General features: G+C 61.4%; 49 protein-coding genes and 1 tRNA gene. 29 read left to right on the top strand and 21 right to left on the bottom strand.

The features are described from left to right. The 6 genes from ACF8R3_RS01920 to ACF8R3_RS01895 all read left to right on the top strand — a co-directional run. A partial coding sequence (locus ACF8R3_RS01920; protein ID WP_392514740.1) for an immunoglobulin-like domain-containing protein occupies nucleotides 1-5,266 on the top strand: 5,266 nt, incomplete at its 5' end. Nucleotides 5,267-5,452: 186 nt separating this feature from the next. Next, on the top strand, nucleotides 5,453-5,794 hold the full coding sequence (locus ACF8R3_RS01915) for a hypothetical protein (protein ID WP_023535786.1): 342 nt from the start codon (nucleotides 5,453-5,455) through the stop codon (nucleotides 5,792-5,794). 196 nt (nucleotides 5,795-5,990) lie between these two features. Further along, a complete protein-coding gene (locus ACF8R3_RS01910) occupies nucleotides 5,991-6,890 on the top strand; it encodes a TauD/TfdA family dioxygenase (protein ID WP_196185958.1) in 900 nt (299 codons plus the stop codon). Between the two features lie 16 nt (nucleotides 6,891-6,906). Next, a complete protein-coding gene (locus ACF8R3_RS01905) occupies nucleotides 6,907-7,926 on the top strand; it encodes an ABC transporter substrate-binding protein (protein ID WP_058637030.1) in 1,020 nt (339 codons plus the stop codon). Nucleotides 7,927-7,929: 3 nt separating this feature from the next. Continuing rightward, nucleotides 7,930-8,793 carry an ABC transporter ATP-binding protein gene (locus ACF8R3_RS01900; RefSeq protein ID WP_145253870.1) on the top strand — a complete coding sequence of 288 codons (864 nt, stop codon included), beginning with the start codon at nucleotides 7,930-7,932 and terminating at the stop codon, nucleotides 8,791-8,793. A gap of 15 nt (nucleotides 8,794-8,808) precedes the next feature. After that, nucleotides 8,809-9,672 carry an ABC transporter permease gene (locus ACF8R3_RS01895; protein ID WP_058604670.1) on the top strand — a complete coding sequence of 288 codons (864 nt, stop codon included), beginning with the start codon at nucleotides 8,809-8,811 and terminating at the stop codon, nucleotides 9,670-9,672. Nucleotides 9,673-9,731: 59 nt separating this feature from the next. Here the strand turns inward: ACF8R3_RS01895 and ACF8R3_RS01890 are convergent, their stop codons facing one another. Then, nucleotides 9,732-10,292, bottom strand: coding sequence for a WYL domain-containing protein (locus ACF8R3_RS01890; RefSeq protein ID WP_058637032.1), 561 nt, complete (start codon nucleotides 10,290-10,292; stop codon nucleotides 9,732-9,734). Nucleotides 10,293-10,499: 207 nt separating this feature from the next. Here ACF8R3_RS01890 and ACF8R3_RS01885 point away from each other — a divergent pair, with 207 nt between their 5' ends. The 6 genes from ACF8R3_RS01885 to ACF8R3_RS01860 all read left to right on the top strand — a co-directional run bounded on the left by ACF8R3_RS01885 (nucleotide 10,500) and on the right by ACF8R3_RS01860 (nucleotide 16,460). Beyond that, complete coding sequence (locus tag ACF8R3_RS01885; protein WP_196185959.1) at nucleotides 10,500-11,291, top strand: tetratricopeptide repeat protein; 792 nt, start codon at nucleotides 10,500-10,502, stop codon at nucleotides 11,289-11,291. Nucleotides 11,292-11,427: 136 nt separating this feature from the next. Next, the gene (locus ACF8R3_RS01880) at nucleotides 11,428-11,880 is read left to right on the top strand and encodes a MarR family winged helix-turn-helix transcriptional regulator (RefSeq protein ID WP_058604673.1); all 453 of its coding nucleotides are present in this window, start codon (nucleotides 11,428-11,430) and stop codon (nucleotides 11,878-11,880) included. Then, on the top strand, nucleotides 11,877-13,964 hold the full coding sequence (locus ACF8R3_RS01875) for an FUSC family protein (RefSeq protein ID WP_392475192.1): 2,088 nt from the start codon (nucleotides 11,877-11,879) through the stop codon (nucleotides 13,962-13,964). The genes ACF8R3_RS01880 and ACF8R3_RS01875 overlap by 4 nt, the downstream gene beginning before the upstream one ends. Continuing rightward, the gene (locus ACF8R3_RS01870; RefSeq protein ID WP_023535833.1) at nucleotides 13,961-14,173 is read left to right on the top strand and encodes a DUF1656 domain-containing protein; all 213 of its coding nucleotides are present in this window, start codon (nucleotides 13,961-13,963) and stop codon (nucleotides 14,171-14,173) included. Before ACF8R3_RS01875 ends, ACF8R3_RS01870 begins: the two co-directional genes overlap by 4 nt. Beyond that, nucleotides 14,170-15,045: an HlyD family secretion protein gene (locus ACF8R3_RS01865; RefSeq protein WP_058604675.1), complete on the top strand. Its 876-nt coding sequence runs from the start codon at nucleotides 14,170-14,172 to the stop codon at nucleotides 15,043-15,045. The genes ACF8R3_RS01870 and ACF8R3_RS01865 overlap by 4 nt, the downstream gene beginning before the upstream one ends. Continuing rightward, nucleotides 15,042-16,460, top strand: a complete 1,419-nt coding sequence (locus tag ACF8R3_RS01860; RefSeq protein ID WP_392514737.1) for an efflux transporter outer membrane subunit — start codon at nucleotides 15,042-15,044, stop codon at nucleotides 16,458-16,460. Before ACF8R3_RS01865 ends, ACF8R3_RS01860 begins: the two co-directional genes overlap by 4 nt. Before the next feature lie 147 nt (nucleotides 16,461-16,607). Here the strand turns inward: ACF8R3_RS01860 and ACF8R3_RS01855 are convergent, their stop codons facing one another. Next, complete coding sequence (locus ACF8R3_RS01855; protein WP_023535777.1) at nucleotides 16,608-16,853, bottom strand: TIGR02647 family protein; 246 nt, start codon at nucleotides 16,851-16,853, stop codon at nucleotides 16,608-16,610. Between the two features lie 68 nt (nucleotides 16,854-16,921). Then, nucleotides 16,922-17,221 (bottom strand): hypothetical protein, encoded by a 300-nt coding sequence (locus ACF8R3_RS01850; protein WP_058637035.1) that lies wholly within the window; start codon nucleotides 17,219-17,221, stop codon nucleotides 16,922-16,924. 148 nt (nucleotides 17,222-17,369) lie between these two features. Here ACF8R3_RS01850 and ACF8R3_RS01845 point away from each other — a divergent pair, with 148 nt between their 5' ends. Beyond that, a complete protein-coding gene (locus ACF8R3_RS01845; protein WP_196142558.1) occupies nucleotides 17,370-18,029 on the top strand; it encodes a glutathione S-transferase in 660 nt (219 codons plus the stop codon). Nucleotides 18,030-18,140: 111 nt separating this feature from the next. Here the strand turns inward: ACF8R3_RS01845 and argH are convergent, their stop codons facing one another. Then, nucleotides 18,141-19,535, bottom strand: a complete 1,395-nt coding sequence (gene argH, locus ACF8R3_RS01840; protein WP_058604679.1) for an argininosuccinate lyase — start codon at nucleotides 19,533-19,535, stop codon at nucleotides 18,141-18,143. Nucleotides 19,536-19,845: 310 nt separating this feature from the next. Between argH and ACF8R3_RS01835 the strand changes: the two genes are divergently transcribed. The 7 genes from ACF8R3_RS01835 (at nucleotide 19,846) to ACF8R3_RS01805 (ending at nucleotide 26,261) form a co-directional block, all read left to right on the top strand. Continuing rightward, nucleotides 19,846-20,589, top strand: a complete 744-nt coding sequence (locus ACF8R3_RS01835) for a LytTR family DNA-binding domain-containing protein (protein WP_058637037.1) — start codon at nucleotides 19,846-19,848, stop codon at nucleotides 20,587-20,589. Nucleotides 20,590-20,747: 158 nt separating this feature from the next. Next, entirely contained in the window at nucleotides 20,748-21,689 is a 942-nt protein-coding gene (gene hemC, locus ACF8R3_RS01830; RefSeq protein ID WP_023535732.1) for a hydroxymethylbilane synthase, read from the top strand. Next, a complete protein-coding gene (locus ACF8R3_RS01825) occupies nucleotides 21,686-22,468 on the top strand; it encodes a uroporphyrinogen-III synthase (RefSeq protein ID WP_144966063.1) in 783 nt (260 codons plus the stop codon). The genes hemC and ACF8R3_RS01825 overlap by 4 nt, the downstream gene beginning before the upstream one ends. A 31-nt stretch (nucleotides 22,469-22,499) precedes the next feature. Further along, on the top strand, nucleotides 22,500-23,600 hold the full coding sequence (locus tag ACF8R3_RS01820; protein ID WP_058637039.1) for a uroporphyrinogen-III C-methyltransferase: 1,101 nt from the start codon (nucleotides 22,500-22,502) through the stop codon (nucleotides 23,598-23,600). Beyond that, a complete protein-coding gene (locus tag ACF8R3_RS01815) occupies nucleotides 23,597-24,835 on the top strand; it encodes a heme biosynthesis HemY N-terminal domain-containing protein (RefSeq protein ID WP_392514734.1) in 1,239 nt (412 codons plus the stop codon). Before ACF8R3_RS01820 ends, ACF8R3_RS01815 begins: the two co-directional genes overlap by 4 nt. Nucleotides 24,836-25,057: 222 nt before the next feature. Next, the gene (locus tag ACF8R3_RS01810; protein ID WP_058637041.1) at nucleotides 25,058-25,579 is read left to right on the top strand and encodes a disulfide bond formation protein B; all 522 of its coding nucleotides are present in this window, start codon (nucleotides 25,058-25,060) and stop codon (nucleotides 25,577-25,579) included. Nucleotides 25,580-25,790: 211 nt separating this feature from the next. Then, complete coding sequence (locus ACF8R3_RS01805; protein ID WP_058637042.1) at nucleotides 25,791-26,261, top strand: Rsd/AlgQ family anti-sigma factor; 471 nt, start codon at nucleotides 25,791-25,793, stop codon at nucleotides 26,259-26,261. Between the two features lie 7 nt (nucleotides 26,262-26,268). On the opposite strand, the gene ACF8R3_RS01800 is transcribed toward ACF8R3_RS01805, so the two are convergent. Next, nucleotides 26,269-26,907 carry an FKBP-type peptidyl-prolyl cis-trans isomerase gene (locus ACF8R3_RS01800; protein WP_078477807.1) on the bottom strand — a complete coding sequence of 213 codons (639 nt, stop codon included), beginning with the start codon at nucleotides 26,905-26,907 and terminating at the stop codon, nucleotides 26,269-26,271. A gap of 257 nt (nucleotides 26,908-27,164) precedes the next feature. Here ACF8R3_RS01800 and ACF8R3_RS01795 point away from each other — a divergent pair, with 257 nt between their 5' ends. Next, the gene (locus ACF8R3_RS01795) at nucleotides 27,165-28,103 is read left to right on the top strand and encodes an AlgP family protein (protein ID WP_392514731.1); all 939 of its coding nucleotides are present in this window, start codon (nucleotides 27,165-27,167) and stop codon (nucleotides 28,101-28,103) included. Here the strand turns inward: ACF8R3_RS01795 and ACF8R3_RS01790 are convergent. After that, entirely contained in the window at nucleotides 28,079-28,561 is a 483-nt protein-coding gene (locus tag ACF8R3_RS01790; RefSeq protein WP_058637045.1) for a TIGR02444 family protein, read from the bottom strand. The genes ACF8R3_RS01795 and ACF8R3_RS01790 overlap by 25 nt on opposite strands. A 50-nt stretch (nucleotides 28,562-28,611) precedes the next feature. Here ACF8R3_RS01790 and ACF8R3_RS01785 point away from each other — a divergent pair, with 50 nt between their 5' ends. From ACF8R3_RS01785 to ACF8R3_RS01775, 3 genes are all read left to right on the top strand, one after another. Further along, on the top strand, nucleotides 28,612-30,522 hold the full coding sequence (locus ACF8R3_RS01785; protein ID WP_197844574.1) for an ATP-binding cassette domain-containing protein: 1,911 nt from the start codon (nucleotides 28,612-28,614) through the stop codon (nucleotides 30,520-30,522). 130 nt (nucleotides 30,523-30,652) lie between these two features. Then, on the top strand, nucleotides 30,653-31,285 hold the full coding sequence (locus ACF8R3_RS01780; protein WP_058604691.1) for a LysE family transporter: 633 nt from the start codon (nucleotides 30,653-30,655) through the stop codon (nucleotides 31,283-31,285). 214 nt (nucleotides 31,286-31,499) lie between these two features. Next, a complete protein-coding gene (locus ACF8R3_RS01775) occupies nucleotides 31,500-31,742 on the top strand; it encodes a DUF2789 domain-containing protein (protein ID WP_058637047.1) in 243 nt (80 codons plus the stop codon). A 152-nt stretch (nucleotides 31,743-31,894) separates the two neighbouring features. Here the strand turns inward: ACF8R3_RS01775 and ACF8R3_RS01770 are convergent, their stop codons facing one another. The 4 genes from ACF8R3_RS01770 to ACF8R3_RS01755 form a co-directional block, all read right to left on the bottom strand. Continuing rightward, nucleotides 31,895-32,332 (bottom strand): CBS domain-containing protein, encoded by a 438-nt coding sequence (locus ACF8R3_RS01770; RefSeq protein WP_023535729.1) that lies wholly within the window; start codon nucleotides 32,330-32,332, stop codon nucleotides 31,895-31,897. 132 nt (nucleotides 32,333-32,464) lie between these two features. Then, on the bottom strand, nucleotides 32,465-32,896 hold the full coding sequence (locus ACF8R3_RS01765; protein WP_392514744.1) for a winged helix-turn-helix transcriptional regulator: 432 nt from the start codon (nucleotides 32,894-32,896) through the stop codon (nucleotides 32,465-32,467). 452 nt (nucleotides 32,897-33,348) lie between these two features. Then, nucleotides 33,349-35,079 (bottom strand): dipeptidase, encoded by a 1,731-nt coding sequence (locus ACF8R3_RS01760; RefSeq protein WP_392514742.1) that lies wholly within the window; start codon nucleotides 35,077-35,079, stop codon nucleotides 33,349-33,351. Nucleotides 35,080-35,234: 155 nt separating this feature from the next. Then, a tRNA-Arg gene (locus ACF8R3_RS01755) sits at nucleotides 35,235-35,311 on the bottom strand. 320 nt (nucleotides 35,312-35,631) lie between these two features. On the opposite strand from ACF8R3_RS01755, the gene gabD reads away from it, so the two are divergent. Then, nucleotides 35,632-37,074 carry an NADP-dependent succinate-semialdehyde dehydrogenase gene (gene gabD, locus ACF8R3_RS01750; RefSeq protein ID WP_023535744.1) on the top strand — a complete coding sequence of 481 codons (1,443 nt, stop codon included), beginning with the start codon at nucleotides 35,632-35,634 and terminating at the stop codon, nucleotides 37,072-37,074. 182 nt (nucleotides 37,075-37,256) lie between these two features. Beyond that, a complete protein-coding gene (gene gabT / locus ACF8R3_RS01745) occupies nucleotides 37,257-38,534 on the top strand; it encodes a 4-aminobutyrate--2-oxoglutarate transaminase (RefSeq protein ID WP_196124563.1) in 1,278 nt (425 codons plus the stop codon). A 78-nt stretch (nucleotides 38,535-38,612) separates the two neighbouring features. Here gabT and ACF8R3_RS01740 read toward each other — a convergent pair whose 3' ends face one another. Then, nucleotides 38,613-39,599 (bottom strand): sensor domain-containing diguanylate cyclase, encoded by a 987-nt coding sequence (locus ACF8R3_RS01740; RefSeq protein WP_145253854.1) that lies wholly within the window; start codon nucleotides 39,597-39,599, stop codon nucleotides 38,613-38,615. 128 nt (nucleotides 39,600-39,727) lie between these two features. Beyond that, complete coding sequence (desA, locus tag ACF8R3_RS01735; RefSeq protein WP_058637055.1) at nucleotides 39,728-40,912, bottom strand: delta-9 fatty acid desaturase DesA; 1,185 nt, start codon at nucleotides 40,910-40,912, stop codon at nucleotides 39,728-39,730. 208 nt (nucleotides 40,913-41,120) lie between these two features. Between desA and dibA the strand changes: the two genes are divergently transcribed. Then, nucleotides 41,121-43,016: a phosphodiesterase DibA gene (gene dibA / locus ACF8R3_RS01730; protein WP_196127041.1), complete on the top strand. Its 1,896-nt coding sequence runs from the start codon at nucleotides 41,121-41,123 to the stop codon at nucleotides 43,014-43,016. A gap of 38 nt (nucleotides 43,017-43,054) precedes the next feature. On the opposite strand, the gene ACF8R3_RS01725 is transcribed toward dibA, so the two are convergent. The 9 genes from ACF8R3_RS01725 to tcyJ all read right to left on the bottom strand — a co-directional run bounded on the left by ACF8R3_RS01725 (nucleotide 43,055) and on the right by tcyJ (nucleotide 51,963). After that, the gene (locus tag ACF8R3_RS01725) at nucleotides 43,055-43,699 is read right to left on the bottom strand and encodes a methionine ABC transporter permease (RefSeq protein WP_058604699.1); all 645 of its coding nucleotides are present in this window, start codon (nucleotides 43,697-43,699) and stop codon (nucleotides 43,055-43,057) included. After that, entirely contained in the window at nucleotides 43,689-44,798 is a 1,110-nt protein-coding gene (locus ACF8R3_RS01720) for a methionine ABC transporter ATP-binding protein (RefSeq protein ID WP_392514729.1), read from the bottom strand. Before ACF8R3_RS01720 ends, ACF8R3_RS01725 begins: the two co-directional genes overlap by 11 nt. Before the next feature lie 5 nt (nucleotides 44,799-44,803). Further along, a complete protein-coding gene (locus tag ACF8R3_RS01715) occupies nucleotides 44,804-45,601 on the bottom strand; it encodes a MetQ/NlpA family ABC transporter substrate-binding protein (protein ID WP_078477813.1) in 798 nt (265 codons plus the stop codon). Next, entirely contained in the window at nucleotides 45,594-46,985 is a 1,392-nt protein-coding gene (locus tag ACF8R3_RS01710) for an LLM class flavin-dependent oxidoreductase (RefSeq protein ID WP_078477814.1), read from the bottom strand. The genes ACF8R3_RS01715 and ACF8R3_RS01710 overlap by 8 nt, the downstream gene beginning before the upstream one ends. Continuing rightward, nucleotides 46,985-48,166: an SfnB family sulfur acquisition oxidoreductase gene (locus tag ACF8R3_RS01705; protein ID WP_392514726.1), complete on the bottom strand. Its 1,182-nt coding sequence runs from the start codon at nucleotides 48,164-48,166 to the stop codon at nucleotides 46,985-46,987. The genes ACF8R3_RS01710 and ACF8R3_RS01705 overlap by 1 nt, the downstream gene beginning before the upstream one ends. A gap of 49 nt (nucleotides 48,167-48,215) precedes the next feature. After that, a complete protein-coding gene (locus ACF8R3_RS01700; RefSeq protein WP_058637061.1) occupies nucleotides 48,216-49,457 on the bottom strand; it encodes an SfnB family sulfur acquisition oxidoreductase in 1,242 nt (413 codons plus the stop codon). Nucleotides 49,458-49,742: 285 nt separating this feature from the next. Next, on the bottom strand, nucleotides 49,743-50,501 hold the full coding sequence (gene tcyN / locus ACF8R3_RS01695) for an L-cystine ABC transporter ATP-binding protein TcyN (RefSeq protein ID WP_058637062.1): 759 nt from the start codon (nucleotides 50,499-50,501) through the stop codon (nucleotides 49,743-49,745). A 2-nt stretch (nucleotides 50,502-50,503) separates the two neighbouring features. Next, complete coding sequence (tcyL, locus tag ACF8R3_RS01690; RefSeq protein WP_023535780.1) at nucleotides 50,504-51,172, bottom strand: cystine ABC transporter permease; 669 nt, start codon at nucleotides 51,170-51,172, stop codon at nucleotides 50,504-50,506. Further along, nucleotides 51,169-51,963 carry a cystine ABC transporter substrate-binding protein gene (tcyJ, locus tag ACF8R3_RS01685; RefSeq protein WP_058604706.1) on the bottom strand — a complete coding sequence of 265 codons (795 nt, stop codon included), beginning with the start codon at nucleotides 51,961-51,963 and terminating at the stop codon, nucleotides 51,169-51,171. The genes tcyL and tcyJ overlap by 4 nt, the downstream gene beginning before the upstream one ends. A gap of 275 nt (nucleotides 51,964-52,238) precedes the next feature. On the opposite strand from tcyJ, the gene epsC reads away from it, so the two are divergent. Together epsC and betT are read left to right on the top strand one after the other, a co-directional pair. Continuing rightward, nucleotides 52,239-53,171 (top strand): serine O-acetyltransferase EpsC, encoded by a 933-nt coding sequence (gene epsC, locus ACF8R3_RS01680; RefSeq protein ID WP_027914137.1) that lies wholly within the window; start codon nucleotides 52,239-52,241, stop codon nucleotides 53,169-53,171. Between the two features lie 292 nt (nucleotides 53,172-53,463). Then, nucleotides 53,464-55,425 (top strand): choline transporter BetT, encoded by a 1,962-nt coding sequence (gene betT / locus ACF8R3_RS01675; protein ID WP_178091243.1) that lies wholly within the window; start codon nucleotides 53,464-53,466, stop codon nucleotides 55,423-55,425. Nucleotides 55,426-55,481: the final 56 nt, after the last annotated feature.

Genomic DNA, 55,481 nt, shown 5'->3' with positions numbered 1-55,481 from the left:
GGTCAATATCGTCGCCAACCAAGTGTCGGTGAACGAAGCCACGGCACCGACCTTCACCCTGAGCCTGAACCGTGCGTTGGACAAGGACCTGACTGTCACCCTGAGCAACAACGCTACCGTTGTGTTCAAGGCTGGCGAGATGACCAAGACCTACACGGCCGCGGCGCAGGGCGACGACGTGTTCAAGGACGAGGGCAAGCTGGAGATCGGCATCGCCAAGGCCGAGGTGCCGAACGCCAAGTTCGAGAACCTGGTGCTGGGCTCCCCTGCCTCGGTCAACATCACCGACACCATCAGCAAGGTCACCGCTGTGCTGGCTGTGGATAACACCACTGTGGCTGAAGGCGGCAAGATCACCTACACCGTGACCTTGGTCAGCGAAGACAACAACCTGCCGGTCACCGGCCATGGTGGCGTGACCGTCACCCTGACCGGCGGCACGCAGGTGTTCATCGCCGCCGGGTCTGCCAGCGGTACCGTCAGCATCAACGCACCGGATGACGTATACGTCGGCGGCCAGCCTGCAATCACCAAGGCCATCACGGATATCAGTGTGGCCGGTGACAAGCAGTTCGAGAACCTGGTGGCCAACAAGTCGCCAGTGACCACCACCGTGACTGACGAACCTGCTGGCCAGGGCGACCTGGTGCGGGTGAACATCGTTGCGGATCAAGCGTCGGTCAACGAAGCCACGGCCCCAACCTTCACTCTGAGCCTGAACCGTGCGTTGGACAAGGACCTGACTGTCACCCTGAGCAACAACGCTACCGTTGTGTTCAAGGCTGGCGAGATGACCAAGACCTACACCGCCGCAGCGCAGGGCGACGACGTGTTCAAGGACGAGGGTAAGCTGGAGATCGGCATCGCCAAGGCCGAGGTGCCGAACGCCAAGTTCGAGAACCTGGTGCTGGGCGCCCCTGCCTCGGTCAACATCACCGACACCATCAGCAAGGTCACCGCTGTGCTGGCTGTGGATAACACCACTGTGGCTGAAGGCGGCAAGATCACCTACACCGTGACCTTGGTCAGTGAAGACACCAACCTGCCGGTGACTGGCCATGGTGGCGTGACCGTCACCCTGACCGGCGGCACCCAGGTGTTCATCGCCGCCGGCTCTGCCAGCGGCACCGTCACCATCAATGCGCCGGATGACGTGTATGTCGGTGACCAACCTGCAATCACCAAGGCCATCACTGACCTCACCGTCGCCGGTGACAAGCAGTTCGAGAACCTGGTGGCGAGCAAGAACACGGTCACCACGGCGGTGACCGATGAGCCGGCCGGCCAGGGTGACCTGGTACTGGTCAACATCGTGGCCAACCAGGCCTCGGTCAATGAAGCCACGCCGCCTCTGTTCACCCTGACCTTGAACCGCGTGCTGGACAAGGACCTCACCGTGACCCTGAGCAACAACGCCACCGTTGTGTTCAAGGCCGGGGAGACCAGCAAGTCCTACGTCGCGCCAGCTCAGGGTGATGACGTGTTCAAGGACGAGGGCAAGCTGGAGATCGGCATCACCAAGGCCGAAGTACCAAACGCCAAGTTCGAGAACCTGGTGCTGGGCGCGCCTGCCTCGGTCAACATCACTGACACCATCAGCAAGGTCACTGCTGTGCTGGCTGTGGATAACACCACCGTCGTCGAGGGTGGCAAGATCACCTACACCGTGACCTTGGTCAGCGAAGACAACAACCTGCCAGTGACCGGCCATGGTGGCGTGACCGTCACCCTGACCGGTGGCACGCAAGTGTTCATTGCCGCGGGTTCCGCAAGCGGTACGGTCAGCATCAATGCGCCGGATGACGTGTACGTCGGTGGCCAGCCTGCCATCACCAAGGCCATCACCGACATCAGCGTTGCCGGTGACAAGCAGTTCGAGAGCCTGGTGGGCAGCAAGACTGCCGTGACCACGACCGTGACCGACGAGCCGAGCGGCCAGGGCGACGTGACCACCGTCGGTATCAGTGGCACCACCTCGCTCACCGAAGGCGAGACGGCGCACTACACCTTGACGTTGAGCAACCCGTCCCAGTCCGAAGTCACTGTGACCCTCAGCTACTCGGGCACGGCCAAGAACGGCGAAGACTTCACGGGTGTCACCACCGTGAAGATCCCGGCCAACAGCTTCGGCGTGACCTTCGATGTGCCGACGATCGACGACAAGCTGGTCGAAGGCACCGAGAACTTCACGGTCAAGATCGAAAGCGCCACCGGTGGCAACTTCGAGAACCTGCAGGTAAACGGCAGCAAAGGCAGCGTCACCACCGCCATCCTCGACAACGACAACCTGCCGGTATCACCAGGCGGTGCCGTGTATGGCGTGGAAGACACCGACTACGTATTCGCCTGGGGTGACTTCAAGGTCACCGACCCGGATGGCAATACCGGTCTGGCCGTGACCATCACCTCGCTGCCGGCTGCAGGCAGCCTCAAGTACTTCAACGGCAGCAGCTGGACCAACGTTACTGTCGGCCAGGTGATCAGCCAGGCCGATATCGCCGCCAGCAAACTGAAGTTCGTGCCACTGCTCAACCAGTCCGGCGCTGATGGCTACGGTGGCACCGGCGTGGGCAACCAGCAGGCTGACTACGCGCAGTTCAAGTACAAGCCCAACGACGGGACCAACCTGGGTACCGAAACGACCATGAAGGTCGACATCAGCCCTGTGGCAGACATGCCGACGCTGGCCATCGGCAGCGCCGATGTAGTGTCCAAAGGCTTGACCAAGGAAGTGTGGACCACCCTGAAGAACCTGGGTACCAACGGCAATGGCATCACCGGTGATGCACTGAAAACGGTCTTTGCCAACTCCGGCAGCGCCACCTCCAGTGCCACCACCACCAACGTCCAGTCCGACGGCAGCGTGAATGGGGGCAGCGGTTCTAAGACCTCCGGCCTGATCTACCTGGAAGCTGGCAAGACCTACACCTTCAGTGGTACTGCCGACGACAGCTTCCTGGTCAATATCGGTGGCAAGACCGTGGTCACGGCCACGTGGGGCGGTGGCGGCCAGGTGACAGGGTCGTTCACGCCTACGGCGACCGGCTACTACCCGATCGAGGTCTACCATGCCAACCAGTCCGGCCCGGGCAGCTATGACCTGAACATTCAGGTGGGCGCTGGCAGCCCAGTGGACCTGAGCAGCGCAAACATCCGCATGTACCAGAACGTGACCGAGATGGCCAACGCTGGTCTGAGCGTGTCAGACGCGCACACGGTCAACGGCCAAACCTACTACGATGGCTACAAGCTCAACGAAGGCCCAGAGAACGGTACGGTGAAACTGGTCGGTATCTCGACTGCCCTGACCGATACCGACGGTTCCGAGACGCTGAAAGTGACGTTGGGTGGCTTACCAAAAGGAACGGTGGTAACTGACAATGCAGGCCATACGGCTACAGTCAGCGATGGGCCGATCAACGTAACAGGGTGGAAACTCAGTGGCTTGACCCTTACCCCCCCTGCCTACTTCAAGGGCTCGTTTGACATAACGGTCACTTCAACTGCTACTGAAAGTCTAGGTGACTCCGCCAGCACCGTGGGCCGTATTCCGGTTACGGTTTATGGCGGCGTTTACAAAGCCAGTGTTGGTACATCGGGCAGCGACGTACTGAATGGCAGTGAAGGTCACGACATCATCGTGGCGGATGTATCTGGCCTGAACGTGGTGGCCGGTAAAAACTACAATATTGCATTCATTGTTGACAGCTCCGGCAGTATGACCGACGACTCAGTGGCTGCTGCGAAGACACAGCTGGAGTCTGTATTCAAGACACTCAAAGCGAGCGTGGGGGCCGACACGTCGGGAACGGTTAATATCTTCCTGGTAGATTTCGATACTCAGGTAAACCAAAACATAGCCGTCAATCTATCGGACGCGGATGCTTTGAGCCAACTTCAGAGAGTTCTGAATTCCATGCAGGGCGGCGACTACGGCGGCGGTACCAATTATGAGGATGCGTTTAAAACTACAGCCAACTTCTTCAAGAGCAAGATGGCGATGGGCAACACGAACGCTGAGAATCTGACGTACTTCATTACCGATGGTAAGCCGACCTTTTACCAGCGTGGCGAGCAGACCGATGCTCGACTGTGGACGAACGGCAAAATGCTGGATGAGGTTGTTAATGTTAACAACTACAAGGTTGGTGCCACGTTCAGTGAGTGGGCTGACTCAACTCACAAGGTTGACATAAACAGTGCTGGACAACTAAAAGTCACAACGTATGGCAATCTTTTGGGTTTCCTTGTTCCCATTTCCTCAAACACTATCGGGACAATACATGCCCAAGGGGATGGCACCTACGAGCTGTCCAGTTTGGGCGGCACTGGCAAGAAGTCATCCACTAATTGGAGCGATTCGGCCACAAATACAACTGATAGTTTCATGTTGCTCGGTGGTAGTTCTACCGTACCTGGACTGAGTAAGGTGCAGGCTATTGGATTGAATTCTGAGGTCAGCCTCGCTGATCTCAAGCCGTACGACACGGCGGGCAAACCGCAGATCAATATAGATCCAACCAAACTGGCAAGCGCTATCCTTGGACATACTGAGGCGACGTTGCCTGGTGCCGATACTGTCGACGGTGGGAATGGCAACGACATCATCTTTGGTGACTTGATTACCTTGAACGGTGTTGTCAGCGAGGGCTATCAAGCCTTGCAAACGTATGTCGCCCAGAAAACAGGGGTAGATGCCAGTGCTGTCACGACTAGTAATGTCCACCAATACATCGCTGAGCACTACACCGAGTTCGATATTTCAGGGCCTAATGACGGCAACGACATCCTGTCGGGCGGTAACGGTAACGACATCCTGTTCGGTCAGGGCGGCAATGACATCCTCGATGGCGGCAAAGGCAATGACATCCTGTTGGGTGGCTCAGGCAACGACACCCTCATCGGCGGCCCGGGTGACGACATCCTGATCGGCGGCAGCGGTGCCGATACCTTCGTCTGGAAGGCCGGCGATTATGGCAATGACGTCATCAAGGACTTCAACCGCTCCGAAGGTGACCGCATCGACCTCAAGGACCTGTTGCAAGGCGAGAAAGGCAGCATCATCGACAACTACCTCAAGCTGTCGACCGTGGAGGGCACCACGACGCTGCAGGTCAGCAGCGAAGGCAAGCTCAACACCGATGGCGGGCTGGCCAATGCTGACGTCACCATCAAGCTCGAAGGTGTGAACTGGTCCAACCAGACGATCAATTCGTTGATCAGCGGTGCCGACCCGACCATCATCATCCACAACAAAGACAGCTGACGGCCCATCACCGGGGCAACCGTAAAAGGTTGCCCCGGTATGCCTTGACCTGGCGCAACTGCCTGGGCAGGCCTTCCCGCCACGCACTCCCACAGCGCATACTTTCGCGCCGCATCCACGCGTACGGCGCTTTTTGCCTATGCTGCTGTCTACCCTGAAGGAATCCATGTGACGAGGGACATCGCCATGTTCTACGTGCAACGCGACGCCGCTGGCCAGTTGCAGCGAGTGGAAGCTGCTGCGTTCGACGAATTTACCGAAATGCTTCCGGCCGACCATGCCGACATCCAGGAATGGTTTGCCGATGACGTCGTGGAAAACAGCCTCAATCAGCTCAAGCAAAGCGACCTGGACATGATCCGGGTGCTTGAAGACCTGATCGATGTGCTGACCGCCAAAGGCGTGTTCAAGATCACCGATCTGCCACCTGGCGCCCAGGCCAAACTGCTCAACCGTTCGACGGCGCGCAAGGCGCTGAGCAGCCTCAACAACCTGATAGAGGAAGAAGAAGAGGGTGGCCTGATCTGACACCCAGCCCATGCACCGGCCGGACTATGGTTATGCTTTAAAGGTATTTAAAATATCTTTCTTATGACCTTATAGTTCACCCACTGCGTACCCGTCGACCAATCGATGCGCCGCACGACTCGAACCCACACGGGAGTCCCCCGTGCGTTTCCGATCGTCGCGCGTCATGAAGTCGCGCACTGCGTGGGAGTGAAACATGCCAGCCGCCTTGAACGCCCTGTCGCTCATCGATAGCGCGCCGTCACAACTTTTTGAAGTCCACCCGTTCGCCGGCGCCGTCGGCGCCGAAGTCATCGGCCTCGACCTATCCAGGCCGCTCAATGCCCAGGACTTCGCGCGTATTCATCGCGCTCACCTCGATCATCATGTTCTGGTTTTTCGCGATCAGCGCATCACGCCTGAGCAGCAGATCGCGTTCAGCCGCCGCTTTGGCGAACTGCAGATTCATGTGCTCAAGCAGTTCCTGCTTCTGGGGCACTCTGAAATCCTGATTGTTTCCAACATCATCGAGAACGGCCAGAACATCGGCCTGGGCGATGCGGGCAAGTTCTGGCACTCGGACCTCTCCTACAAGGCACTGCCCAGCTTGGGCTCGATGCTGCATGCCCAGGAACTCCCTGACGAGGGCGGGGACACGTTGTTCGCCGACATGCACAAGGCCTGGGACGCAGTACCCGCTGCGCTACGCACACTGGTAGCCGGGCGCAGTGCCGCTCATTCCTACACAGCCCGCTACGCCGAAACCCGATTCGAAGGCAATTGGCGCCCTGCACTGACAGCCGAGCAACTGGCTCAGGTGCAGGAAGTCATCCACCCCGTCGTGCGTACCCACCCCGAAACCGGTCGCCAGGCATTGTTCGTCAGTGAAGGGTTCACCACCCGCATCGTCGGGCTGCCGGAGGACGAAAGCCGGGATGTCCTGCAGCAGCTGTATGCCTTGAGCGTGCTGGAGCACAACGTCTACCGCCATCAATGGCAGCCCCACGACCTGGTGTTCTGGGATAACCGCTCCCTGATCCACCTGGCTGCCGGTTGCCCTGCACACCTGCGGCGCAAGCTCTACCGCACCACCATCCAGGGCGATGCCCCGTTCTGACGACAAGGATTCCATCATGCGCAAATCCATCAGCCGCCTGGCGGCAAGCATCGGGCTGGGCGCAAGCCTCGTTATTGGCAGCCTCGTGGCCCCCGCCGCCGCCCAGGCAGAAGGCAAGATTCGTATCGCCGAACAGTTCGGCATCGTCTACCTGCTGCTCAATGTGGTGCGTGACCAGCACCTGATCGAAAAGCACGGCAAGGCGCAAGGCATCGACATCGACGTCGAGTGGGCACAGCTTTCCGGTGGCTCGGCCATCAACGACGCATTGCTGTCCGGCTCGGTGGATATCGCAGGTGCTGGCGTAGGCCCGCTGCTCACCGTCTGGGATCGAACCCGAGGGCGACAGAACGTCAAGGCCGTGGCTTCGCTGGGCAACTTCCCGTATTACCTGGTCAGCAGCAATCCGGCTGTGAAGACCATTGCGGATCTTTCCGACAAGGACCGCATCGCCGTGCCGGCGGTGGGGGTGTCCGTGCAGTCGCGCTTGCTGCAATACGCCGCGGCGCAGCAATGGGGAGACGAGCAATACAACCGCCTGGACAAGTACACCCTGGCGGTTCCTCATCCTGATGCGACGGCCGCCTTGCTGGCAGGCGGTACCGAACTCAACGGGCACTTCTCAAACCCGCCGTTCCAGGATCAGGCGCTGGCCAACAAGAACGTGCACATCGTGCTCGACAGCTACGACTTGCTTGGGCCGAATTCGCCCACGCTGCTGTTTGCCACCGAAAAATTCCGCAAGGACAACCCCAAGACGTACAGAGCCTTCGTCGATGCCATCGCCGAAGCGGCCACGTTTGCCCAGAACGACAAGGCGGCAGCCGCCGATACCTACATCCGGGTGACCAACGCTAAGATCGACCGCGCAAGCCTCATCAAGCTGATCGACAACCCTCGGTACGAATTTACCGTCACGCCAAAGAACACCTACAAGCTCGCCGAATTTCTCTACAGGGTCGGCGCGATCAAGCACAAGCCAGCGTCGTGGAAGGATTATTTCTTCCAGGATGAACATCCGCTGCAGGGGAGCTGAGCCATGACTGCGCCATTGCCAGGCCACACGGTCAGCACCTTGAGCCATCCTATAGCACCGCCGTTGTTGAACGTGCAGGGCCTTACCCTTGAATACCGCACCCGGCAACGGGTGGTACGCGCTACCCATCAGGTCAGTTTCGAGGTGGATCAGGCTGATCGCTTCGTCCTGCTGGGGCCATCCGGTTGTGGCAAGTCAACCTTGCTCAAAGCCGTGGCCGGCTTCATCGAACCCCGTGAAGGACAGATCCTGCTTCAGGGGCAACCCGTCAGCGGCCCGGGACCGGACCGCATCGTGGTGTTCCAGGAATTCGACCAGTTGCCGCCTTGGAAGACGGTGAAGCACAACGTCATGTTTCCACTGTTGGTATCGGGCCAATTGAAGCGGGCCGATGCTGAAGAGCGGGCGCTTCACTACCTGGAGAAAGTCGGTCTTGCAGCCTTTGCCGATGCCTACCCGCATACGCTATCAGGCGGCATGAAAGCGCGCGTGGCGATTGCCAGGGCCTTGGCCACGCAGCCGAAGATATTGCTGATGGACGAACCGTTCGCCGCACTCGATGCACTTACCCGGCGCAAGATGCAGGAAGAGTTGCTGCTGCTGTGGGAGGAAGTACGCTTCACCTTGCTGTTCGTCACCCACTCCATCGAAGAGGCCTTGGTGGTGGGCAACCGCATCTTGCTGCTCACGCCTCACCCCGGCCGGGTACGCGCCGAGGTGCACAGCCACCAATATCACCTGGGCAGCCTGGGGGGCAGCGATTTCCAGGCCAGTGCCCGGCGCATACACCGTTTGCTGTTCGATGAAGCGGCCGACCCCGCTCAAGTCGATGACATTGGTTTCAACGACATCCGCATTGCCTACTGATCAGGAGCTTGAGCCATGACCACAACCCCTGTGCGCCAGGAATACGAGGTGCAGCTGGAGCCATTGCTCAGCGTGCCTGTGGAACGCGACCTGTCGTTGAGTCAGCGCCTCTGGCAGCACGGTTGGCTGCGCAAGGCCGTCATCCTGATAGTTATCGCATTGCTGTGGGAAGCCGTCGCCCGTTATCAGGACAACGACCTGCTGCTACCGACCTTCCTGCAGACAGCTGCCGCGCTGTGGGAAGGCCTGGTCAGTGGAGAGCTGCCGGCCAAGGTCGGCGTGTCGCTGGTGATCTTGCTCAAGGGCTACCTGCTAGGGATTATCCTGGCCTTTGGTCTCACCAGCCTGGCCGTCTCCACCCAGCTTGGGCGCGACCTGCTGAGCACCTTGACCTCGATGTTCAACCCCCTGCCTGCCATCGCCCTGTTGCCATTGGCCTTGCTGTGGTTCGGGCTAGGCGACAACAGCCTGATCTTCGTCCTGGTGCATTCGGTGCTCTGGGCCCTTGCGCTCAATACCTATGCAGGGTTCCAGGGTGTTTCCGACACCCTGCGCATGGCCGGGCGCAACTATGGCCTCAAAGGGCTACGGCTGGTGATGCACATCCTGGTGCCGGCGGCGTTGCCCTCGATTCTGTCCGGGCTCAAGATCGGCTGGGCGTTCGCCTGGCGCACGCTGATTGCCGCAGAACTGGTCTTTGGTGCCAGCAGCGGCAAAGGTGGCCTGGGTTGGTACATCTTTCAGAACCGCAACGAACTCTATACCGACAAGGTGTTCGCAGGCCTTGCGGTGGTCATCCTGATCGGGCTGCTGGTTGAGGGGCTAGTCTTCAACACCCTGGAGCGCCTGACGGTCAAGCGCTGGGGCATGCAGCGCTGAGCTTGCAAGCGCCGGCGTTGGCCGATCGCATTGGCCAAGGCCAATGCGAGCGTCCCTGGTCATGGTGTTAGATACTGGGCTGCGGCGTTGCTGAGAATCTTGCCGATCTCTTCGCGCAACTGCGCAGGCTGCTCGACCACCAGTTCGTCCCCACGGCTCAAAAGCCACCAGCGCAACGAGCTCCCGTCGCTCACCGTGGCCCGCAGCCGATGCCCCTGGTCATGGGCGATCAACTGCATGTCGCTGCTCAGTGGAGCCTCTCGGAGCTGGCGCGCCAGTGGGTCACTGATGCGCGCCACCAATTCAATGCCTTCGCCCGGTGGCGCTTGCAGCGCTTCTCCTTTGAGATGCGCCAGCAGATCGGTGGTGCCGCGCAGCTCGCTCACAACGCCCGCGGCCCAGTGCCACCCGTAGGGAATGCTCTTGTCGTTGCGCTCCAGCGGGAAGATCAACGACAGGTCATTGAGGTCGCGCTCTACGGTTCGCTTGCTGACGGTAAAGCCCAGGTCTCGTAGTCGACAAGCCAGCTCGGAACTGGTGAGGCCTGGAGAACGGCCCGGTAGCTGGCGCAGCAGCGCCCACTGACGGCTGAGGGTGGCGCGAGTGGTGGCGAACGGCAAAAGGTAACGTCCTTGTCTAGGCTTGCCGCTCTAGGATGGCGGCACGCGAGGGGCATGGCAATTGGCCACGGACCGCTCAGATCAAGTAAGTGACGTTTGGTTGCCTGCATCCGAATCGTTCGCGACAGGTTTTGACGTCCTGTTGCGCAGAATCACGCCTCATCACAGCCGAAGGTTGAGGTTGTGCGTCGTTCAATGAGGATGAACATGTCTGCTGTCGGCAATATCCATTCGCTGCTCGCCCGCCTGCTTCCGGCACAGGTGATCGTTTCGCCCGCTGTCGCCCGACGCCAGCGGCTGTTTGCAGGTGTCGGCATGCCCAGTCAACGGACGATGCTGGTCAGCCGTCTGGACGAAGCCAGTGACCTGCAAGCGGTCTACCAGGATCTGCGCCTGCAAGCCCTGCAGGGGAATGTGGCAGCGCTGAACGACCTGGGTTGGATCTGGCTCAATGGCAAGTACTGGCGTGCTGATACGGTGTTGGCCGGGCACCTTCTGCGCATGGCGGCATTGCAGGGCAGTGCCGTGGCCTGGTTCAACCTGGGGCAGCAGCACTACTTCGGCAAAGGTGTGGATCGTTCCTACACGCAGGCCGCCGAATGCTACCGCCAGGCGTTCGAGCGAGGCATGTCGCATGCGGCCGCTGCGCTGGGAGACTTGTACGAAGAAGAAGTGTGCGATGGCCGTATGCAATGGCAGGTCGATCCGCAGCTGGCCTACCGATGGTTCCTGCAGGGTGCCGAACAGGGTGAGGCACGCTGTCGTTTCGAGGTTGGCTACCGGCTGATTCACGGCCTGCATGTGCAACCGGAGCTCAAGCCGGCATTGTACTGGCTCGAACTGGCGGCCGCTGCGGGTGTGGTGCAGGCGGCAGAAGAACTGGCCGTGCACTTCAGTCGACGCGATCAGGAGCGCTATCAGCAATGGCGCGATCGCGCCGTGCAGATGGGCAGTACCTTGGCCCTGACCATGAAGCTGGAAGATCAGGTTCAGCCTTGAAGTAATAGAGTGGGTAGCGGTTGGCCTGGCCGTGTGAACAAGATTTCATGCAGGCGCTTCGTCGCCCCCGGTTGACGGAAGGGGGAGCATCAGGCGTATATTGATAGTTAGCAAACTATGAATATATGTGATTCCCATGTCCCTTGATCTTCTGCGTCTTCAGGTCAGCAGTGGCCTGGTCGTTGCCGCTCGGCACTGGCGCCGCATCTGCCACATGGCACTGACCGGCTACGGCATTTCCGAAGCCTGTGCCGCGCCACTGCTGATGATCGTGCGCCTGGGCGATGGCGTGCACCAGGTGGCGGTCGCCCAGGCGGCCGGGCTGGAAAGCCCGTCCCTGGTGCGCCTGCTCGACCAGCTGTGCAGGGCCGGGTTGGTGTTGCGTAGCGAAGATCCGATGGACAGGCGCGCCAAGGCCCTGAGCCTTACGGCTGAAGGGCGCGTGCTGGCCGAGGCCATCGAGGCGGAGTTGGTGAGGGTGCGCGGTGATGTGCTGAGTCGGCTCGATCCAGAAGACCTGCAGGCCACGCTGCGTGTACTGCGCGCATTCGAAGCAGCCGGGCTGGGCAGCACGGGCGGGGTCGCATGAACGGCTTCTTCAGCTCGGTGCCACCGGCGCGCGATTGGTTCTACGGCGTGCGCACATTCGCCGCCTCCATGATCGCGCTGTATATCGCCCTGCTCATGCAGTTGCCGCGTCCGTACTGGGCCATGGCGACCGTCTATATCGTTTCCAGCCCCTTCCTGGGGCCTACCAGCTCCAAGGCGTTGTACCGCGCCCTGGGCACCTTGCTGGGCGCCGCTGGGGCAGTGCTGCTGGTACCGCCCCTGGTGCAGTCGCCGCTGCTGCTGAGCATCGCAGTGGCCCTGTGGACGGGGACGTTGCTGTTCCTCTCGCTGAATGTGCGCACGGCCAACAACTACGTGTTCATGCTGGCCGGGTATACCTTGCCGATGATCGCCCTGGCAGTGGTCGATAACCCATTGGCCGTGTTCGACGTGGCTTCCTCGCGGGCCCAGGAAATCTGCCTGGGGATTGTCTGCGCAGCCGTAGTTGGGGCCATTTTCTGGCCGCGACGGCTGGCGCCCGTGGTGGTGGGGGCGACCGGCAACTGGTTCAACGATGCCATTCGCTACAGCGACAGCTATCTGGCCCGGCAGCAGAGCGCGGTCGATGTCGGTGGCATGCGCGGGGCGATGGTGGCGACCTTCAACTCACTGGAGTTGATGATCGGCCAGCTCGGCCATGAAGGTACCGGCCCCCATACCTTGCAAAACGCCCGCGAGCTACGTGGGCGCATGATCCACCTGCTGCCGGTCATCGACGCGCTGGACGATGCATTGGCGGCCTTGCAAGGGCGCGCTGCGCAGCAATTTGAACACATCCTGCCTGTGCTCGATGCTGCACGTGAATGGCTCAAGGGCACCGCAGACAGCCCCTCTGTCCAGCGGTGGGCAGCTCTGCATCAAAGGATCGACGATCTGCGCCCGGATGCGGCTGCACTGGACCAACGGGCCGAGCTGTTGCTGTCCAACGCGCTCTATCGGCTCACCGAATGGGTAGACCTGTGGCAGGACTGCTGTACCTTGCAGCATGCTCTGCGTACCGACGACGCCACCCCCTGGCGCGCCGTTTACCGGCACTGGCGCCTGGCACGCTTGCGGCCATTCTTCGACCGGGGCCTGATGCTCTACTCGGTCACCTCCACCGTCCTGGCCATCATCGTTGCCTGCGGCCTGTGGATCGGCCTGGGCTGGAATGATGGCGCCAGTGCGGTGATCCTGGCGGCCGTCTCATGCAGCTTCTTCGCGGCGATGGACGACCCGGCCCCACAGATCTACCGTTTTTTCTTCTGGACCCTGCTGTCGGTCATTTTCTCGAGCCTGTATTTGTTCCTCGTGCTGCCCAACCTGCATGACTTCCCGATGCTGGTACTGGCCTTCGCCGTGCCTTTCATCTGCATCGGCACGTTGACAGTACAGCCACGCTTTTACTTAGGGACATTGCTGACCATCGTCAACACCTCGACCTTCATCAGCATCCAGGGTGCCTACGACGCCGATTTCTTCACCTTCCTCAATTCCAACCTCGCCGGCCCGGTTGGCCTGCTCTTCGCGTTCATCTGGACCCTGGTCATGCGCCCCTTCGGTGTGGAGCTGGCTGCCAAGCGCATGACCCGTTTCGCCTGGCGCGACATCGTCGAGGTGACCGAGCACGCAACCTTGGCCGAGCATCGCAAGGTGGGTGTAAAAATGCTCGATCGTTTGATGCAGCATTTACCTCGCCTGTCGCAAACCGGCCAGGACAGCAGCGTGGCGCTACGGGACTTGCGTGTTGGGCTGAACCTGCTCGACTTGCTGGCGTACATGCCGCGTGCCGGTCAGGTCGCCCGCGAGCGACTGGCCTTGGTGGTCGCTGAAGTGGGTGCCCATTACGCGGCCTGCCTGCGCGCCGGTGAGCGGCTGCACGCGCCACCTGCACTCTTGCGCAACATGGAAAGGGCCCGGCTGGCGCTCAGTCTCGATGAGCCCTGCGAACGCCTCGACGCCCGCCCGCATTTGTTGCATGCGCTGGCTGGCCTGCGCCTGGCGCTGCTGCCAGGCGTCGAGGTCATGCTCGAGCCTGCGGAGCAACTGCAACTACCGTCTGGCCTGGATGGAGCACCCCTGTGATCGGTGAACTGGATATCAGTGGGGTATTCCTGCCCACGCTGCTGGTGATGATGATTGGAACCTACCTGCTGTTTCTGGGTGTCCACGCCGTACTGGTGCGTGTGCACTTCTATCGCCTGGTCTGGCACCGGGCATTGTTCAACGTTGCCCTCTACGCCGTGCTGCTCGGTGCGGTGGACCACTTCTGTCGAAGCCTGATGCTGCCATGAAAAAACCTTTGCTGACCCTGGGCCGTGTGGTCCTTACTCTGTTGGTCGTGACATTTGCCGCCGTACTCGTCTGGCAGATGGTTGTGTACTACCTGTTCGCACCCTGGACGCGCGATGGCCACATTCGCGCCGATGTGATCCAGATCGCCCCGGACGTATCCGGGTTGATCCAGAAGGTCGAGGTGCGCGACAACCAGACCGTCAAGCGTGGCGATGTGCTGTTCACCATCGACCAGGACCGTTTCACCCTGGCGCTGCGTCAGGCCAAGGCCACGCTCGGCGAGCGTCAGGAAACTTTGGCCCAGGCCTCGCGGGAGGTGAACCGTAATCGTAAGTTGGGCAACCTGGTCGCGGCCGAACAGCTCGAAGAAAGCCAGTCGCGCCAAGCGCGCGCCCGCTCGGCGGTCAGTGAGGCGCAGGTGGCTGTCGACAGTGCCCAGTTGAACCTGGATCGCTCGGTGGTGCGCAGCCCCGTGGACGGTTATCTCAACGATCGCGCGCCGCGCAACCATGAGTTCGTAACCGCCGGGCGACCGGTGCTGTCGGTGGTCGACAGTGCCTCTTATCACGTCGATGGCTACTTCGAGGAAACCAAGCTGGGGGGCATTCACATCGGGGACGTGGTGGATATTCGTGTGATGGGCGACAACACCCGCCTGCGCGGGCATGTGGAAAGCTTTGCAGCCGGCATCGAGGACCGCGACCGCAGCAGCGGCACCAACCTGCTGCCCAACGTCAACCCTGCCTTCAGCTGGGTGAGGCTGGCCCAGCGGATTCCGGTGCGGATCGCCTTTGACGAAGTCCCGCAGGATTTCCGCATGATTGCCGGGCGAACCGCCACCGTCTCGATCGTCGAGGACATGCACCCATGAAACGGCTGATGCTCGCAGGGCTATGCCTGTCGCTCGGCGCCTGCATGACGGTCGGGCCAGACTACGAGCTGCCCAAAGAAGCGGCAATCCAGCGCACTGACCTCAACGGCCCCCTGCGCCAAGATGCCGACAGCGTGGTGTCGGCACCGGTGCCGGAAGATTGGTGGCAGTTGTATCACGACCCGCGGTTGAACGCGCTGGTACGCCAGGCCCTGAGTGCCAATACCGAGTTGCGCGTGGCTGCGGCGAACATCGCCAAGGCCCGTGCGCAGGTCGACATCGCTGAATCTCAAGGAGGCTTCGACGGTGGGGTGAAGCTAGGTGCCCAGCGCCTGCAAGAGTCTGGGGAAGCTTTCTTGCAGCCCGAGAAGGTGCCTGTGGCGAACATCGGCGAGGCGATCATAAGCGCGTCCTACCAGTTCGACCTGTGGGGCACCTTCAAACGCGGTACGGAAGCTGCCAGGGCCAGTGCCGATGCGGTACAGGCCGCAGCGGACACGGCGCGGATCACGCTGGTGGCGGATGTGGTCAAGGCCTACACCCAGGTGTGCTCGGCCAACGAGGAATACCACATTGCCCGTGAGTCGCTCGATTTACAGGCGCAAAGCGTCAAGCTCAGCCAGCGCCTGCGCGATGCGGGGCGTGGTGATGAAACTCAGGTGACGCGGTCGCAAACCCAGTTCAAGTCTTTGGGCGCCGAGCTGCCGCGATTCAAGGCCGAACGTGAGACAGGCCTGTATACCCTGGCCGCATTGCTGGCGGTCCCCGTGCAGAAGCTGCCAGCAGGAACTGCCGATTGCTCTGAACTGCCGCAGCTGACTCAGTTAGTGCCGGTGGGCGATGGCGCCGCGTTGCTCAAACGTCGCCCCGACGTACGCCAGGCAGAGCGCCAATTGGCGGCTGCCACCGCCAATATCGGTGTAGCGATCGGCGCGCTTTATCCACAGATCAGCATCGGCGCGCAGGTCGGGACCATCGGCATCCTGGACAACCTGGGCGAGCCTGCGACCAACCGCTGGGGCTTCGGCCCGCAGATCAGCTGGAGCATCCCCACCAACGGCACGCGGGCCCGCATTCGCATGGCTGAAGCGTCCACCCAGGCGGCCTTGGCGAATTTCGATGGTGTGGTACTCAATGCCATACGCGAAACCCAGACAAGGCTGGCTCAATACAGCGCACTGCTGGACCGGCGCGATGCACTGGCCGAGGCAGAGAAGTCTGCTCGGGAAGCGGCCGACCAGACGCACCGGTACTACCAGGCTGGGCGTGAGTCATTTCTGGCGGACTTGCAGGCGACGCGGACCTATACCGACATGCGTGCGCAGTTGGCGGCTGCGAACAGCCAGGTTGCAATGGGGCAGGTTGGCGTGTTTCTGGCGCTTGGAGGCGGTTGGAAGCGTCCCATGGAGCACTGAGGGGTAAATAGAGTCTGTGTAAAAGTATCGAGACAAGGGTCAGGCAAGGCGCGCGCAGCCGAGAAAACAGAGTTTACGGTTTGTGAATGAGTGTTCCGCGGCCAATGTACAGCAGGGGCTGCAGCGCAGCCCCAGTCAATCACAAGGTCAGGCCGGCTGGGGCGCTCTCAGAATGTTCTGCAGCAACTGAACACTTTCGACCGCGTCGTGACCCAGGCTGGTCAGGTAGCCCCCGTCGGGTTGATCGGTCAGGCCTTTTTCGTGCAGCCGCTGCGCGGCGGCGATGAGCGTCGGGGATGCGGTGTTGTGAATCTTGATGCCTTCCTGGCTGCTGTCGAGATTGAACAGTGCAAGCACTTCCAGTTCAGCGATCAGTTCGGGTGAAAAGGACATGGCGACTCCTGACTTCCAGACGAGGATAGCGGCACCGCGGGGGTGCCTGAATCTGGAGTGTAGCCGGGTTATTCGTCGTCGCCTTGATCCATCTCAGGAGGCAGTTCGGGTAGCGCGCGCAAGGCGTTTTCATACCACTGGCTGTCGAAGGCTCGGTCCTGCGCCAGCATGTTGTCGATCTCGAAGGCCAGCACGTGGGCCATCAGGTTGAGGATATCCTCGCGCTCATACCCGACCAGTGTCAGCTTGTTGAACGTAGCCTTCGCCGCAGCCGGCTCGCCGCTTTCAATTTGGTTTTCAATGGCCTGGGTCAGCGTGGCTTCGGCGAACGCTTCATCGTCATTGTCGATATCGGTGGGCTCGCTCATGGGATTACTCCTGTCGTGGGCGCTACAGTTTGCCACGTCCGTGGTGGCAATGCCTGGTCATTGACCGGGTGCATGACGCTGGTCAGCCGATGGCCAAAAGGGCTATAAAAGCCCTGCCATTCCCATACGGCCCGGAGGCTGTCGAACCATGCTCAAGCTCCACGGATTCCCTGTCAGCAACTACTACAACATGGTCAAATTGGCCTTGTTGGAAAAGGGCGCGCCTTTCGAAGAAGTCCTGTTCTTCAGCGGTCAGACGCCTCAGGTGCTGGAAGTCAGCCCACGGGGCAAGGTGCCGGTGCTGCAGACCGAGCACGGCTTTCTCAGCGAAACCACGGTGATCCTCGACTACATCGAGCAGACCCAGGACGGCAAGGCGCTGCTTCCCGCTGATCCGTACGCAAAGGCGAAGGTGCATGAGTTGGTCAAGGAGATCGAGCTGTACATCGAGCTCCCTGCGCGTACATGCTACGCCGAAGCATTCTTTGGCATGCCCGTGGAACCCTTGGTCAAGGAAAAGGCGCGCACCGAGCTTCTGGCAGGTTTCGCCACGCTCAAGCGCAACGGGCGTTTTGCACCTTACGTGGCAGGCGAGCAATTGACCCTGGCCGACCTGATGTTCTGCTTCTCGGTCGACCTGGCATGCGCCGTAGGCAAGAAAGTGCTCAACATCGACTTCCTTGAAGATTTCCCTCAGGCCAAGGCATTGCTCGAACTAATGGGGCAGAACCCCCACATGGCGAAAATCGTCGCAGACAAGGAAGCGGCAATGCCGTCCTTCTTGGAAATGATGCGCAACAGGCGCTGAGGCGGCGGGCTAGTCCGACCAGATGGGGGCTTGTGTTACAGCCCCCAACAATCTGAATATTTTTGGCAAAGCGACGGGGCAGGGTAGCCCCCGCCCCGTCACTCAGCGCCGTTAGCGTGCGGCCAGCAACGCCTTGCCGCGCGCCACCGCTGCACGTACCTGCGCCGGTGCCGTACCACCGATGTGATCACGGGCATTTACCGAGCCTTCCAGCGTAAGGACGGCGAATACGTCCTGTTCGATCTGGTCACTGAATTGACGGAGCTCTTCCAGGCTCATCTCTGCCAGGTCCTTGCCGCTATCGACCCCGTACTTCACCGCGTGGCCCACGATTTCGTGACAGTCACGGAACGGCAGGCCACGGCGCACCAGGTAGTCGGCTAGGTCCGTTGCGGTCGAGAACCCGCGCAAGGCGGCCTCGCGCATGATGGCATGCTTGGGTTTGATGGCCGGGATCATGTCGGCGAAGGCACGCAGCGAATCGCGCAGCGTGTCTGCGGCATCGAACAGCGGTTCCTTGTCTTCCTGGTTGTCCTTGTTGTAGGCCAGCGGCTGGCCTTTCATCAGGGTCAGCAAACCAGTCAGTGCACCGAAGACGCGCCCGCTCTTGCCACGCACCAGCTCGGGCACGTCCGGGTTCTTTTTCTGCGGCATGATCGAGCTGCCGGTGCAGAATCGGTCGGGCAGGTCAATGAACTGGAACTGGGCACTGGTCCACAGCACCAGTTCTTCGGAGAAGCGCGAGAGGTGCATCATCGCCACACTGGCGGCGGCGCAGAATTCAATGGCGAAGTCACGGTCCGACACGCCGTCCAGTGAGTTGCCTGCCACGGCTTCGAAGCCCAGCAGCTTGCAGGTCAGCTCACGGTCGATGGGGTAGGTCGTGCCGGCCAGCGCAGCACTGCCCAATGGCATCCGGTTGGTACGCTTGCGGCAGTCGACCAGGCGTTCATGGTCGCGGCTGAGCATTTCGAACCAGGCCAGCAAGTGGTGGCCGAAGGTCACCGGCTGTGCCGTCTGCAGGTGCGTGAAGCCGGGCATGATGGTTTCGGCTTCGCGTTCGGCCTGTTCCAGCAGCCCTTCTTGTAGGCGGGTGATTTCGGCCAGAATCAGGTCAATTTCGTCACGCAGCCATAGGCGAATGTCGGTCGCGACCTGGTCATTGCGGCTACGGCCGGTGTGCAGTTTCTTGCCGGTGATACCAATGCGGTCGGTCAGGCGCGCTTCGATGTTCATGTGCACGTCTTCCAGGTCGACACGCCAGTCGAAGGTGCCAGCCTCGATTTCGCCCTGGATGGTCTTGAGCCCATCGATGATGGTGTCGCGCTCGGCATCGCTGAGCACACCGACTTGCGCCAGCATGGTGGCATGAGCGATGGAGCCCATGATGTCGTGGCGGTACAGGCGCTTGTCGAAATCGACCGAGGCCGTGAAACGGGCGACGAAGGCGTCTACGGGTTCACTGAAGCGGCCGCCCCAGGACTGATTGGTCTTGTCAGTGCTCATGGTTTCACTCATTACAGGCGTGAACGAAAAATTGCCGCGATGATAACAGGGTTAGGCCCAGTGCCGCAGGGCGCCTGCAGGGTGGGCGCGAGGAAAAGGCATAGCGCGCTGTAGGCAACGGAGATTTTACGGATTGAACGGCAGTGTTCCATGGACCGTCTACAGTTTGACAGAGGCGGGCAGCTAATCTGCCAGCCACAGTGAATCTTTGGCTATCGCACCGGTCTAGAGCGTGACACGCAGCGTCGCTTCAAACACAGCTGTCTACGCTTTTAACCGTGCGAGACTCACTCAGGAATCCAGCGCAATTATGAATGTCCTGATCGTTGATGACGAACCCCAAGACCTCAAGCGCCTAAGCCTAATGTTCGGTGAACTCGAGGGTTATACCGTGCTGGAGCCAAGTGCCACCAATGGTGAAGAGGCCCTTGCGCTGATCGAAAGCCTGAAACCCGACATTGTCCTGTTGGATATCGGAATGCCTGGCCTCGATGGTCTGCAGGTCGCCGCCCGACTGTGCGAGCGTGAGGCGCCGCCTGCGCTCGTGTTCTGTACCGGTGATGACGAGTATGGGGAAGATGCCTTCAAGCAAGCCTCCCTTATCTACGTGACCAAGCCTGTTGACGGGCCGGCGCTTCGGGAGGCACTGCGCAAGGCCGAGCGACCAAACCGCGGCCAGCTGGCCGCGCTCACGCGTCCAGGCCACGAGGGCAGTGGCCCTCGCAGCCACATCAGCGCCAGAACCCGCAAGGGCATCGAGTTGATCCCTATCGCTCAGGTCATCTACTTTATCGCCGATCACAAGTACGTGACCCTGCGTCATGAAACGGGCGAAGTGTTGCTCGACGAGCCGCTCAAGGCGCTCGAGGATGAATTTGGCGACCGTTTTGTGCGTATCCACCGCAATGCACTGGTTGCGCGGGAGCGGATCGAACGCCTGCAACGTACACCGCTGGGGCATTTCCAACTGTACCTTCAAGGGCTCGACGGTGATGCCCTGACCGTGAGCCGGCGCCATGTAGCAGGCATGCGCAAGATGATGCAGACCCTCTGAACGCCTGAGCCAGTGACGCGCCAGCACTCATGACAGCCGCACGGGGCGTCCCGCTGGGCCTGTCATTGGCAGCTTCGGCCATGCTGTTGATCCGTATCTGCTAGTGCCGCCGGTGATGCTGTTATCATCGGCGGCATTTCTCTGGTTCGGGGCGTTACATGTCCACTCGCGAAATCCGTATTGCCACCCGTAAAAGTGCCCTGGCCCTGTGGCAGGCCGAATACGTCAAGGCGCGCCTGGAACAGGCCCACCCTGGCCTGAAAGTCTCCCTGGTGCCCATGGTCAGTCGGGGTGACAAGCTGCTTGATGCACCCTTGGCCAAGATCGGCGGCAAAGGGCTGTTCGTCAAGGAACTGGAAACCGCTCTGCTCGAGCACGAAGCCGACATTGCCGTGCACTCGATGAAAGACGTCCCCATGGACTTTCCCGAGGGCCTTGGCCTGTATTGCATCTGCGAGCGTGAAGATCCGCGCGATGCCTTCGTTTCTAACCGATTCGACAGCCTCCAGTCGTTGCCCGCCGGCAGCATCGTCGGAACCTCGAGCCTGCGTCGACAGACCCAACTGCTGGCCCGTCGTCCCGACTTGCAAATCCGCTTTCTGCGCGGCAACGTCAATACACGCCTGGCCAAGCTCGACGCGGGTGACTACGACGCCATCATCCTGGCGGCAGCCGGGCTCATCCGCCTGGGCTTCGAAGCGCGAATCACCGACAGCATCAGCGTCGACGATAGCCTTCCTGCCGGGGGGCAAGGCGCCGTCGGCATCGAGTGCCGCAGCGCCGACGCAGAGATCCACGCGCTCCTTGCGCCTTTGCATCATCTCGATACGGCCGATCGTGTGGTAGCCGAGCGCGCCTTGAACAAGCGCCTCAACGGCGGTTGCCAAGTGCCGATCGCCTGTTATGCCGTGCTCGAACAAGACCAGCTGTGGCTTCGCGGCCTGGTAGGGCATCCAGACGGCGGTACCCTGTTGGTCGCCCAGGCCAGGGCGCCTCGTCTGCAAGCCGAAGCACTCGGTATGCAGGTGGCCGAAGACCTGCTCAACCAGGGCGCTGAGGCCATCCTCAAGGAAGTCTACGGCGAGGCGGGGCATTCGTGAGCCCTTGGCGCCTGCTGTTGACCCGGCCCGCCGAGGAGTGTGCAGCGCTTGCCCACACACTGGGCGAAGCCGGCATAGCCAGCAGCTGCATGCCTTTGCTTGCAATCGAACCTGTCATGCTGCAGCGGCCGCAGTTGGAATTGCTCAAGGAACTGTCCACTTACCAGGGGTTCATCGTGGTCAGTAAACCGGCCGCCCGGCTGCTGCTGGCGGCAGCGGAGCAGCGGCAGCTATCCCTACCGCCCCAGGGTTGGTTCACGGTAGGCGCGGCTACAGCTGCGGTGCTGCAGGATGCACAGCTTGATGTCAGCTTCCCCGCATGCGGGGACGACAGTGAAGCCCTGCTCGAATTGCCTGCGCTGCAACAGGTGCTGGCGAACCCAGCGCCGCGCATCTTGATCGTGCGGGGTGTCGGAGGTCGCGAACTGCTGGCAGAGCGTCTTGCTCAGCTAGGTGCTACCGTCGATTATCTGGAACTGTATCGCCGCAACCTGCCGCCCTACCCTGCAGGCTACCTGTTGCATCGCATCGAAGCGGAACGCCTTAATGGCCTGGTGGTCAGCAGTGGACAGGGTTTCGAACACTTGCAGCAACTGGCTGGTAGCCAATGGCCGCAGCTGGCACGCTTGCCGGTGTTCGTACCGAGCCCGCGGGTCGCCGAACAGGCCCGGGCCGCAGGTGCCCAACACGTTGTGGATTGCCGTGGCGCCAGCGCCACGGCCTTGCTGGCAGCCGTGCAGCGCAGCGCTGCACCTGCCGACCCAGGCGCCAAGCTCTAAGGCGGCGCGCCCCCATGCAAAGGATGGATACGTGAGCGAGACTGTCTTGTCCAACAAGGATCAAACATCGGCACAGGCGCCGACGGAGCCTGTCACCCCAGTGCCCGCCAAGCGCTCCGGCAATGGCTTGGCCGCGCTGGCCCTGTTGTTGGGCGCTGCCGGCATCGCTATCGGTGGTTGGGGCGCTTGGCAAGTGCACCAACTGCAAGGCAGCGAGTTCGATCAGGGCCAGCACCTGGAGGCGCTGAACCAGCGTGCCGAGGCACTTCAGCAGCGCGAACAGAAAATCAGCGCGCAGTTGGCAGGTCTGCCGGCAGCCAGCGAGCTTGAAGACCGCCGTCGCCTGGTGGCGCAGCTCCAAGGCGATCAACAGCGTCTGAGTCAGCGGCTTGAGACCGTACTTGGTGAAAGCCGCAAGGAATGGCGCCTGGCCGAAGCCGAACACCTGTTGCGCCTGGCGACCCTGAGGCTGTCGGCCTTGCAGGACATCACCAGCGCCAAGGCACTGGTCGAAGGCGCGGACGAGATTTTGCGCGAGCAAAGCGACCCTGGCGCCTTCGCCGCGCGCGAGCAACTGGCCCGCAGCCTCGCCACCCTCAACAATACCCAGCAACCTGACCGCACCGGCCTGTTCCTGAAATTGGCGGCCCAGCGTGAGCTCGTTCAGCAATTGAGCGCCCAGTCGCCCGAATTCGACAATGACGCCAATGCCATGGGTGCGCTGACCAGTGACGGCGATAGCGCCAGTCGCCTGGCCAAATGGTGGTCGGAAATATCCAAGTATTTCCAGATTGAATTCAATGCCGACGAGAATGTGAAACCGTTGCTCGCCGGTCAGCAGCTCAACCAGCTGCGCCTGGCGCTGAGCCTTACGCTGGAGCAGGCGCAATGGGCAGCGCTCAACGGTGATGCGAAGGTCTATGCCCAGGCATTGGATGATGCACGCAGCGTGCTGCTGGCCAACTTCAACGCCGACAACCCGCAAAGCAAAGCCATGCTCGACAGCCTCAACGCACTGGCCAAGCAACCCGTTTCGGTCGTGACCCCTGATCTCAGTGAAAGTCTTGCCTCCGTTCAGGCCTATATCCAGCGCCGGCATCTGCCTGCCGAGGACAAGGGAGACAAGCCATGAAGCGTGTCTACCTGTTGGCGGTATTGGCCATTGTGGTGGCGGCGGCCCTCGGCGTAGCCGTTGCCAAGCACAGCGGCTACGTGATGATTTCCTATGGCAGCTTCCGTTACCAGTCCGGGCTTTGGGCCGCGCTGTTGGGGCTGCTGGCCGTCATCCTGGCGCTGCTGGTGTTGCGTTTTCTGGTCGGCCTGGTCCTGGCCTCTGGCGGGGCGGTCAACCCCTGGTCCCGGCGCAACCGCAGCCGGCGTAACCGCGTTGCCATCGAACAGGGCCAGCTGGACTTGGCAGAAGGGCGCTGGGCCAGCGCCCAGCGTCATCTGCACAGGGCCGCAGAGGCTGAACGCCAACCGCTGATGTATTACCTTGGCGCCGCCAAGGCCGCCAACGAGCAGGGCCGTGTCGAGGAAAGCGACGGTCTGCTGGAGCGTGCGCTGGAGCGGCAACCTCAGGCGGAGCTTGCCGTAGCCCTGACCCATGCCCAACTGCAAATGGACCGTGGCGACAACGACGGGGCGCTTCAGACGTTGCTGGCCATGCAGGAGCGTCATCCGCACAACACTCAGGTACTGCGTTTGTTGCAACGCTTGCAGCTCGAGCGCGGCGACTGGCCTGCGCTCATTCGCCTGATGCCGGACCTGCGCAAGAACAAGGTGCTGCCCGCTACCGAGCTTGCCACGCTCGAACGTCGTGCCTGGGGGCAAAACCTGAGCCTGGCACAGAACCGGGGCGAAGATGCGCAAACGGCTCGCCAAGCCTTGGAGCGTGCCTGGCAGCAATTGACCTCCGCCCAGCGTCAGGAGCCGCAACTGGTCCTGGCCTATGCCGAACAACTGCGCCAGCTCGGCGCCCAGGACGAGGCCGAGCAGGTGTTGCGTACGGCGCTCAAGCGCAGCTACGAAAGCCATCTTGCCCGGCTGTACGGTCTGGTGCGCGGTGAGGATCCCGCGCGCCAGCTGCAGACCGCCGAAGTTTGGCTCAAGGACCATCCCCAGGATGCCAGTCTGCTGCTGACGCTGGGTCGACTCAGCTTGCAGAATCGGTTGTGGGGCAAGGCCCGTGACTACCTGGAAAGCAGCTTGCGCATGGAGCGCAACCCCGAAGCCTGCGCCGAGCTGGCGCGTCTGCTCGCTGGCCTTGGCGAAACCGAACGCAGCAACCAGCTTTTCCAGGAAGGGCTTGGTTTGCTCGATGAGCGTTTGCTGGCGCTGCCTTTGCCGGAGACGGTTCGCGCTTGACCTGACCCTGGCCCGCGGGAAGCCGCGGGCTTCATGGGCAGGTAATCTTTCGGTTTGGGGTGGAGAAATCCTGACGTATTTTCTTACGGTGCGTCTTACACGGCAGTTGGATATTTCCTAGGCAACGCTGGGAATTGTCTCGACTGTTGTGCCTTGAAACAAAGGATGTGTTTCCTCTACCGTTTCAAGCCACGACCACCGATACCGGGATCCCCACTGCCCATGCTGCCGGCCCGCCTGCGTACTTTCTTCTTCCCTGCCTGCCTGGTGGCGCTCACTGCCCTGGTCACTGCATTCGAGCTGCAGGATGCGCTTGGGCTTTTACCGTGCCTACTGTGCCTGACGCAACGGGTGCTGCTGGCAGGGTATGTCCTGGTGTGTCTAAGCGCGGTGCTGCATGGGCCGACACTTGAAGGCCAACGCCGCTATGCCCAGCTAGCGCTTGGCTTTGCTCTGGGTGGCGCTGCAGTAGCCGCAAGGCAAGTCTGGTTGCAGGGGGTGGTTGTCGATGATCTGGTGTGCCCCGTCGCCATCGACCGCAACGCCGGGCAGTACTGGAACGAGCTTGCCCGGCAACTGTTTTCCGGGGCCCCTGATTGCAATGCCCTTACCTGGAGCTTCATGGACTTGACGCTACCCGAATGGAGCCTGATGGCCTTTGTGCTCCTGGCTGCGTTGGCGCTTGGCCATCTACTTGCAAGTCGCCTGCATGCCTTGATCATCCATGACCTCGAGCAACGCTGAACTGCCGTAGACCGGTGGTCTTAAAGCGGTTTATTAAACACTTGTACGAAGTTATTACCCTGCATACCTTGAAGGGCAGCTTGCGTGGGAATAATCTCCGAGCACGCATACCGAAAATCCAAGGTTTGATGCTGTCCTGCTGATTCAAACTCGTGCCATAGCAGCGCTACGCGAGGAGCAGCGGCATCTGCCCACAGGGGAAGAGATCGCCATGCTCGATAGTTGTCAGAATGCACAGGAACGCTGGGGCGGGGTCAACGCGCTGATCGACCGTTGGCTGAGCGAGCGCGAGCAACTGGTTCATGCCTATCGTGCTTTACGCGATGCCAAGCTTGCTTTTGCAGACAAGGACACCAACGGCGACTTCTGTGCGCTGCTTGTGGACTACGTCTCGACGTGGCACTTCGGAATCTGTGAACAACTGGTCATTGAGGCCGAGGCATTTGGGGACACCCGAGCCCTTGACCTTGCAGGCGAGATCAACCCACGCATCGATGACATTACCCAGATTGCACTGGCCTTCAACGATCACTGCGTCAAGGCTGAATGCAGGGACACCGAGCGCTTCGCCGAGAAGCTCGGCAAGCTTGGCAGCTTGTTGCATGAGCGCTTCGAGCTTGAAGACTGTCTGATTGAAGTGCTGCACAACGCGCACAAGGGAGAAGGGCTGACGCCCGTCTGAGGGTCATTCAGTCCTTGGTTTGCAGCAATTGGATTTCAAAAACCAGCGGCGTGTAGGGTGCGATCAAATCACCCGCGCCGTCGGCGCCATAGGCCAGTGCAGACGGAATCACCAGTCGCCATTTTGCCCCCACCCGCATCTGCGGCAGCGCCACCTGCCAGCCCTCGATAACCGAGTCGAGGCTGAACCACTGCGGTTCACGGCTTTGGTCGAACACGTCCCCGCTGGGCAACCGCCCCACGTAATTCACCAGTACTTTGGCGCCTGCCTTGGGCTGCGGGCCATTGCCTGCTTGTAGCTCGCTGTACAGCACGCCTTGCATCAACTCACGCACACCAGCACGCGCCTGCTCATTGGCCATGAAACGTACCTCTGCGGCTTCAGGCGCCTGGGGCACAGCGTCTTGCTGCTGCGGTTGGTGCTGTTCGAGCAGCGCCTGCATGCGGGCCTGGCTCAACTTCAAGGGCTGTTGCTGGTACGACTGGCGCAAGCCCTCAATGAGCGCATCGAGCTGTAGCCCTGGCATTTCGTGTCGCAGCCGTTCACCCAGGCTGGCGCCCAGGCTGTAGGCGAGGTCCTGATCATCGGTGTTGGCCACGGCCAACATCGGCAGTAGGCAAAAACCTAGAACAATGGATCGAAGCATGACCAATTCCTACGGCGGTGGGTGGCGAAGTATGCCAGTGTCCAGGGCGGTGCGGGCTCGCCCGGTGCCGGGCACATGATGCATTCAGCAACGGCAGTTAGCGTCGGCGATGAGTTGTTGATTGCAGTGTTTGCGATGCGCAATGTACTCAGACGTTGATATGCAACAGTGTATGGATATTGCGGTCAAGATGCCCTAGCGGCCTGCGCAGCGGAAGCATAGTATGAGTCGCACTCTCATCAGTCAGGAGGTAAGTCATGTCGGCCAAGAAAAAGCCAGTCAGCACGCCGTTACACCTGCTTCAGCAACTTTCGGGTAGCTTGCTTGAACATTTGGAAGAGGCCTGCTCGCAAGCGCTGGCTGATGCAGAGAAGCTGTTGGCCAAGTTGGAAAAGCAGCGCGGCAAGGCCCAGGAAAAACTGCATAACGGTCGCTTGAAGTTGCAGGACGCAGCAACGGCGGGCAAAGCCAAGTCGCAAAACAAGGCCAAGAAGGCAGTTGCCGAGCTCGAAGCGCTGCTCGACTCGCTCAAGGACCGTCAGACCCAGACTCGCGGCTACATCCAGCAGCTAAAGCGCGATGCTCAGGACAGCCTGAAACTGGCCCAGGGTGTTGGCAAGGTGCGTGAAGCTGCCACCAAGGCCCTCGACCAACGTGCAGCCCAGGCTGCCGCCCCAGCCGCTACCAAGCCTGCTGCCAAGACCACAGCCGCCAAATCGTCCACCCACGCTACCGGCAAGGCCAAACCAGCCGCGCGAACCGCAGCGACCAAGCCTGCGGCCAAGGCCGCCGACGCTAAATCCGTGGCAACCAAACCCGCTGCAAGATCGGCCTCGAAGCCTACCGCGGCCAAGGCTGCCGAGAAGCCGGCCGCGGCCAAGTCCCCTGCCAAAGCAACGGCGGCCAAGTCTTCCGCGACCGAACCTAATGCAGCCCGTCCCCAGGCGGCTAAGGCTGCATCCAAGTCTGCATCAGGCGCTGCGGGTGCAAAAGCCACAAGCAAGCCCGCACCTGCCAAACCCTCCACCCGTGGCACCGCTACCAGAACGGCGACACGCACTGCCAGCAGCCGCTCCGCGAGTGCCAAGCCGGCAACAGCTGCGGAAGAAAAAGCCCCATCGTCCGGCAACTCGGTGAGCCCTGCCACACCAGTATCCGATGTAAGTGCTACTCAGTCGTCGTCCACCGACGCCTGATGCGCCAGTGCCGCCGCGCGCAATTGTTCAAGCGCGCGGTGATCTTGCAGCTGGCTCGGCACAAGCCCAGCCAGCCAGTCGCCCGTTTGTCCAGGTCTGCCAGCGGGCCACTGTGATGCACAGGCTTGCAAGCGCTCCAACAGCGCTCTTTCGGCCGAAAGCTCCAGCTTTTTGAGTTGCTCTCGAAGTTCAGCCAACGGTTGATCCTCTTTGGCTGATTCTCGCCATTGTTCGCGCAGGCTTCGTAAGGGCGATACCACATCCCGTTGCCAGGGCCCTGCACAGCCCTGCAATGCCTCGATGCGCAGTTGCTGCACCTCGATTGACCTGGCCTGCAGCCAGGTGGCGCACAGTAGCAGGCATACATCGCCTCCTTGCCGTTGCAGGTCGAGGCAAGCCGCTTCCACACCGGGCCTGGCGTACAGGCTCAGGGCGTGATCCCACAAGTCGCTTTGCATGGTTCCACTCGCGCTATGGGCCGAGGAAGCTGGTAGACTCCGCGACCATCATGATCAGACTATCCAACCTCACTTTACAGCGTGGTCCTCAGCGCTTGCTAGATGGCGCCGAGATGACCCTGCACACCGGTCACAAGGCCGGCCTCATCGGTGCCAACGGTGCCGGCAAATCCAGCTTGTTCGCCTTGCTGCGCGGTGAGTTGTCGCCCGATGGCGGTGATTGCCACCTGCCGGCAGACTGGCGGATCGCACACATGCGCCAGGAGGTCGATACCCTTGACCGGGTGGCCGTGGACTATGTGCTCGACGGCGATGTGCGATTGCGCAGGGTGCAGGCTGCGTTGGCAGAGGCCGAACAGGCCCATGACGGTACGGCACTGGCCCGGCTGCATAGTGAGTTGGACAGTGCTGACGGTTATACCGCCGATGCGCGAGCGCGCAAGCTGCTGGCGGGGCTGGGCTTTACCAACGAGCAGATGGACCGCCGCGTCGGCGACTTCTCCGGTGGGTGGCGGATGCGCCTGAACTTGGCCCAGGCATTGATGTGCCCCTCCGACCTGTTATTGCTCGACGAGCCGACCAACCACTTGGATCTGGACGCCATCCTCTGGCTGGAAGACTGGCTCAAGGGCTACCCGGGCACGCTGTTGTTGATCTCCCATGACAGGGATTTCCTTGATGCCGTGGTCGATCACGTGCTGCATGTCGAACAACGCAAGCTGAATCTGTACAAGGGCGGCTACAGTGCCTTCGAACGCACCCGTGCCGAACGCCTGGCCCAACAGCAGCAGGCCTACGAGAAGCAGCAGGCGCAGCGCGCGCACATGGAAAAATACATTGCGCGCTTCAAGGCCCAGGCCACCAAGGCGCGTCAGGCACAGAGCCGCATAAAGGCCCTGGAGCGCATGGAGGAGCTGTCAGCTGCTCACGTGGATTCGCCGTTCGATTTCGTGTTCCGCGAGTCGCAGAAAATCTCCAGCCCCCTGTTGAGCTTGTCCGAAGGGCGACTGGGTTACGGCGACAAGGCCATCCTCGAGAAGGTGAAGCTGCAGCTGGTGCCAGGTGCACGCATTGGCCTGCTAGGCCCCAACGGCGCAGGCAAGTCCACCTTGATCAAGAATCTTGCCGGTGAGCTTGAGCCGCTGTCCGGGCGCCTGGTGCGAGGTGAAAACCTTGCCGTCGGCTATTTTGCCCAGCATCAGCTCGACTCGTTGGACGACAAGGCCAGCCCCTTGCTGCACCTGCAGCGCATTGCTCCAACCGAGCGCGAGCAGACGCTGCGCGATTTCCTCGGTGGTTTCGATTTTCATGGCGACCGCGTAGACGAGCCGGTTGTGAACTTCTCAGGTGGCGAAAAAGCACGGCTTGCGCTGTCGCTTATCGCCTGGGAGCGGCCGAACCTGCTGCTGCTCGACGAACCCACCAACCACCTGGACCTGGAAATGCGCCTGGCCCTGACCATGGCCTTGCAGGAATTCGCAGGGGCAGTGGTCGTGGTGTCCCACGACCGGCACCTGCTCAAAAGCACCACTGATGACTTCTTGCTGGTCGCCGATGGCAAGGTCGAACCCTTCGACGGGGACCTTGATGACTATAGCCGCTGGCTCGTGGACTATCGTCAGCGCAACACGCCGGTCAGTAGCGCGGTAACCAACCCCGACAAGACCGACAAGAAGGCCATGCGCCAGGCTGCGGCAGCATTGCGCCAACAATTGGCGCCGCACAAGAAGACCGCTGACAAGCTTGAAGCTGAACTCAACCAGGTGCATGCACAGTTGGCCGAGATCGAGGCTGCGTTGGGTGATGGTGGTCTCTACGAAGCGGCGCGCAAGGAAGAGCTGCGTGAATTGCTGGCCCGGCAAACTGCGCTCAAGCAACGTGAAGGTGACCTCGAAGACGCTTGGATGCAGGCATTGGAAACGCTTGAAGCCATGCAGGCCGAACTCGAAGCGCTCAGCTGACGCGCGCTCTGCGAGCTTTGCTACCGGCCTCCCGGAAGCAGAGCTGCAGAATCGTTCAAATTGCGCTGGTCATTTTTTCATCGGCACCTTAGCTTAATGTTTTGAAACATGTGCATGAGCGAGGTGTGGGATGTCGATGGAAGTGTGGTTGGGCTTTTTTGCCGCCTGCTGGGTAATCAGTCTGTCTCCCGGCGCGGGCGCTATCGCCTCGATGTCCAGCGGGCTGCAGTACGGGTTCTGGCGCGGTTACTGGAATGCGCTGGGCTTGCAGATCGGCCTGGTGATGCAGATCGCAATCATTGCTGCAGGTGTCGGAGCCATCCTGGCTGCCTCGGCCACCGCCTTCCATGTAATCAAATGGTTCGGCGTCGCCTACTTGGTATACCTGGCCTATAAGCAATGGCGCGCCTTGCCCATGGACATGAGCGATGAATCCGGTATACGACCCATCGGCAAACCGCTGAGCCTGGTGTTCCGAGGTTTTCTGGTGAACGTCAGCAACCCCAAGGCCCTGGTTTTCATGCTGGCGGTGCTGCCGCAGTTCATCAATCCCCATGCGCCTTTGCTGCCACAGTACATCGCCATCGCCGCGACCATGGTTGCCGTCGACATGCTGGTGATGGCGGGCTATACCGGGCTTGCAGCCCGCGTGCTGCGGGTGCTGCGCACACCCAGGCAGCAAAAGCGCCTCAACCGTACCTTTGCCGGGCTGTTCATCGGTGCGGCCACGTTCCTGGCCACCTTGCGCCGCGCGCCGCTGTAGATCCAGGGCAGGGGGGCTGCGCCTTTTGGCTCACAGCCATCTGCTCAGAGCATTAGTGGGATTTATCGAGTCTTCTGCTTTGGCGCGCTGTCTATTTCCCAGGCACGATGATTGCAGTCATCCTGCCTGGGGCGCTGATGCCCACCCTTGAGCGCAAGCTCTCAAACAGGACTGGCGCTTACACCGAAGCGCATGCCGGCACTGCGGAGGAATCATGGACAAACCGACTCACCACTTTTCCGAATTGTTCAAGCAGCTTGGACTGGACGACGATCCGGTCGAGATCGAGCGCTTCATCACCACCCATTCGCCGCTCGACGATGATGTGAAGTTGGTCGATGCACCGTTCTGGAGTGAAGGCCAGCGTGCTTTTCTCAAGGAAAGCTACACTGCCGATGCCGACTGGATTCCCATGATCGACCAGTTGAACGAAGCACTTCATCCGGCCAAGAAATAAGTTACCCGCAGCGAAAGAGTAAGTGGCCGTGAGTCGCCCCAGTCAATGCGCCGTTACCGCCATTCAAGCGGGATAGGGTGTGGACCGTTCTGGACTCGGCTGACGGCCAGCCTTACCTGTGGCGCGTGCGGGCAAACGCGTTTCCAAGCGTTTCACTCACCGCGGATGTACTGCTCGAGCTGCAAGATCAGCCCTGCCTGCTCCGCAATGGTCTCCTTGACCAGGTCGCCAATCGACAACAGCCCCAACAGCTCACCGTTGCTCACCACCGGTAGATGGCGCAAATGCCGGTTGGTCATCAGGTTCATGCAGTATTCAAGGTTGTGCTTCGGCTCCACGGTGACCACCGGTGCGCTCATGATATCGCGCACCGGCGTGGCGGCCGACGAGCGTCCCTTGAGCACCAGCTTGCGCGCATAATCGCGTTCACTGACGATACCTACCACCTCGTTGCCTTCAACGACAGGCAGTGCGCCGATGTTCATCTCGGCCAACAGTCTGAGGGCGTCGAGCACTGAGTCGTCCGGGCCGATGGTATACACGGTCTGGTGTTCGGACTTGCTCTTGAGGATTTGTTCGACGTTTTTCATGGCGGCCTCTGCGGGTGGAGGGAAACACTGGCGACGGTCATGCAAGCATCGACCACCCAGCGCCGTCCGGCAATGCAGGAAACGGCATCGAGGTGATTGAAAAACGTCATGAGCATGCAGGGAGCGTTTGCCTCAACCCTCTCGGGTGATCAGTCGTCGGTGACAGTCCTCGGGGCTCAACTGCCGGCCTGCACGGGATCGAACGATGATCGTCTCGATGGGCTCGTTCGTCACGTTATCTAGCATGATCGAATGGCACTCGCCTGAACCGTACAGGAAACGCTCTCCCCACTGGCGCATGCTGATGACAATGGGGAAGGCGGCCCGCCCCATCTCGGTCAGCACATACTCCTTGTAAGCGCTCCCATTCGAAGCAGGCCGGACCTCGAACACGCCCAATTCGACCATTGCCTTGAGCTTTACGGTGAGGATGTTCTTGGCGACACCAAGTCGCTTCAGAAAATCACTGAACCGCCGTACGTCCTCGGCCCATCGGTCCCCAATCGCTTCAAGAGTGTGCGCTACTGGGCATTCACTGGGCGCTAGCTGTGGCGCAGCGTGTATTTCGTGTCGGCCTTGCTGATGGCGGGGATGGCCTTGGTGTTGTGGCGCATGCTGCCCGCACCTTCACCGGCTTCGGTCAGCGGCGGCTACTTTGCCTTGCTCCGTTCGGTGCTGCAGCTGTTTCTCAGCGAACGTACCCTGCGCGTGCGGGGGTGTTCAGGTTGCTCATCTTCGCAGCCTTCAGCGTGCTCTGGACCTCCATGGTCCTGCCGCTTCGCATACCCAAATCGGGCTATTTGGCTTTGCCGGCGTAGTTTCGGGCTATGCGCGTTGCCCGCTATCTTCTTTGTCCGTAAACCCGACGTACCCCGGCGCTTCATCATCTTGTATGGCTTTGTCGCCGGCTCGTCACCGCCTTGTTCGCACGCGTTCGCGCTGCATGACGATCCCAACGCGAAGGTCGGGTCGTCATGCACAAGCGGGCGGAGCCCAGGCTCAAGAAGGCAGATGCTTCAGAGCTTCGGCATCTGCCCAATCCGCGCCACCATTTCGCTAACCACCTGCAGGTCCAGCATGAACTGGTCCACGGTCTTGAACTCGTTGTCGTTATGCCCGGTGTACTTCACGCCGGGCATTGCCAGACCAAACTGCACGCCGTTGGGCAGGTCATGAACCGAGGTGGCCCCGGCGGACGTACCGAAGGTGTGCTCCATGCCCAGGTTTTCGCTGGCCACGGCCAGCAGTGCCTTGACCCACTCGCCTTCTGGGTTGCGGTACATCGGCTCATCCAGGCTGTAGTCGTAGGCGGGCGTGATATGGCTCTGCTGCGACCATTTGCCGAGCTTGTCGGCGATTTCATCCTTGATCGTTGCGACCGCCTTGCCCTTGGGAATGCGCAGGTTGATCGCCAGCTTCAAGCCTTTGTCATCCACACCGACGAAGGTTGGCGAGGCGGTAAGCGGCCCCATGAACGCATCGTCATAGGCGATGCCCAGCTTCTTGCCCAGGTAGTCCAGGCCCCAGTTGTCCGCCGCATAGCGGGCAGCATCGGTGAACTGGTTCTGCTTCAATGGCACCGTTTTGCCCACGCCATTGATGAAGTCCAGCATGCGCGCGACAGGGTTCACGCCCGATTCGGGTTCTGAGGAATGAGCTGACACACCGGTCACGGTGAGCACCACCTGCTTGCCATCGGGTTTGGCAGCGATGCTGAAGTCGCCACCGTTTTGCTTCACGTACTCGGCACCGGCCGTGTTCAGTCGCTGCGCCAGGGCGCTGGAGTCGTCGGTGAGCAAGGTCGCTACCGAGGTGGACGGGATCTGATTGGTAGCAAGCCCACCGGTGAGGTTGACGATTTCGGCCCCGTGGCCGCTGGCCGCACGCTTGGCAAAATTCGCCATCACGGTGCCGTAGCCTTTTTCCGCGATGACCACCGGGTAGCCGCCATCCAGGGCGAGGTTGTAGTCAGGCGTGGGGTTGCGCTCGAAGTAGTACGGGATGGCATCGCCGCTGGTTTCCTCGGTGGTGTCGATCAGCAGTTTGAATTGCCGCGCCAGGGGCAGGTTTTCATCCTTGGCGACCTTCAGGGCATACAGCGCTACGACGATGCCATTCTTGTCGTCCTCGGTACCACGGCCGTACATGCGATCACCGACCAGGGTCACCTTGAACGGGTCCAGGCGCGTGCCGTCGGCAAGCTTCCAGTTTTCCGGTGTGACAGGAACCACGTCGGCATGGGCATGGATACCGACCACTTCCTTGCCGCTTCCCAGGGAGATTTCGTAGACACGGTTGTCGACGTTGCGAAAAGCCAGGCCAAAGCCATCGGCCAGTGCCTTGATCTTGTCGGCGATCTTCAGGAACTCAGGGTTTTCATGCTGAGGTGTGCCCTCGACGGTGACCGTGGGAATGGCCACCAATTCGCGCAGCGTCTGGGTGGCGGCCTTGCCGTACTTGATGCGGGTGTAGAGCCCGAGCAGGCGATTGATCTCGTTCTGCTGCTCGGCGTCCAACGGCTTGCCGGCCAGGTAGGTGTCCAGGGTGGCGCCCAGGCCATCGGCCTGGTTCAGGTCGCTGCCTTTGAGCTTGCCGAGAAACTGCTTGAAGTCATGCGGATCGCTGCCGTCGAACGCCTTGACGATCGCCGCGGACTGCTGCTGGGTGAGGTTGGCCTGGGCAGGCAATGTGAACAAGCCGATGCTGGCCGCCAGCAGGGAAACAGAGGTGAGCTTTTTCAGGTGCATGAGTGTACGCATTCCTTCGCCAGTCATTGATGAGGCCCCGTCGTGCGGGAAGGCCCTCACGCTAACACCAATGACCTGTGGTACGGCAGTACCAGGCGTGTGACAGGGCGCACAAACGAAAAAGCCCCAGGCGTTGGCCTGGGGCTTTTCATGTATGGCGCACTCGGCGGGATTCGAACCCACGACCCCTGCCTTCGGAGGGCAGTACTCTATCCAGCTGAGCTACGAGTGCAACGCGCACGCATGATACCTATCTCGTTCGTCGGCGTCCATCGCCTTGATCTGTAGCCCTTTTTACCTGTTGCCGTGTTTCGCCTCCATGGTGCTGCTGCCTAGGGCTACTATTTTCGATTCGTGCTCGCCCAGGTCCGGCGGGCTGCATTACGCCAGGCCAGCGGGCCGATTTCAGATTAAGGTGTTCAACCGCTCGTTCTTTTTTTCGAACAGCCTATTGTCCAACACCCCAGCAGACGCTTAGCATTCGTTTGAGATTTCAAACGCTCGGAGCCCTGCGCTGGGCGCTTTCAACAATCAACAATTCGGGAAGCCGACATGCAGCTCAAAGACGCTCAGTTGTTCCGCCAGCAAGCCTTCATCAACGGTGAATGGCTGGATGCGGACAGCGGCCAGACTATCAATGTGACCAACCCTGCCACGGGCGAAGTCATTGGTACCGTGCCGAAGATGGGTACTGCGGAAACCCGCCGCGCCATCGAGGCAGCCGACAAGGCCCTGCCGGCCTGGCGTGCCCTGACCGCCAAGGAGCGCTCGACCAAGCTGCGTCGCTGGTTCGAACTGATGATCGAAAATCAGGACGACCTCGCTCGCCTGATGACCACCGAACAAGGCAAGCCGCTGGCTGAAGCCAAAGGCGAAATCGCCTATGCCGCCTCCTTCATCGAGTGGTTCGCCGAAGAAGCCAAGCGCGTCTATGGCGACACCATCCCGGGCCACCAGCCTGACAAGCGCCTGATCGTCATCAAGCAGCCGATTGGCGTCACTGCGGCCATCACCCCGTGGAACTTCCCGGCTGCCATGATCACCCGTAAAGCCGGCCCGGCCTTGGCCGCTGGCTGCACCATGGTGCTCAAGCCTGCCTCGCAGACGCCGTACTCCGCGCTGGCCCTGGTCGAACTGGCCAACCGTGCCGGTATTCCGGCGGGCGTGCTGAGCGTGGTCACCGGCAGTGCTGGCGAAGTCGGCGGCGAGCTGACCGGCAACGCCTTGGTGCGCAAACTCTCCTTCACTGGCTCCACCGAAATCGGTCGCCAGCTGATGCAGGAATGCGCCAAGGACATTAAGAAAGTATCCCTGGAGCTGGGTGGCAACGCCCCGTTCATCGTGTTCGACGACGCCGATCTGGATAAGGCAGTCGAAGGCGCGATCATCTCCAAGTACCGCAACAACGGCCAGACATGCGTCTGTGCCAACCGTATCTACGTGCAGGACGGCGTCTATGACGCGTTCGCGCAGAAGCTGGCCGCCGCTGTCGCCAAGCTCAAGATCGGTAACGGCCTGGAAGACGGCACCACCACTGGCCCGCTAATCGACGGCAAGGCCGTGGCCAAGGTGCAGGAGCACATCGAAGACGCAGTGAGCAAAGGCGCCAAGGTCCTGTCCGGCGGCAAGCTGATCGAAGGTAACTTCTTCGAGCCGACCATTCTGGTCGACGTGCCCAAGACCGCTGCCGTTGCCAAGGAAGAAACCTTCGGCCCGCTGGCGCCGCTGTTCCGCTTCAAAGACGAAGCCGAAGTCATCGCCATGTCTAACGACACCGAGTTTGGCCTGGCCTCCTACTTCTACGCCCGCGACATGAGCCGTGTGTTCCGTGTCGCCGAAGCGCTGGAATACGGCATGGTAGGCATCAACACCGGCCTGATTTCCAACGAAGTGGCGCCATTCGGCGGTATCAAGGCTTCTGGCCTGGGCCGCGAAGGCTCCAAGTACGGTATCGAGGATTACCTCGAAATCAAATACCTGTGCATCAGCGTCTGATCGCACGGTAAAGGCTTTACCTCTGCCAGCGGGGCGCGAGAGCGACGTTCCGCTGGCCTTTTTTACATTGCAGCACCTGGTGGCCAGGGCGCTCGCGGCAGTCGATCAACGAATACTGACTGTGGGCAACCCCAGCTACCCCCGAATAAAAGCGCCATGTTCAACGGCGCAATGAGGGCATTATGAGCAAGACCAACGAATCCTTGATGCAACGCCGTGTCGCCGCCGTTCCACGTGGCGTCGGTCAGATCCACCCGATTTTCGTTGAATCGGCCAAGAACTCCACCGTCATCGACGTCGAAGGCCGCGAACTGATCGACTTCGCTGGCGGTATCGCCGTGCTGAACACCGGGCACCTGCACCCAAAAGTGGTTGCAGCGGTGCAAGAGCAGCTCACCAAGGTCAGCCACACCTGCTTCCAGGTGCTGGCCTATGAGCCCTACGTAGAGCTGTGCGAAAAGATCAACAAGCTGGTGCCAGGTGACTTCGACAAGAAGACCCTGTTGGTATCCACCGGCTCCGAAGCGGTCGAGAACGCCGTCAAGATCGCCCGTGCCGCGACCGGCCGCGCTGGCGTGATCGCCTTCACCGGCGGCTACCACGGCCGTACCATGATGACACTGGGCCTGACCGGTAAAGTCGTGCCGTACTCCGCAGGCATGGGCCTGATGCCAGGTGGCGTCTTCCGTGCACTGTTCCCGAGCGAGCTGCATGGCGTCAGCGTTGACGATGCCATCGCTTCGGTCGAGCGCATCTTCAAGAACGATGCCGAGCCACGTGACATCGCCGCTATCATCCTCGAGCCCGTACAAGGCGAGGGCGGCTTCCTGCCAGCGCCTAAAGAGCTGATGAAGCGTCTGCGTGCCCTGTGTGACCAGCACGGTATCCTGCTGATTGCCGACGAAGTGCAGACCGGTGCAGGCCGTACTGGCACCTTCTTCGCCATGGAGCAGATGGGCGTTGCGCCTGACCTGACGACCTTCGCCAAGTCCATCGCTGGCGGCTTCCCGCTGGCCGGTGTGTGCGGCAAGGCTGAATACATGGACGCCATTGCACCGGGCGGCCTGGGCGGCACTTATGCCGGTTCGCCAATCGCCTGTGCTGCGGCCCTGGCCGTCATCGATGTATTCGAAGAAGAAAACCTGCTGGACCGCAGCAAGGCCGTGGGCGAGCGCCTGACTGCCGGCCTGCGTGAAATCCAGCAGAAGCACCCGATCATCGGTGACGTGCGTGGCCTGGGTTCGATGATTGCCGTCGAAGTCTTCGAGAAAGGCACTCATGCCCCTAACGCTGCAGCTGTCGCCCAGGTCGTTGCCAAGGCACGCGACAAGGGTCTGATCCTGCTGTCCTGCGGTACCTACGGCAACGTCCTGCGTATTCTGGTGCCGCTGACCGCCGAAGACGCCCTGCTGGACAAGGGCCTGGCCATCATCGAAGAGTGCTTCGCTGAACTCGCTTGATGTAGCTGGCTTTAAAAAAACCCGCTTCGGCGGGTTTTTTCATGTCAGCAATATACAGACGGCAGGCGGCGGCGATGCTCACCCCTGAACGATCTGGTTCTTGCCTTGGCGCTTGGCTTGATACATGGCTGCGTCGGCGCGGGCATACAAGCTGTTCAGGGTGTCATCGTCATCCAATAAACCCGTCAGACCCTGACTCACCGTCACGCTGTAGGTCTGGCCCTCCTGGCCGAAGCTCAGCCGCTGAACCTCCCGCTGCAACCGTTCGGCGATCTGTTCTGCCACTTTGGCCTTACAGCCCGGGAACACCGCGGCAAACTCTTCACCCCCGATCCGGCCGAACAGATCACCTCGGCGCAGTACGGTCCTGCCGCTGTGGGCGATACGCTGCAGCACCTGGTCGCCTTCCTGGTGGCCATAGCTGTCATTGATGTTCTTGAAATCGTCGATGTCCAGAAGCAGGAACGTCAGCGGTGTACCGTCTTCGCGTGCCTTGTCAAACGCCTGCTTGGCGCATTCGAAGAAGTGGCGACGGTTACTGCTCTGGGTCAGGACATCGGTAGTGGCCAGGCGCTGAAGCTCGCCCTCCAGTCGTTTCTTGTCGGTGATGTCTTCGGCAATGCCAACGATGGTTACCCGATCGTTACCTGGCTGCTGGCTGACGTAGCACTTGTCGCTTAACCAGCGCAGTTCGCCATCGCCATTGAGAATGCGGTATTCGCGGTGTTCCACGGAGCCTGTGGACAGTACCTGAGCCAGGCTCTGTTCGGCAAATTCAAGATCATCCGGATAGATGCTGTCGCGCCATACGTTGAAGTCGGCCATGACCCGGCAGACAGGGCGACCGAAGATGCGCTCGAATGCAGGGCTTACGTAGAGCACTTGCCGCGTTTCCCAATCGAAGGCCCACAGTACGGCGTTGACACTTTCGAGCAGCGAACTGAACAACTGCTCACGTTCGCTGAGGCGGGCGACTTCGCTTTGGGCATGCATCAGTGCCAGCAGGGTTTGAGCAGCGTCGGGGGGAGGAGTACCGGGCAGAATCTTGGGATTGTTCTTGGCCATGTGCACAGGGCGCGCTCGACGGGTAAAGGTGCGGCCACCTTCCGGCCGATGTGGGCAGTTCGAGTCGAAACAGAGCAGTGAAGTTCCTGAGCTTACGCCCCAGAACGGGGCGTATCGATCAACGGAGGTCAGGCAGCGGTCGGGCGCAGGGAATAGGTTTTCAACTGTGACGCAAAGTCGCGTAGGGCGTGGATGCCACTGGTCTCGGCCTCATGCACCCAATCCTTCATGGCGGCAAGCATGTCGTGGCCGTTGGCGCTAGTCCGCGCCCAGATCTGCTGCAGGGCCAGGCGTTTCTCGTAAATGGTCTTCAATGCCTGGCTGTGCGCCAGCATGGACTCGATACGGACATGGTGGCGATCCTCCAGCAAGCTGGTCTCGCGGGACAGCAGGCGCTTGGCGCGTCGGAAATGGTGGCTGACCGAGGCATCGACGCGGTCCAGTTCCTGTTTGACCAGCGGGCCGATCACAAGCTTGCGGTACTGGGCCATGATCTGGAAGCGGTTGTTCAGAATGGCCATGGCAGTGTCCATGTCCAGGCTGGCCTTGCCGGCAACGCGGTGGGCGATGGGGGCCACGCGCTGGACCTTGGCCAGCCGCAGCAGGCAGAACAGGCGAATCCACGCCCAGCCCATGTCGAATTCCCAGCGCCTGACCGAAAGTTTGGCCGAGTTGGGGTAGGTGTGGTGATTGTTGTGCAGCTCTTCGCCGCCAATGACGATGCCCCAAGGCACCAGGTTGGTCGCAGCGTCGCGGCATTCGAAATTGCGATAGCCCACGGCATGGCCCAGGCCATTGACTACCCCGGCTGCCCAGAAGGGAATCCACATCATCTGCACGGCCCAGATCGTGATGCCGGCGGTACCGAACAGCAGCAGGTCGATGAGCGCCATCAGCACGATACCGCCCAGCTTGTAGCGGGAGTAGAGGTTGCGTTCGACCCAGTCGTCCGGGCAGTTCTTGCCGTAGATGCGCAGGGTCTCAGGGTTGCGCGCCTCTTCGCGGTAGAGCTCGGCCCCTTTACGAAGCACCGTGCTCAAGCCCTTGTAGACTGGGCTGTGCGGGTCGTCCGGGGTTTCGCACTTGGCGTGGTGCTTGCGATGAACAGCGGTCCATTCACGGGTGTTCTGCGCCGTGGTGAGCCACAGCCAGAAGCGGAAGAAATGCTTGAGCCCGGAATTGAGCTCCAGCGCGCGATGCGCGGAATAGCGATGCAGGTAGACCGTGACGCTGACAATGGTCACATGGGTCATCAACAAAGTGATGCCGACCAGTTGCCAGGCCGACAAGTCGAGCAGGCCGTTGTACCACATAGGTAGAGATACCCTCGAAATTCAGGGGAAAGGTGCGATTATCCCTGGGTCGGGAAATAAAACCAGTCAAAGCTGACCACGCGATGTTTCAGCGGGGCGGCGGTGCCCGGCATGCCTTGGCGCGAGGCCTTTGCAAAGCGGCAACCGCACGTCGGGCAGCAGAAGCTTTATAATCCCCCAACACTTTCCATGGGCAATTCCACCCGACATGTCTGTTTCCGTTCGCGACGCCTTGCGCATGGCTGCGCTCTATGTGGTGCTCTCGATCCTCTGGCTGGTGCTGGCCGAGGTGGTGCTGCACAGCATGACTGAAGACCCCCTGGCCCTGACGGTGGGGCGCCAGATCAACGTCGTGGTCTGGGTGTTGCTCAGCGCCTTGCTGATCTACGTCTCGCGTGTGCGGCTGTTGAACTTCATCGGTGCCGGTGCGCGCCTGCGCGGCGAAGACCGTGAGCGCCTGCGCATGGCCGCCGCGGTGTTCGACTGCACCCTGGAAGGGGTCCTTGTGACCGACCGGCAGGGGGTGATCGTGCACGTCAACCGCGCGTTCATGCGCATCACCGGCTATCAGCAGGATGAGGTCATCGGCCAGCGCCCGAGCAAGTTCAAGTCGGGGCACCATGGTGCCGCGTTCTACCAGCAGATCTACGCGGCCCTGACCGAGACTGGGGAGTGGAGCGGCGAGATCTGGAACCGCCGCAAAAGCGGTGAAATCTATCCTCAATGGCAAACCATTCGCGCCATTCGCGACGACGAAGGCGAACTGAGCCATTACGTGGCGGTATTCAGTGACATCAGCGCCATCAAGCATTCGGAGCAGGAGCTGGCCTACCTGGCCCACCATGATCCCCTGACCGACCTGCCCAATCGCCTGTTATTCACCGACCGGGTCCAACAGGCGTTGGCTGCGGCCCAGGCCAAGAAGCGCGGTTGTGCGCTGCTGCTTCTGGATCTCGATCATTTCCAAAGCATCAACGACGGGCTGGGTCATACGATCGGCGATCAGTTGCTTAAGTTGGTGGGCGCCCGCCTGGGCGAAGTGGTGAGCAGCGGGGTCACCCTGGCGCGCCTGGGCGGCGACGAGTTCGGCGTCCTGGCCGAGCACTGCCAGGACCTGGGGCAGGCGGCAAAGCTGGCCCAGCGCATCATCGAACGCATGCGCGAGCCCTTCCTGTTCGAGGGCCATCGCTTGTTCATCAGCGTCAGCGCAGGCATCAGCCTGTTCCCAAGCGACGCCCTGAGTGCCGAGCAGTTGCTGCGCAATGCCGATTCGGCGCTGTACAAGGCCAAGACCAACGGTCGCGCCTGCTACGCCCTGTACACCGAGGAGCTGACAGCGCACGCCCAGTTGCGCGTGGAAACGGCCGGGGAATTGCGCCGCGCCCTCGAGCAGGATGAGCTATGCGTGTTCTATCAACCGGTGCAGGACCTGGCCTCGGGCAGCCAGGTGGGGGTCGAGGCGCTGGTCCGCTGGCAGCATCCCCAGCGGGGCCTGGTGGCACCGGGCGAATTCATTCCGATTGCCGAACGCACCGGTCTGATTGCCGAAATCGATGCCTGGGTGCTACGCCAGGCGTGCCTGCAGATGGTGCGCTGGCAGCAGGAAGGCCGCCCACTGGCATTCGTGGCCGTGAACATCTCGAGCCGGCTGTTTGGCCAGCATGAGTTGTACCGGCAGGTGGCCGATGTGCTGCATGAAACAGGCCTGGCGCCAGCGCTGCTTGAGCTGGAGGTCACGGAAAGTGCGGTGATGGAGGACCCGGAAGTGGCCCTGGAGCAGCTTCACCGTCTGCGCGAGCTGGGGGTAACCCTGGCCATCGATGATTTCGGCACTGGGTATTCCTCGCTGCTACGTCTCAAGCGCATGCCCGTGCAAAAGCTCAAGATCGACCAGGGCTTCGTGACCGGGCTGCCGTGCGATGAGGATGATGTCGCCATCGTGCGTGTGATCATCGCCCTGGCCCGCAGCATGGGCATGCAAGTGCACGCCGAAGGCATCGAGCAGCAGGAGCAGGCCAGCTTTCTGTTGCAGGAGCAGTGCCAGCTGGGGCAGGGCTACTGGTTCGGCCGGCCGGTCGCCGCAAAGGACCTGCGCTGGGAATGAGGCCAGGGGCTGGCTTGGCGCCAGCCCTTCGCCTTCGCTCATCGCTTGTTCAACCCTCGGGCCAGCCGATCGCCACCCAGCTGGATCAGTGCCACCAGAGCCACCAGCATGGCGATCACCGTCAACATGATCTGGCTGTCGAAGCGCTGGTATCCATAGCGGTAGGCGATGTCCCCCAACCCTCCGGCACCGATGGCGCCCGCCATGGCGGATGAATTGATCAGCGTCACCAAGGTGATGGTGAAGCCGCCGACGATGCCTGGCAGGGCTTCTGGCAGCAGCACGTGCCAGACGATGTGCCAGCGTCGGCACCCCATGGCCTGCGCCGCCTCCACCAGGCCGTGGTCGACCTCTCGCAGGCTGACTTCGGCGATGCGGGCGAAAAAGGGCGTGGCCGCGATGGTAAGGGGCACGATGGCCGCCCAGACGCCATAGGTTGTGCCGACTACCCACCGCGTAAAGGGGATCAGGGCAACCATCAGGATCAGAAACGGCACCGAGCGAAACAGGTTGACGAACGCGCCCAGCACCCGGTTGAGCAGCGGCGCCGCATAGATGCCGCCCTTGTCGCTGGTCACCAGCATGACGGCCATCGGTACGCCCACCAGCAAGGCGATCAGCGAAGAAACGCCCACCATCAGCAGCGTGTCGAGCAAACCCTCCAGCAGACGATCAACCCACATGGCCCAGCACCTCCACATCTTCGGCCCAGCGCCGACTGCGTTCCAGGAGGCGGTTGGCGTCATGAGGCGAGTGCTGCACCGACACGATCAGTTGCGCCAGGATATGCGCGCCGATGGATTGCACACCCCCCTGCAGCAACCGCACGCGTCCGCCCAACTCGGCGAACAATGCCGACAGATCGGGCTCGCCGAAGGCTGTCAGCTTCAGCACGATGGCGCTGTCGGGGCTCGATGGCGCAGCCTTGATGTTCGCGGTCAAGGCCTCTGGCAAGGTCGGTTGCAGGGGCGCCAGCAACGTGCGCGTGGTGGCGTGCCGCGCCGCGCCGAACACCTGCCAGACCTCGCCCTGCTCGACCAATTGGCCACGCTCCAGTACCGCAACCCGATGGCAGGTGTCGCGCACCACGGCCATTTCATGGGTGATCAGCACGATGGTCAGGCCCAGGCGTTGGTTGATGTCGCGTAGCAGTTGCAGGATTGAGGCGGTAGTCTCCGGGTCCAGCGCCGAGGTCGCTTCGTCGCACAGCAGGATACTTGGGTCATGCACCAGAGCGCGGGCAATGCCCACGCGCTGCTTCTGGCCGCCCGACAACTGCGCAGGGTAAACGTGATGCTTGTCCTCGAGGCCAACCAGTTGCAGCAGCTCGCGCACCTTGTGCTGGCGCTGCGCTTTGGCGACGCCGGCCACCTTCAGGGGTAGCTCGACGTTCTGCCATACGGTCTTGGCTGACATCAGGTTGAAGTGCTGGAAAATCATGCCGATGCTTCGGCGCAACCCCACCAGTGCGTCCTCGTCGTAGCTGGCAATGTCCGCCTGCTCGATCAGCACTCGGCCTTGCGTAGGCTGTTCCAACCGGTTGATGGCGCGCAGTAGCGACGACTTACCCGCCCCGCTGCGGCCGATGATGCCGAAGATTTCACCGCGCTGGATGTTCAGATCGATGCCTTGCAGGGCTGGCTGGCTCTGGCCTGGATACGTCTTGCCCAGCCCGATGAACCGCACATGGGCGTGGTTGACGTCAGGGCGCAGGTCCAAGTGTTCAGCCTGACGGGGTGGTGCAGGGGACTCGAGTGCTCGCCGTGCAGTGGACTGGCTCATCGCTGTCACTCCCAACCGGCCTGGTAGAGCGTGCCATGAGCCTTGTCCAAGGCCGCACGTACAGCGGGCGAGTGCTGGTAGATGTCGACGAACTTGGCCAGGCGAGGGTCATCTTTGCTTTGTGGGCGAATAACGAACTGAATCACGTATTCCTTGTTCTCCAGGCCATCGAAAAGCAGGGCCGAGGTGGCGTCAAAACTGTTGGCCAGCCGAATGTAGGCGGGGTAGCCCTGCACCAGGTCCGCGTCGTCATACGCCCGTACCAGCTGGACCGCTTCGACCTGAATGATCCTGAGCTTTTTCGGGTTGGCCGTGATGTCCTGTTCGGTGGCCTTGTAGCCCACACCCGGTTTGAGCGTGATCAAGCCAGCCTTGGCCAGCAATTGCAGGCCGCGTCCGCTGTTGATCGGGTCGTTGGCGATGGCGACGCTGGCACCTTCGGGCAGGTCGACGAAGCTTTTATAACGCTTGGAATACAGGCCCACGTTGTTGATGATGCCTGGGGCGTAGGGCACCAGATCGAAACCGGCAGCAGCCTTGGCGTTTTCCAGAAAGGGAATGTGCTGGAAGTAGTTCACGTCGATGTCGCCACTGTTGAGGCTGACATTGGGGGCTATCCAGTCGCTGAATTCGATCAGCTTCACCTCGAGCCCTTGCTTGTGCGCCTCTTCGACGGCGGCTTCCAGCGGGATGGCGAAGGCTGAGGTGGTGCCGACCTTAAGCGGCTCATCGGCCAGGGCTGCGCTGGAGAAGCCCAAGGCAATCGCGACGGCCGCAACGGGACGAAATAGTTTTTCAAGCATGGTGCAAGGCTCCAGTCGAGGCGGGGGCAGGCGCAAAGCGGTAGGTCGAGCCAGGGTGATCGGCTGGCAAGTAGGGATGGTCGGTTGCGAACAGCTTTTCGCGCAGCGTGCCGCCGGCGTAGGCGGTCTTGTAGCGGCCGCGCGCCTGTAGCGGCGGAATCACCAGGTCGATGAAGTCCTCAAAGCTTTCCGGTGTGACGGTGCGGGTCAGGTTGAAGCCGTCCAGGCCGGTTTCGTCGGCCCATGCGATCAGCTCATCAGCCACCTGCTCGGGGTCGCCGACCAAGGTGACGTAGCGACCGCCCAAGGCGTGCTGTTGCAGCAGGCGGCGTCGGGTCCAGGCGTTTTCCTGCAGTTGGCGGGTGGCCGACTGGATGGCGTTGCCTTGGGTAAAGGCAATCGGCTCGTCCAGATCGAAGGCCGCAAAGTCGATGCCGGTGGAGGCGGCAAAGTGCGCGACGCCGGCTTCGGGGCTGGCATGGCGCAGGTATTCGGCGTGCTTGGCCAGGGCTTGTCGCTCGGTGGGCGCCACGATCACCGTAATGCCCATGAAAACCTTGACTGCCATTGGGTCGCGACCCGCAGCCCTGGCAGCGGCGCGCACCTTGTCCACCTGGGCGCGGGTTGAAGCCTTGTCCTGGCCGCTGATGAACACGCACTCGGCATGGTTGCCCGCAAACGTCAGGCCGCGCGGCGAGCTGCCAGCCTGGAACAGTACCGGCGTACGTTGTGGCGACGGCTCGCACAGATGATAGCCTTCGACATCGTAGAACTCTCCGTGGTGATGGACCTTGCGCACTTTGTCGGGGCGCGCGTAGATGCGTTGTCCGCGGTCAGCCAGCACGGCATCGTCGGCCCAGCTTCCCTCAAGCAGTTGGTACAGCACCTTGAGGTATTCATCGGCCTGGTCGTAGCGACGGTCATGCTCAGGCTGCTGGGTCAGGCCCATGGCGCGCGCAGCGCTGTCCAGATACCCAGTGACGATGTTCCAGCCGACTCGGCCATTGCTCAAGTGATCCAGGGTCGAGAGACGGCGTGCAAACAGATAAGGTGCTTCATACGTGAGGTTGGCCGTGAGGCCGAAACCGAGATTGCGGGTGACGGCGGCCATGGCAGACACCAGCAGCAGAGGGTCGTTGACCGGCAACTGGATGGATTCCTTTAACGTTACGTCCAGCGACTGGCCGTAGACATCGTAGGTGCCGACGATGTCGGCGATGAACAGACCGTCGAACAGGCCCCGTTCCAGCAGACGCGCCAAATCGGTCCAGTATTTGAGGGTCTTGTACTGGGTCGACGTATCGCGCGGGTGCGTCCACAGGCCATGGTTGATATGCCCCACGCAGTTCATATTGAAGGCATTGAGCAGGATCTGCCGGGCCATCAGATGGTCCCCCGGCGCGGTGGGTTTTGCTCGTTGAGGTAGTAGTTGCCGATGGCGTGGTATTTCCAGCGCACCGGGTCGTGCAATGTGTGTACCCGGGCGTTGCGCCAGTGGCGGTCGAGATTGTGTTCGGCCAGCGTGGCCTGACTGCCACTGAGCTCGAACAACGTGGTGCCGGCGGACAGGGCTATTTCCGTGCTGATGGCCCGTGCCTCTGCTACGGCAATGGAGGCCGCGGCTACGGTTTCGGCCGTGCTGTCGTCACGCGCGCTGTCCAGGTAGTGGCCTGCGCGTTCGAGCAAGGCTTCGGCAGCGTGCAAGCGGATAGCCAGCTGCCCGAAGCTCTTGACGGTCAACGGATCGTCGCTCGCCTGGTCCACGCCTGAGTCCACCCATGGCCGGCTGCGGGTCCGCACGAAATGCAAGGCGTCCTCATAGGCTGCCCGGGCGATGCCGGTATCGATGGCGGCATGAAGAATCTGCGCCAGCGGGCCTACCGGGGTGGGGCGATCGAACACGCTCTGGAACGGCACGACGTCCTGTGCGCTGACGGGGACGTTATCGAACACCACCGAACCGCTGCCGGTGGTGCGCTGGCCGAAGCCACTCCAGTCGTCGATCACCTGCAGGCCGGGGCTGTCGGCAGGCACGAATGCCAGGTGCTGGACGCCTTGGTCATCGACCACCGAGGTGGGTATGCGCTGGGCGTATAGCGCGCCAGTGGCGTAGAACTTGCGACCATTGATGCGAAAGCCATCGCCTTCGCGGCTCAGGCGTGTGGTGCGCTCATTGGCTGTCTTGGTGCCCAGTTCTGCCAGGGCATTGCCGAACCGCCGGCCTGCCAGCACTTCGGCGTACAGACGCTGCTGCTGTTCGGGCGTGCCGTTTACCCGCAGCACTTCCAAGGCATAAAAATGGTTTTGCGGAATCTGCCCGAGCGAGCCGTCGGCCTGCGCGATGATGGCGATGACCTTGGCCAGGGTGACGTTGGATACGCCCGCCCCGCCGTAGGCCTTGGGTACGCTGATACCCCATAGGCCCGAGCGTGTGAACAGCGCCAGCTCAGGGTGTGGCAGACGCCGCTCACGGTCGCGCACCGCGCTGTCGGGGCGTAGCTGGCGGGCGATGTCCAAGGCAACGGCCAAGGCTTCGCCGTCGCTGGTAATGATGCGTGTGGTCATGGTGTGTCTCCGGTGCCCCGGACCGCGCAGCGGTCCTGCAGGCTACCCATCAGATCCAGGAGTGCCGCGCGGGCAGGGTGCCGTTGAGGTGGTACGCGCCAACTGCGTGGTATTTCCAGCGCACCGGGTCGTGCAGGGTGTGCACGCGGGCGTTACGCCAGTGGCGGTCGAGGTTGAACTCGGCCAGGGTCGCGCGGCTGCCAGCCAGTTCGAACAGTTTCTCGCTGGCCTGCAGGGCAATCTCGGTGGTCAGTACCTTGGCCTCGGCCACCGCAATCGACGCACGGGCAGCCGACTCGGCATCCACCGGTGCTGCGTTGACCTCGTCCAGCACCTGCCCGGCCCGGCGCAGCAGCGCCTCGGCGGCATGCAGTTCAAGCTTCAGGCGGCCGATGTCGGCGATGACATAGAGGTCGTCGCTGGCGCGCTCTACCTGGGCTTCGACCCATGGGCGCGACTTTGTGCGCACGAAAGCAATGGCGTCATCGATGGCGGCCTCGGCAATGCCTGCGTCGATGGCCGCCTGGATGAGCTGCGAGGCGGCGCCCTGGGTATTGGGTACCTCCCGCTGACGCCAGTTGTCGATAACCAGGTCTGCCTCTACCGGAACGTCATCGAGCAGTACTGTTCCGCTGGCCGTGGTGCGCTGACCAAACCCCGACCAATCGTCGACGATGCGTAACCCGGGGGTGCCGCGGCGCACGAAGGCCAGGCGCTGGCGACCTTCCTCGTCCAGCGCCTTGACCGCCACCCAGTGGGCGAACAACGCGCCGGTGGAGTAGAACTTCTCGCCACTGATGCGATAGCCGTCACCTGCGCGGTTGATCCGTGCCTTGAGGGTGAGGGTGTCCTTGGTTCCGCGCTCAGGGCCTGCATTGCCGATTCGCCAGCCGTCCAGCACGCTGCGAAACAGCACTGCCTGTTGCGCCGGCGTGGCTGTCAGGCGCAGCAGTTGCAGCATGCCGAACTGGTTCTGCGGGATCTGCCCCAGCGCAGGATCGGCAGCGCTGATCAGGCGGAACACTTCGGCCACGGTTTCGAACGACACATCAGGGCCGCCGTAGGCCTTCGGAACGCTGATGCTCCCCAGGCCACTGCGGGTAAACAATTCGATTTCGGCCCAGGGCAGTTCGCGTTGCTGATCCCGACGGGCAGCCTGTTCGCGCGCGACAGCGGCGACTTCACGTGCAGCTTGCAGCGCTTGGGCATCGCTGTGCAGAACCTTGGCTGGCAGCAAGGGCGGTGCACTGTCGAGCACGCTGCGGGAGGCAATAAGGGCTTGGCTGGACATCAGTGCCGCTCCTTGGCTGCACTCAATGCCCTGGCGTTATGCACTGGGGTGATGGTGATCCTGACCATTGCTGACCTCACATGTGGGTTATGCCGCTACAGCTGATCGCGACAGACGTATGCTGGTCCGGTGGTCCGGTGTATATACCGTAAGGGTTTATAAAATATTTATGAACTAACGCTTTGGAATATATATAGAAGCGCGTCGCCTGCCCCCAGGCGACATGCATTCAGGCGTGAGCTGAGTGACGTACGGGCTACTACAGCGCGGGCTGGCTTTGCAGGCTTACTCAGAAGCAGCCGTGCCCAGAAACTTGCGCAGGAATTGCCGCGTTCGCTCCTGTTGCGGGGCCGCGAACAACGCCTTGGCCTCACCTTGCTCCACTACCACACCCTTGTCGAAGAAGATGACCCGGTTAGCCACGTCGCGAGCGAAGCTCATTTCATGGGTAACGATGATCATGGTGCGTTTTTCTTCCGCCAGGCTGCGAATGGTCGCCAGGACTTCGCCTACCAGTTCCGGGTCCAGCGCCGAGGTGGGTTCATCGAACAGAATCACCTCCGGCTCCATGGCCAGGGCACGGGCAATGGCCACCCGTTGCTGCTGGCCCCCGGACAGGCGACGTGGATAGGCGTCTTCCTTGCCTGCCAGGCCCACCTTGGCCAATAGACGCCGGCCAAGGTCCACCGCTTGGTCGCGCGGTGTTTTCTTGACGATCACCGGCCCTTCGATGACGTTCTCCAAGGCCGTGCGGTGGGGAAACAGGTTGAAGTTCTGGAACACAAACCCAGCTTGTTGGCGCAGGCGACGTATGGCGCTGTGTTGCGGGCCGAGGGGGCGGTTGGCGTCGATGCTGATGGCGCCGATCTTGATTTGCCCGGCATCGGGCGTTTCCAGCAGGTTCAAGCACCGCAGGAAGGTGGTCTTGCCCGACCCGCTGGGGCCGATTATCGCTACCACTTCACCCGGCTGCACCGTCACATCGATGCCATCGAGCACGGTCTGGCCCTTGAAGCGTTTGGTCAGGCCTTTGACTTCGATCATGCTCAGTGCTCCTGGTCATGTTGGTTGACCCGCGCTTCCATGCGGTTCTGGAAGTAGGCCAGGATGCTGCACAGCACCCAGTAGACCACGGCCACTGCCACATACATGGTGAACACCTCGAACGTACGTGCTGTGATCAGCTGGGCCTGACGGAACAGTTCCGGCACCTGGATGGTGGCGGCCAGCGCGGTGTCCTTGACCAGCGAGATGAAGCTGTTACCCAACGGCGGCAACGCGGTGCGCAGCGCCTGGGGCAGTATCGCCCGGCGCATGGCTTGTACGCGGGTCATGCCGATGCTGGCCGCTGCTTCCCACTGCCCACGGTCGATCGAAGAGATCGCGGCGCGCAGGATCTCGCAGATGTAGGCGGCCATGTTCAATGACAGCCCGATCAGCGAGGCGGGGATCGGGTCGAGCTCGATGCCGATCTGGGGCATGCCGAAGTAGATGACGAACAGCTGCACCAGCAGGGGCGTGCCTCGGAAGAACGATACGTATATCCGTGCCAGCCAGTTGAGCGGCAGCACTTTGGACAAACGCATCAACGCCAGGGCAAAGCCCAGCACCAATCCGAAAAACATGCCCCCTACGCTGAGCAGCACGGTGTAACCCGCACCCTTGAGCAGGAAGGGTGCGGAGTCGGCGACCAGTTGCAGGCTTTCAGCGATCATCGGGTGACGTCAGCACCGAAGTACTTTTCGGACAGCTTGGCCAGGGTCCCGTCCGCCTTGAGCTTGTCGATGGCCGTGTTGATGGCGGCCAGCAGTTCAGGTTCGCCCTTGCGCATGGCAACCCCGCTCTCCAGTCGCGAGAAGGCATCGCCCGCCAGTTGTGTGTCCTTGGCTTTCTGGGCGTATTCAAGCGCAGCCAGGCGGTCGATCAGGATGGCATCGATGCGGCCATTGCGCAGGTCTGCAAACTTGCTGGGGTCGTCCTCATAGGTCCGCACTTCGGCCTTGGGCACATCCTGCTTGACCCATTGCTCGTAGTTGGTACCCAGGCCTACACCGACTTTCTTGCCTGCCAGGTCCTGAGCGCCCTTGATGCCGAGCTGGTCAGCCTTCTTCTTCAGCACCAGCGCCTGGATACCCGAGACGGTGTAGGGTTCGGAGAAATCGTATTTCTTCTTGCGCTCTTCGGAGATGGTGACCTGGTTGACGACGATGTCCAGCCGCTTGGACTCCAGCGCAGCCAGGATACCGTCCCATTTGGTCGGCTGGATCTTGGCCTTCACGCCCAGTTCCTTGGCCAGCAATTCGGACAGCTCGACTTCGAAGCCGGTCAGCTTGCCGTTTTCATCCTGGAAGCTGAACGGCGGGTAGGTGCCTTCGAGGCCGACGCTGATCACGCCTTTTTCCTGGATGGTCTTCAACTCTTCGCCGGCAAAGGCCTGGCCAAGCAGGCCCGTGCCCAGCAACAGGGCCAGGCTGGCATTGAGTAGCGGTTTGGCGAACTTCGACATGTCTGAGCCCCGAGCGTGTTGTGAATGAAGTGATGGCGACTATAGGGTTGGATGCGCAACGCAGGAAATAGTCAAAAATTATCGCACCTTGCCTATTTATGCGTTTGGAAATTGTCCATTGATCTTGAGGGTAGGCGAGGACGGCATGGCTGTCATCGCCCTTGCCTTGCGATGCAGTGCAAAGAGGTAGAGATGAGGGCCTGGTCCACGGGCTTGCCCGTAGAATGACGGCATCGACAACAGAACAGATAGCCTAAAAGGCAGGAGAACACACCGTGAGCGAACAACCCGCCTCCGGGCACTGGCAACTGCAGGGGATCGTGGCCGGCTTGCGCGGTGCCCGTGAGCAATGGCGCACCCGCAATGGCCGCAGCAGCGGCGAGCAAGGTGGCCGGGAACTGCCCTCGCGCGAAGCGGTACGACAGATCCTCGAACAGCTCTGCGGCGCGTTGTTCCCTATGCGTCTCGGCCCGGTGGACCTGCGCGAGGAGAGCGAGGATTTTTATGTCGGCCATACCCTGGACGCCGCGCTCAATGCGTTGTTGGTGCAGGCACGCCTGGAACTGCGCTACGCCGCCCGGCAAGGCAAGGAGGACCTGGCGGGTGTCGATGCCCATGCCCTGAAGCTGATCCAGGGCTTTGCCGCGGCGCTGCCAGGCATGCGTGTGCTGCTCGATACCGACGTGCTGGCGGCCTATCACGGCGATCCGGCGGCGCGCAGTGTCGATGAGGTGTTGCTGTGCTATCCCGGCATCCTGGCGATCATCCACCACCGTCTGGCCCATCACCTGTACACGGCCGGGCTGCCATTGTTGGCACGGATCAGTTCGGAGCTGGCGCATTCGGCGACGGGTATCGATATTCATCCCGGGGCTCAGATCGGCCCAAGCTTCTTCATCGACCACGGTACCGGCGTGGTCATCGGCGAAACTGCGATCATCGGCGAGCGCGTGCGGATTTATCAGGCGGTGACCCTTGGCGCCAAGCGCTTCCCGAGCGATGAGTCCGGCACGTTGCACAAGGGCTTGGCCCGTCACCCGATCGTCGAGGACGACGTGGTGATCTATGCCGGCGCCACCGTGTTGGGGCGTATCACCATCGGGCAGGGTTCCACCATCGGTGGCAACGTGTGGTTGACGCGTAGCGTACCGCCGCACAGCAACATCACCCAGGCCAACCTGCAGCTCGATTGCCAGGATAAACAGTGATCCTAGGCGTGCCTTGGGCAGGCACCAGACCGTTAAATGCCCCTTCGCAGGGGCAAGTCAGGCTGGCCGAAGGGTGCTTCCAGGGCATTACCAATCGGCGCTTCAATTCGCAATGAGGCTCAAACCATGTTTAACTTGAACGCTTGTTCAATTAAAAAAACGCTGGTCCGCTGCCGGTGTTCATCAGGAGGATTCCTTTGCTGAACCCGTTAATTATGCGTCTTTCGTCCTTTGACGAGGTGCACACGCGATGAGTGCACCGACCCCTTCGCTTGCCCCTGGCAAGATCCGCATGAACCCTCCGGTGTTCTATTTCGCGGCAAGTTTCATTCTTATCTTCGGCCTTGTGGTCATTACCAATCCGCAAAGTGCGGGCCAGTGGTTGCTGGCGGCGCAGAACTGGGCTGCCAACACGGTAGGCTGGTACTACATGCTGGCAATGACGCTGTACCTGGTCTTCGTGGTGGTCACCGCCGTATCGGGCTACGGCAAGATCAAGCTCGGTGCCGACCACGACGAACCCGAATTCAGCTACCTGTCGTGGGCGGGCATGCTGTTTGCTGCGGGGATAAGCATCACGCTGTTCTTCTTCTGCGTCTCCGAACCGCTTACCCACATGTTGCAACCACCCCAGGGTGAAGGGGGCACGGTTGAGGCGGGCCGGCAGGCAATGCAGATCCTGTTCCTGCATTGGGGCCTGCATGGTTGGGGCGTCTTTGCCTTCGTCGGCATGGCGCTGGCCTATTTCGCCTACCGGCACAATCTGCCGCTGGCCTTGCGCTCTGCGCTCTATCCGTTAATCGGCAAGCGCATCAACGGGCCTATCGGCTATGCGGTCGACGGCTTCGGCATCATCGCCACGGTGTTCGGCCTGGGGGCCGACATGGGCTTTGGCGTGCTGCACCTCAATGCCGGCCTGGATTACCTGTTCGGCATCAGCCACAGCCAGTGGGTGCAGGTGGTGCTGATCACGCTGATGATGGGCGCGGCGGTGGCCGTGGCAGTAGCCGGTGTGGAAAAAGGCGTACGGGTGATGAGCGACATCAACCTGTTCCTGGCCTGTGCGCTTTTGCTCTTCGTGCTGTTCGCAGGCCCCACCCAGCACCTGTTCAACACCCTTATCCAGAACCTGGGCGACTATTTGGGCGCCTTGCCGCGCAAGAGCTTCGATGTCTATGCCTATGGCGATAACCGTGAGTGGCTGGGCGGCTGGACGGTGTTCTACTGGGCCTGGTGGATCGCATGGGCGCCATTCGTGGGCTTGTTCATCGCGCGCATCTCCCGTGGGCGGACCATTCGCGAGTTCGTCTTCGGTGTGCTGCTGATTCCGCTTGGCTTCACCCTGGCGTGGATGTCGATCTTCGGCAACAGCGCACTGGACCAGGTCATCAATCACGGCATGACCGCATTGGGCCAGGCCGCGTTGGACAACCCGTCGATGAGCCTGTACCTGCTGCTGGAGACCTATCCGTGGAGCAAGGCGGTGATCGCCATGACGGTGTTCGTCAGCTTCGTGTTCTTCGTGACATCGGCAGACTCCGGTACCGTGGTGCTGTCCACGCTGTCGGCCACCGGCGGCGATGCCGACGAGGACGGCCCGAACTGGCTGCGCATCTTCTGGGGTGCCATGACGGCGCTGGTGACCAGTGCCTTGCTGTTCGCCGGCAGCATCGATTCGCTGAAGTCGGCGGTGGTGCTCACCTCGTTGCCCTTCTCGCTGATCCTGTTGTGCATGATGTGGGGGCTGCACAAGGCCTTCTACCTGGAGTCGCAGCGCCAGATCGCGCAGATGCATTCGCTGGCTCCCTTCGCCCAGTCGCGCCGAGGCCGTGGGGGTTGGCGCCAGCGCCTGAGCCAGGCCGTGCATTTCCCTTCGCGGGACGAGGTGTACCGGTTCATGGACGATGTGGTGCGCCCGGCCATCGCCGATGTGCGTGAGGTGTTCGAGCAGAAAGGGCTGGTGCTGATCACCCAGGACGACCCGAGCCATGACAACGTCAGCTTGAAAGTCGGCCATGGCGATGAGCAGCCGTTCATCTACCAGGTGCAGATGCGCGGTTACTTCACGCCCTCGTTCGCCCGTGGTGGCCTGGGTGCCCATGAGTTGAAGAACCGCCGCTATTACCGGGCGGAGGTCTACCTCAGCGAAGGCAGCCAGAATTACGACCTGGTGGGCTACAGCAAGGAGCAGATCATCAACGACATCCTCGACCAGTACGAACGGCACATGCAGTTCCTGCACCTGGTGCGCTGACCCTCCGCGCCAGACCAGCCCTGAAAAGGCGAACCACCAGGTTCGACCTTTCAGGG

Source organism: Pseudomonas sp. FYR_7 (assembly GCF_043106155.1).
GTDB lineage: Bacteria > Pseudomonadota > Gammaproteobacteria > Pseudomonadales > Pseudomonadaceae > Aquipseudomonas > Aquipseudomonas parafulva_B.
Note: the sequence above shows the minus strand (reverse complement) of the source record. Positions and strands in the feature narration are given on the sequence as shown.

Bases quoted from the DNA above. Each gene is read 5' to 3' on its own strand.
- ACF8R3_RS01915 (WP_023535786.1), top strand. From the start codon at position 5,453: ATGTTCTACGTGCAACGCGACGCCGCTGGCCAGTTGCAGCGAGTGGAA.
- ACF8R3_RS01910 (WP_196185958.1), top strand. From the start codon at position 5,991: ATGCCAGCCGCCTTGAACGCCCTGTCGCTCATCGATAGCGCGCCGTCA.
- ACF8R3_RS01905 (WP_058637030.1), top strand. From the start codon at position 6,907: ATGCGCAAATCCATCAGCCGCCTGGCGGCAAGCATCGGGCTGGGCGCA.
- ACF8R3_RS01900 (WP_145253870.1), top strand. From the start codon at position 7,930: ATGACTGCGCCATTGCCAGGCCACACGGTCAGCACCTTGAGCCATCCT.
- ACF8R3_RS01895 (WP_058604670.1), top strand. From the start codon at position 8,809: ATGACCACAACCCCTGTGCGCCAGGAATACGAGGTGCAGCTGGAGCCA.
- ACF8R3_RS01885 (WP_196185959.1), top strand. From the start codon at position 10,500: ATGTCTGCTGTCGGCAATATCCATTCGCTGCTCGCCCGCCTGCTTCCG.
- ACF8R3_RS01880 (WP_058604673.1), top strand. From the start codon at position 11,428: ATGTCCCTTGATCTTCTGCGTCTTCAGGTCAGCAGTGGCCTGGTCGTT.
- ACF8R3_RS01875 (WP_392475192.1), top strand. From the start codon at position 11,877: ATGAACGGCTTCTTCAGCTCGGTGCCACCGGCGCGCGATTGGTTCTAC.
- ACF8R3_RS01865 (WP_058604675.1), top strand. From the start codon at position 14,170: ATGAAAAAACCTTTGCTGACCCTGGGCCGTGTGGTCCTTACTCTGTTG.
- ACF8R3_RS01860 (WP_392514737.1), top strand. From the start codon at position 15,042: ATGAAACGGCTGATGCTCGCAGGGCTATGCCTGTCGCTCGGCGCCTGC.
- ACF8R3_RS01855 (WP_023535777.1), bottom strand. From the start codon at position 16,853: ATGTCCTTTTCACCCGAACTGATCGCTGAACTGGAAGTGCTTGCACTG.
- ACF8R3_RS01850 (WP_058637035.1), bottom strand. From the start codon at position 17,221: ATGAGCGAGCCCACCGATATCGACAATGACGATGAAGCGTTCGCCGAA.
- ACF8R3_RS01845 (WP_196142558.1), top strand. From the start codon at position 17,370: ATGCTCAAGCTCCACGGATTCCCTGTCAGCAACTACTACAACATGGTC.
- argH (WP_058604679.1), bottom strand. From the start codon at position 19,535: ATGAGCACTGACAAGACCAATCAGTCCTGGGGCGGCCGCTTCAGTGAA.
- ACF8R3_RS01835 (WP_058637037.1), top strand. From the start codon at position 19,846: ATGAATGTCCTGATCGTTGATGACGAACCCCAAGACCTCAAGCGCCTA.
- hemC (WP_023535732.1), top strand. From the start codon at position 20,748: ATGTCCACTCGCGAAATCCGTATTGCCACCCGTAAAAGTGCCCTGGCC.
- ACF8R3_RS01815 (WP_392514734.1), top strand. From the start codon at position 23,597: ATGAAGCGTGTCTACCTGTTGGCGGTATTGGCCATTGTGGTGGCGGCG.
- ACF8R3_RS01810 (WP_058637041.1), top strand. From the start codon at position 25,058: ATGCTGCCGGCCCGCCTGCGTACTTTCTTCTTCCCTGCCTGCCTGGTG.
- ACF8R3_RS01805 (WP_058637042.1), top strand. From the start codon at position 25,791: ATGCTCGATAGTTGTCAGAATGCACAGGAACGCTGGGGCGGGGTCAAC.
- ACF8R3_RS01800 (WP_078477807.1), bottom strand. From the start codon at position 26,907: ATGCTTCGATCCATTGTTCTAGGTTTTTGCCTACTGCCGATGTTGGCC.
- ACF8R3_RS01795 (WP_392514731.1), top strand. From the start codon at position 27,165: ATGTCGGCCAAGAAAAAGCCAGTCAGCACGCCGTTACACCTGCTTCAG.
- ACF8R3_RS01790 (WP_058637045.1), bottom strand. From the start codon at position 28,561: ATGCAAAGCGACTTGTGGGATCACGCCCTGAGCCTGTACGCCAGGCCC.
- ACF8R3_RS01785 (WP_197844574.1), top strand. From the start codon at position 28,612: ATGATCAGACTATCCAACCTCACTTTACAGCGTGGTCCTCAGCGCTTG.
- ACF8R3_RS01780 (WP_058604691.1), top strand. From the start codon at position 30,653: ATGTCGATGGAAGTGTGGTTGGGCTTTTTTGCCGCCTGCTGGGTAATC.
- ACF8R3_RS01775 (WP_058637047.1), top strand. From the start codon at position 31,500: ATGGACAAACCGACTCACCACTTTTCCGAATTGTTCAAGCAGCTTGGA.
- ACF8R3_RS01770 (WP_023535729.1), bottom strand. From the start codon at position 32,332: ATGAAAAACGTCGAACAAATCCTCAAGAGCAAGTCCGAACACCAGACC.
- ACF8R3_RS01760 (WP_392514742.1), bottom strand. From the start codon at position 35,079: ATGCACCTGAAAAAGCTCACCTCTGTTTCCCTGCTGGCGGCCAGCATC.
- gabD (WP_023535744.1), top strand. From the start codon at position 35,632: ATGCAGCTCAAAGACGCTCAGTTGTTCCGCCAGCAAGCCTTCATCAAC.
- gabT (WP_196124563.1), top strand. From the start codon at position 37,257: ATGAGCAAGACCAACGAATCCTTGATGCAACGCCGTGTCGCCGCCGTT.
- ACF8R3_RS01740 (WP_145253854.1), bottom strand. From the start codon at position 39,599: ATGGCCAAGAACAATCCCAAGATTCTGCCCGGTACTCCTCCCCCCGAC.
- desA (WP_058637055.1), bottom strand. From the start codon at position 40,912: ATGTGGTACAACGGCCTGCTCGACTTGTCGGCCTGGCAACTGGTCGGC.
- dibA (WP_196127041.1), top strand. From the start codon at position 41,121: ATGTCTGTTTCCGTTCGCGACGCCTTGCGCATGGCTGCGCTCTATGTG.
- ACF8R3_RS01725 (WP_058604699.1), bottom strand. From the start codon at position 43,699: ATGTGGGTTGATCGTCTGCTGGAGGGTTTGCTCGACACGCTGCTGATG.
- ACF8R3_RS01720 (WP_392514729.1), bottom strand. From the start codon at position 44,798: ATGAGCCAGTCCACTGCACGGCGAGCACTCGAGTCCCCTGCACCACCC.
- ACF8R3_RS01715 (WP_078477813.1), bottom strand. From the start codon at position 45,601: ATGCTTGAAAAACTATTTCGTCCCGTTGCGGCCGTCGCGATTGCCTTG.
- ACF8R3_RS01710 (WP_078477814.1), bottom strand. From the start codon at position 46,985: ATGGCCCGGCAGATCCTGCTCAATGCCTTCAATATGAACTGCGTGGGG.
- ACF8R3_RS01705 (WP_392514726.1), bottom strand. From the start codon at position 48,166: ATGACCACACGCATCATTACCAGCGACGGCGAAGCCTTGGCCGTTGCC.
- ACF8R3_RS01700 (WP_058637061.1), bottom strand. From the start codon at position 49,457: ATGTCCAGCCAAGCCCTTATTGCCTCCCGCAGCGTGCTCGACAGTGCA.
- tcyN (WP_058637062.1), bottom strand. From the start codon at position 50,501: ATGATCGAAGTCAAAGGCCTGACCAAACGCTTCAAGGGCCAGACCGTG.
- tcyL (WP_023535780.1), bottom strand. From the start codon at position 51,172: ATGATCGCTGAAAGCCTGCAACTGGTCGCCGACTCCGCACCCTTCCTG.
- tcyJ (WP_058604706.1), bottom strand. From the start codon at position 51,963: ATGTCGAAGTTCGCCAAACCGCTACTCAATGCCAGCCTGGCCCTGTTG.
- betT (WP_178091243.1), top strand. From the start codon at position 53,464: ATGAACCCTCCGGTGTTCTATTTCGCGGCAAGTTTCATTCTTATCTTC.